Origin of the sequence: Streptomyces ficellus, from assembly GCF_009739905.1 — a bacterium.
In the GTDB taxonomy this organism is placed as follows: Bacteria; Actinomycetota; Actinomycetes; order Streptomycetales; family Streptomycetaceae; genus Streptomyces; species Streptomyces ficellus_A.
This window is the reverse complement of sequence record NZ_CP034279.1, coordinates 5567869-5625081: the sequence shown is the minus strand read 5'-3', so window position 1 is coordinate 5625081 and position 57213 is coordinate 5567869. Positions and strand designations below refer to the sequence as shown.

45 protein-coding genes, 1 tRNA gene and 1 pseudogene (1 of these 47 only partly in view) are annotated in these 57213 nt (G+C 72.9%); 22 read left to right on the top strand and 25 right to left on the bottom strand.

Annotation, left to right across the window (positions count from 1 at the left end):
* Positions 1-188 precede the first annotated feature (188 nt).
* Complete coding sequence (locus EIZ62_RS25140) at positions 189-1451, top strand: MFS transporter (protein WP_156696592.1); 1263 nt, start codon at positions 189-191, stop codon at positions 1449-1451.
* 104 nt (positions 1452-1555) lie between these two features.
* Here the strand turns inward: EIZ62_RS25140 and EIZ62_RS25135 are convergent, their stop codons facing one another.
* Complete coding sequence (locus EIZ62_RS25135; protein WP_156694952.1) at positions 1556-1912, bottom strand: cupin domain-containing protein; 357 nt, start codon at positions 1910-1912, stop codon at positions 1556-1558.
* A gap of 118 nt (positions 1913-2030) precedes the next feature.
* On the opposite strand from EIZ62_RS25135, the gene EIZ62_RS25130 reads away from it, so the two are divergent.
* Together EIZ62_RS25130 and EIZ62_RS25125 are read left to right on the top strand one after the other, a co-directional pair.
* Complete coding sequence (locus EIZ62_RS25130; protein WP_156694951.1) at positions 2031-2939, top strand: pseudouridine-5'-phosphate glycosidase; 909 nt, start codon at positions 2031-2033, stop codon at positions 2937-2939.
* The gene (locus EIZ62_RS25125) at positions 2936-3829 is read left to right on the top strand and encodes a carbohydrate kinase family protein (RefSeq protein WP_156694950.1); all 894 of its coding nucleotides are present in this window, start codon (positions 2936-2938) and stop codon (positions 3827-3829) included. Before EIZ62_RS25130 ends, EIZ62_RS25125 begins: the two co-directional genes overlap by 4 nt.
* Positions 3830-4207: 378 nt before the next feature.
* On the opposite strand, the gene EIZ62_RS25120 is transcribed toward EIZ62_RS25125, so the two are convergent.
* Positions 4208-4843: a nucleoside/nucleotide kinase family protein gene (locus EIZ62_RS25120; RefSeq protein ID WP_156694949.1), complete on the bottom strand. Its 636-nt coding sequence runs from the start codon at positions 4841-4843 to the stop codon at positions 4208-4210.
* A 69-nt stretch (positions 4844-4912) separates the two neighbouring features.
* On the opposite strand from EIZ62_RS25120, the gene EIZ62_RS25115 reads away from it, so the two are divergent.
* A complete protein-coding gene (locus tag EIZ62_RS25115; RefSeq protein ID WP_156694948.1) occupies positions 4913-5668 on the top strand; it encodes an SDR family NAD(P)-dependent oxidoreductase in 756 nt (251 codons plus the stop codon).
* A 107-nt stretch (positions 5669-5775) separates the two neighbouring features.
* On the top strand, positions 5776-6180 hold the full coding sequence (locus EIZ62_RS25110) for a MerR family transcriptional regulator (RefSeq protein WP_208828032.1): 405 nt from the start codon (positions 5776-5778) through the stop codon (positions 6178-6180).
* A 31-nt stretch (positions 6181-6211) separates the two neighbouring features.
* On the opposite strand, the gene EIZ62_RS25105 is transcribed toward EIZ62_RS25110, so the two are convergent.
* Positions 6212-6949 (bottom strand): winged helix-turn-helix transcriptional regulator, encoded by a 738-nt coding sequence (locus tag EIZ62_RS25105; RefSeq protein ID WP_156694946.1) that lies wholly within the window; start codon positions 6947-6949, stop codon positions 6212-6214.
* 85 nt (positions 6950-7034) lie between these two features.
* On the opposite strand from EIZ62_RS25105, the gene EIZ62_RS25100 reads away from it, so the two are divergent.
* The gene (locus EIZ62_RS25100; protein WP_156694945.1) at positions 7035-8246 is read left to right on the top strand and encodes a pyridoxal phosphate-dependent aminotransferase; all 1212 of its coding nucleotides are present in this window, start codon (positions 7035-7037) and stop codon (positions 8244-8246) included.
* A 386-nt stretch (positions 8247-8632) separates the two neighbouring features.
* Here the strand turns inward: EIZ62_RS25100 and EIZ62_RS25095 are convergent, their stop codons facing one another.
* Complete coding sequence (locus tag EIZ62_RS25095; protein WP_156694944.1) at positions 8633-9370, bottom strand: DUF7873 family protein; 738 nt, start codon at positions 9368-9370, stop codon at positions 8633-8635.
* 58 nt (positions 9371-9428) lie between these two features.
* Between EIZ62_RS25095 and EIZ62_RS25090 the strand changes: the two genes are divergently transcribed.
* Entirely contained in the window at positions 9429-10130 is a 702-nt protein-coding gene (locus EIZ62_RS25090) for a DUF2293 domain-containing protein (RefSeq protein ID WP_156696591.1), read from the top strand.
* A 164-nt stretch (positions 10131-10294) separates the two neighbouring features.
* On the opposite strand, the gene EIZ62_RS25085 is transcribed toward EIZ62_RS25090, so the two are convergent.
* The 6 genes from EIZ62_RS25085 to EIZ62_RS25060 all read right to left on the bottom strand — a co-directional run bounded on the left by EIZ62_RS25085 (position 10295) and on the right by EIZ62_RS25060 (position 18539).
* Positions 10295-11059: a chaplin gene (locus tag EIZ62_RS25085; RefSeq protein ID WP_156694943.1), complete on the bottom strand. Its 765-nt coding sequence runs from the start codon at positions 11057-11059 to the stop codon at positions 10295-10297.
* Positions 11060-11263: 204 nt separating this feature from the next.
* Positions 11264-12643, bottom strand: coding sequence for an SWIM zinc finger family protein (locus EIZ62_RS25080; RefSeq protein WP_156694942.1), 1380 nt, complete (start codon positions 12641-12643; stop codon positions 11264-11266).
* Positions 12640-15621, bottom strand: a complete 2982-nt coding sequence (locus EIZ62_RS25075) for a DEAD/DEAH box helicase (protein ID WP_244375961.1) — start codon at positions 15619-15621, stop codon at positions 12640-12642. The genes EIZ62_RS25080 and EIZ62_RS25075 overlap by 4 nt, the downstream gene beginning before the upstream one ends.
* A 114-nt stretch (positions 15622-15735) precedes the next feature.
* Positions 15736-17193, bottom strand: coding sequence for a carboxylesterase/lipase family protein (locus EIZ62_RS25070; RefSeq protein WP_156694941.1), 1458 nt, complete (start codon positions 17191-17193; stop codon positions 15736-15738).
* A gap of 131 nt (positions 17194-17324) precedes the next feature.
* Positions 17325-17768 (bottom strand): DoxX family protein, encoded by a 444-nt coding sequence (locus EIZ62_RS25065; protein WP_156694940.1) that lies wholly within the window; start codon positions 17766-17768, stop codon positions 17325-17327.
* 75 nt (positions 17769-17843) lie between these two features.
* Positions 17844-18539 carry a class I SAM-dependent methyltransferase gene (locus tag EIZ62_RS25060; protein ID WP_156694939.1) on the bottom strand — a complete coding sequence of 232 codons (696 nt, stop codon included), beginning with the start codon at positions 18537-18539 and terminating at the stop codon, positions 17844-17846.
* Between the two features lie 116 nt (positions 18540-18655).
* Between EIZ62_RS25060 and EIZ62_RS25055 the strand changes: the two genes are divergently transcribed.
* The 3 genes from EIZ62_RS25055 (at position 18656) to EIZ62_RS25045 (ending at position 20354) form a co-directional block, all read left to right on the top strand.
* Positions 18656-18967, top strand: coding sequence for a DUF6343 family protein (locus EIZ62_RS25055; protein WP_156694938.1), 312 nt, complete (start codon positions 18656-18658; stop codon positions 18965-18967).
* A 257-nt stretch (positions 18968-19224) separates the two neighbouring features.
* Positions 19225-19791, top strand: a complete 567-nt coding sequence (locus EIZ62_RS25050; RefSeq protein ID WP_244375959.1) for a TetR/AcrR family transcriptional regulator — start codon at positions 19225-19227, stop codon at positions 19789-19791.
* The gene (locus EIZ62_RS25045) at positions 19788-20354 is read left to right on the top strand and encodes a hypothetical protein (RefSeq protein ID WP_156694936.1); all 567 of its coding nucleotides are present in this window, start codon (positions 19788-19790) and stop codon (positions 20352-20354) included. The genes EIZ62_RS25050 and EIZ62_RS25045 overlap by 4 nt, the downstream gene beginning before the upstream one ends.
* Before the next feature lie 259 nt (positions 20355-20613).
* Here the strand turns inward: EIZ62_RS25045 and EIZ62_RS25040 are convergent, their stop codons facing one another.
* The 4 genes from EIZ62_RS25040 to rpsA all read right to left on the bottom strand — a co-directional run bounded on the left by EIZ62_RS25040 (position 20614) and on the right by rpsA (position 24375).
* Positions 20614-21006: a tetratricopeptide repeat protein gene (locus EIZ62_RS25040; RefSeq protein ID WP_156694935.1), complete on the bottom strand. Its 393-nt coding sequence runs from the start codon at positions 21004-21006 to the stop codon at positions 20614-20616.
* A gap of 93 nt (positions 21007-21099) precedes the next feature.
* Positions 21100-21699: a dephospho-CoA kinase gene (gene coaE, locus EIZ62_RS25035; RefSeq protein WP_156694934.1), complete on the bottom strand. Its 600-nt coding sequence runs from the start codon at positions 21697-21699 to the stop codon at positions 21100-21102.
* A 59-nt stretch (positions 21700-21758) separates the two neighbouring features.
* Entirely contained in the window at positions 21759-22640 is an 882-nt protein-coding gene (locus tag EIZ62_RS25030; RefSeq protein WP_425281886.1) for a PAC2 family protein, read from the bottom strand.
* 232 nt (positions 22641-22872) lie between these two features.
* On the bottom strand, positions 22873-24375 hold the full coding sequence (gene rpsA, locus EIZ62_RS25025; protein WP_156694932.1) for a 30S ribosomal protein S1: 1503 nt from the start codon (positions 24373-24375) through the stop codon (positions 22873-22875).
* Between the two features lie 352 nt (positions 24376-24727).
* Between rpsA and EIZ62_RS25020 the strand changes: the two genes are divergently transcribed.
* Both EIZ62_RS25020 and EIZ62_RS25015 read left to right on the top strand, forming a co-directional pair.
* Positions 24728-25522: a class I SAM-dependent methyltransferase gene (locus EIZ62_RS25020; RefSeq protein WP_156694931.1), complete on the top strand. Its 795-nt coding sequence runs from the start codon at positions 24728-24730 to the stop codon at positions 25520-25522.
* 393 nt (positions 25523-25915) lie between these two features.
* A pseudogene (locus EIZ62_RS25015) lies at positions 25916-27874 on the top strand (ATP-dependent helicase C-terminal domain-containing protein); the annotation flags it as partial.
* On the opposite strand, the gene pgfA reads toward EIZ62_RS25015, so the two are convergent.
* The 3 genes from pgfA to EIZ62_RS25000 form a co-directional block, all read right to left on the bottom strand.
* Positions 27801-28940, bottom strand: a complete 1140-nt coding sequence (pgfA, locus tag EIZ62_RS25010; RefSeq protein ID WP_244375957.1) for a cell envelope lipid trafficking protein PgfA — start codon at positions 28938-28940, stop codon at positions 27801-27803. The pseudogene EIZ62_RS25015 and the gene pgfA sit on opposite strands and share 74 nt — an antisense overlap.
* Positions 28941-28953: 13 nt before the next feature.
* Positions 28954-29094, bottom strand: coding sequence for an SPW_0924 family protein (locus EIZ62_RS25005; protein ID WP_156694930.1), 141 nt, complete (start codon positions 29092-29094; stop codon positions 28954-28956).
* A gap of 168 nt (positions 29095-29262) precedes the next feature.
* A complete protein-coding gene (locus EIZ62_RS25000; RefSeq protein ID WP_156694929.1) occupies positions 29263-31002 on the bottom strand; it encodes a lytic transglycosylase domain-containing protein in 1740 nt (579 codons plus the stop codon).
* 207 nt (positions 31003-31209) lie between these two features.
* Between EIZ62_RS25000 and EIZ62_RS24995 the strand changes: the two genes are divergently transcribed.
* Entirely contained in the window at positions 31210-32019 is an 810-nt protein-coding gene (locus tag EIZ62_RS24995) for a DUF4184 family protein (RefSeq protein ID WP_156694928.1), read from the top strand.
* A 106-nt stretch (positions 32020-32125) separates the two neighbouring features.
* On the opposite strand, the gene polA is transcribed toward EIZ62_RS24995, so the two are convergent.
* Entirely contained in the window at positions 32126-34780 is a 2655-nt protein-coding gene (polA, locus tag EIZ62_RS24990) for a DNA polymerase I (protein ID WP_156696589.1), read from the bottom strand.
* Between the two features lie 190 nt (positions 34781-34970).
* Here polA and EIZ62_RS24985 point away from each other — a divergent pair, with 190 nt between their 5' ends.
* Together EIZ62_RS24985 and EIZ62_RS24980 are read left to right on the top strand one after the other, a co-directional pair.
* Complete coding sequence (locus EIZ62_RS24985) at positions 34971-37253, top strand: FdhF/YdeP family oxidoreductase (RefSeq protein ID WP_156694927.1); 2283 nt, start codon at positions 34971-34973, stop codon at positions 37251-37253.
* Positions 37254-37314: 61 nt separating this feature from the next.
* A complete protein-coding gene (locus EIZ62_RS24980) occupies positions 37315-37821 on the top strand; it encodes a PaaI family thioesterase (protein WP_156696588.1) in 507 nt (168 codons plus the stop codon).
* Here EIZ62_RS24980 and EIZ62_RS24975 read toward each other — a convergent pair.
* Complete coding sequence (locus EIZ62_RS24975) at positions 37811-39793, bottom strand: Xaa-Pro dipeptidyl-peptidase (protein WP_156694926.1); 1983 nt, start codon at positions 39791-39793, stop codon at positions 37811-37813. The genes EIZ62_RS24980 and EIZ62_RS24975 overlap by 11 nt on opposite strands.
* 1019 nt (positions 39794-40812) lie before the next feature.
* Between EIZ62_RS24975 and EIZ62_RS24970 the strand changes: the two genes are divergently transcribed.
* From EIZ62_RS24970 to EIZ62_RS24950, 5 genes are all read left to right on the top strand, one after another.
* On the top strand, positions 40813-42030 hold the full coding sequence (locus EIZ62_RS24970) for a branched-chain amino acid ABC transporter substrate-binding protein (protein WP_156696587.1): 1218 nt from the start codon (positions 40813-40815) through the stop codon (positions 42028-42030).
* A gap of 100 nt (positions 42031-42130) precedes the next feature.
* Positions 42131-43060, top strand: coding sequence for a branched-chain amino acid ABC transporter permease (locus EIZ62_RS24965; RefSeq protein ID WP_156694925.1), 930 nt, complete (start codon positions 42131-42133; stop codon positions 43058-43060).
* 5 nt (positions 43061-43065) lie between these two features.
* Positions 43066-44874, top strand: coding sequence for a branched-chain amino acid ABC transporter permease (locus tag EIZ62_RS24960; RefSeq protein WP_156694924.1), 1809 nt, complete (start codon positions 43066-43068; stop codon positions 44872-44874).
* Between the two features lie 6 nt (positions 44875-44880).
* A complete protein-coding gene (locus EIZ62_RS24955; protein ID WP_156694923.1) occupies positions 44881-45918 on the top strand; it encodes an ABC transporter ATP-binding protein in 1038 nt (345 codons plus the stop codon).
* Positions 45915-46631: an ABC transporter ATP-binding protein gene (locus EIZ62_RS24950; protein ID WP_156694922.1), complete on the top strand. Its 717-nt coding sequence runs from the start codon at positions 45915-45917 to the stop codon at positions 46629-46631. Before EIZ62_RS24955 ends, EIZ62_RS24950 begins: the two co-directional genes overlap by 4 nt.
* Before the next feature lie 93 nt (positions 46632-46724).
* Here EIZ62_RS24950 and EIZ62_RS24945 read toward each other — a convergent pair whose 3' ends face one another.
* Positions 46725-47381 carry an ANTAR domain-containing response regulator gene (locus EIZ62_RS24945; RefSeq protein WP_156694921.1) on the bottom strand — a complete coding sequence of 219 codons (657 nt, stop codon included), beginning with the start codon at positions 47379-47381 and terminating at the stop codon, positions 46725-46727.
* Between the two features lie 101 nt (positions 47382-47482).
* Between EIZ62_RS24945 and EIZ62_RS24940 the strand changes: the two genes are divergently transcribed.
* Positions 47483-47555 (top strand) — tRNA-Leu (locus tag EIZ62_RS24940).
* 57 nt (positions 47556-47612) lie between these two features.
* On the opposite strand, the gene pyk is transcribed toward EIZ62_RS24940, so the two are convergent.
* Both pyk and EIZ62_RS24930 read right to left on the bottom strand, forming a co-directional pair.
* On the bottom strand, positions 47613-49043 hold the full coding sequence (gene pyk, locus EIZ62_RS24935) for a pyruvate kinase (RefSeq protein WP_156694920.1): 1431 nt from the start codon (positions 49041-49043) through the stop codon (positions 47613-47615).
* A 168-nt stretch (positions 49044-49211) separates the two neighbouring features.
* On the bottom strand, positions 49212-49967 hold the full coding sequence (locus EIZ62_RS24930) for an SIMPL domain-containing protein (RefSeq protein WP_156694919.1): 756 nt from the start codon (positions 49965-49967) through the stop codon (positions 49212-49214).
* A gap of 137 nt (positions 49968-50104) precedes the next feature.
* Between EIZ62_RS24930 and EIZ62_RS24925 the strand changes: the two genes are divergently transcribed.
* Positions 50105-51889, top strand: a complete 1785-nt coding sequence (locus EIZ62_RS24925) for a bifunctional metallophosphatase/5'-nucleotidase (RefSeq protein ID WP_156694918.1) — start codon at positions 50105-50107, stop codon at positions 51887-51889.
* Here the strand turns inward: EIZ62_RS24925 and EIZ62_RS24920 are convergent.
* The 3 genes from EIZ62_RS24920 to pepN all read right to left on the bottom strand — a co-directional run.
* On the bottom strand, positions 51886-53349 hold the full coding sequence (locus tag EIZ62_RS24920; protein ID WP_156694917.1) for a lysine N(6)-hydroxylase/L-ornithine N(5)-oxygenase family protein: 1464 nt from the start codon (positions 53347-53349) through the stop codon (positions 51886-51888). The two genes, EIZ62_RS24925 and EIZ62_RS24920, sit on opposite strands and share 4 nt — an antisense overlap.
* Positions 53346-54815 carry a pyridoxal phosphate-dependent decarboxylase family protein gene (locus EIZ62_RS24915; RefSeq protein WP_156694916.1) on the bottom strand — a complete coding sequence of 490 codons (1470 nt, stop codon included), beginning with the start codon at positions 54813-54815 and terminating at the stop codon, positions 53346-53348. The genes EIZ62_RS24920 and EIZ62_RS24915 overlap by 4 nt, the downstream gene beginning before the upstream one ends.
* A 390-nt stretch (positions 54816-55205) precedes the next feature.
* Positions 55206-57213: the 3' portion of an aminopeptidase N gene (gene pepN, locus EIZ62_RS24910; protein WP_156694915.1), read on the bottom strand. It continues 476 nt past the right edge of the window; 2008 of the gene's 2484 nt are visible here — the last part of the coding sequence; its start codon lies beyond the right edge, outside the window; its stop codon occupies positions 55206-55208.

Genomic DNA, 57213 nt, shown 5'->3' with positions numbered 1-57213 from the left:
AGGGAGCGCGGCGGGGCTGGCAGACTGCCGCGGTGACTACCAACCCCGACATACCCGAGGCGCCCGGACCGGTGACGACGTCGACCGCGGGCGCACGGTCGGCGGGCACCCCGTCGGCAGACCCCCGGCCGGCCGGTACGCGCCCTGCGGCTGGCAAGCGCTCTCCGGCCGGGTCCTCGGCTGCCACCGTGCCGGTCGCGGCCGCCGACCTGCCCGCGCTGCGGCGGCGCATCTCGGCCGTCCTGATCGCCAGCCAGATCCTGGGAGGGCTGGGGGTGGCGACCGGGATCGCCCTGGCCTCCGTGCTGGCCCAGGAGGTGAGCGGGACGGAGGCGCTGGCGGGGCTCGCGCCGACCGCCATGGTCGCCGGGACGGCACTGCTGTCCATGCCGCTGGCCGCGCTGATGGCCGCTCGCGGACGGCGGTCCGGGCTGGTCCTGGCGTATGTGATCGGGGCGCTCGGGGCGGGTGTGGTGGTGCTGGCCGCGGTCCTGGGCAACTTCCCGCTGCTGCTGGCCGGCATGGCCGGGTTCGGTGCCGGGTCGTCGGCCAATCTCCAGGCCCGGTTCGCCGCGGCGGACCTGGCCGAGCCGGAGCGGCGGGGGCGGGCCATCTCCACCGTGGTGTGGGCGACCACCATCGGGGCGGTACTGGGCCCCAACATCGCCGCGCCCGCCGGGCGGAGCGTGTCGGGGCTCGGGATACCGCCCACGGCCGGGCCGTTCCTGTGGGCCGCCGGGGTGTTCCTCGTGTCCGCCGCGATGGTCGCGGTCCTGCTGCGGCCCGATCCGCTCCTGACCGCACGGGCGCTCGCGGCCGGGACGGAGGAACCCGGCGGGCCCGAGGGCCGGTCGCTGCGGGCGGGCGTACGGGCGGTGCGGGAGTCGCCACGCGCCCGGCTGGCGCTGGTCACGGTGGCGGTCTCGCACACCGCGATGGTCTCGATCATGTCGATGACGCCGGTGGCCCTCAGCCACCACGGAGCCGGCATCACGCTGATCGGGCTCGTCATCAGCGGTCACATCGCGGGCATGTACGCGTTCTCGCCCGTGATGGGCTGGCTGTCCGACCGGCTGGGCCGGCTTTCGGTGATCGGCCTGGCGGTGGGACTGCTGGCCCTCGCCGCGCTCCTGGCCGGTACGGCCGGGCCGAGCCACGGGCGGACCGCGGCGGGACTGTTCGTGCTCGGCCTCGGCTGGTCGGCCGGGCTGGTCTCCGGGTCGGCGCTGCTGACCGACTCCGTGCCGTCGGCCGCCCGCGCCGCCGTGCAGGGTCTGTCGGACCTGACCATGAACACGGCGGCGGGCGTCGGCGGTGCGGCAGCGGGCCTGATCGTCGCCCAGGCGGGGTACGGCTGGCTGAACGCGGTGGGAGCACTGCTGCTGCTCCCCCTGGCCGCGCTGGCGATCCGCCGCCCGCGCCACACGTCCCAGGAGGCGGTCAAGCGCTGAACCGCGCGGACCGGATCCGGGATCCTGATGGGGAGATCCGGGTGCGGGATCCGGGTGCGGGGATCCGGGTGCGGGAGCCTGGTGCAGGGACGGGCCGCGGGGGCTCAGAGGCTGATGTGGTACGCCTTGCGGAGCGTCTCGTGCACGGTCCAGGTCGTGCGGTCGCCCTCGCGCAGCACGCACGCGTCGCCCGGGCCCAGCTCCAGGGTGTCCCCGCCCTCGACCTCGACGGTCGCGCGTCCGCTGACGACCACGAACAGCTCGTTGGCCTCGGTGTCGGTCACCACGCCGGGCGTGATCTGCCAGATGCCGCGCAGCTGCTTCCCGTCGGCCGATTCCCACAGCACCTTTCCGGTCACCTCCGGGGTGCCGGAGACGATCTGTGCCGGGTCCAGCGGCTCGGGCTCCAGCTCGGCGTCGGGGATGTGCACGGCGAACGAGGGTCGGTCATTGGTCGTCATGGCGGGTGACTGTAGCCGGAGGCCCATGGCGGCACGTCGGCGCGGTACGCGCGTCCCGTCCCGTACGCGGATCCTGGCCGGACGTTTGCGCGGGTCGCCGCCGCGCCAGGGATGGGACATGCCAGAGACCACAGTGACCCTGTCGGAAGAGGTACGGGAGGCGACGGCCGCTGGCCGGCCCGTCGTCGCCCTGGAGTCGACGATCATCGCGCACGGACTCCCCCGCCCGCGGAACCTCGCCGTGGCGGAGGAGCTGGAGGCGCTCGTACGGGCCGGAGGGGCCGTCCCCGCCACCGTCGCCGTGCTGGACGGCGTGGCACGTGTCGGGCTGGACAAGGAGCAGGTCGAGCGGGTCGCGTCCGATCCCGGCATACGCAAGCTCGGCCACCGGGACCTCGCACCGGCCCTGGCGACGGGGGCGAGCGGCGCCACGACGGTGTCCGCGACCGCGTTCCTGGCGGCGCGGGCGGGGATCCGCGTCTTCGCCACCGGAGGTCTCGGCGGGGTCCACCGCGAGTGGGCGCAGACGCAGGACGAGTCGGCGGACCTGCGGCTGCTGGCACAGACCCGGATCGCCGTGGTGTGCGCGGGGGTCAAGTCCATCCTGGACGTGCCCGCGACGCTCCAGCGGCTGGAGACGCTGGGCGTCGGCGTCCTCGGCTACGGGACGGACCACTTCCCCGGCTTCTACCTGGCCTCCTCCGGCGAACGCGTCGACTGGACGGCACGGTCGCCCGAGGAGGTGGCGGCGGTGATACGGGCGCAGGACGCCCTGGGCGGCCCGGACGCGGCGCTGATCGTCGCCAATCCGGTGCCGCAGGACGAGCAACTGGACCCGGAGCTCCACGACCGGGTGCTCGCCCGGGCTCTGGACGAGTGCCGGGAGCGCGGGATCGCGGGGCAGGCCGTGACCCCGTTCCTGCTGGAGTATCTGATGCGGCACACCGACGGGGCGTCCCTGGAGGCCAACCTCGCCGCGGTGCGCGGCAACGTACGGCTGGCGGCCCGCGTCGCGGCGGCCCTGTGAGCGGCGCGCTGCTGGTGATCGGCGACGTGGTCACCGACGTGGTGGCCCGGCACCGTACGCCGCTCGCCCCGGCCACCGACACGGCGGCGGAGATCCGGACGCTGCCGGGCGGTGCGGGGGCGAACGTGGCGTGCTGGGCGGCGCGTTCGGGCTGCGCGGACGTCCGGATCGTGGCCCGGGTGGGTACCGACTGGGCGGCGTGGCACGAGGAGCGGCTGCGGCTGGCGGGCGTGCGGCCGCTGCTCGTACGGGACCCGGGTGCACCGACGGCGACGGTGGTCGCGCTGGTCGACGCGGCCGCCGAGCGGACGTTCCTCACGGACAGCGGCGCCGCGCTCCGGCTCGGCCCCGGCGACTGGTCCCCGGCCCTGCTGGACGGCGTGGCCCACCTCCATCTGTCCGGATACCTCTTCTTCGCGGCGACCAGCCGCGAGACGGCTCGCCTGGCCCTGGCGGCCGCACGGGAACGGGGCGTCCCGGTGAGTGCGGACCCCGCGTCGGCCGGGTTCGTCGCGGAGTTCGGCGTGGACCGGTTCCTCGCCGCGGTCGAGGGCGTCGGCCTGCTGCTTCCCAACGCCGACGAGGCGGCGCTGCTGACGGGCCTCGCCGACCCCGGGGAGGCGGCGGCCGCGCTGAGCCACCGCTTTCCGCTCGTCGCGGTGACGCTCGGCGCGTCGGGCGCGCTGGTGGCCGCGTCGGGGCGGATCGTCGCGCGGGTCGCGGCGCCCCCCGCCCGGGCGGTCGACTCGACGGGCGCGGGTGACGCCTTCACCGGCGCCTACCTGGCGGCCCACCTCGCCGGCGCGTCCCCGACCGCGGCCGCGGAGGCCGGCTGCCGCGCCGGCGCGATGGCGGTCACCGTTCTGGGCGGCCGCCCCGTGGCGGGCTGACGGACGGGCTCCGACCACGCCGCCCGGCCGCGCCCCGACCGCGCCCCGGCCGCCCATTGGGGGCGCGGTAGGGGAAGGGCGGGGTACGGCCGAGCGCCGGTAACCGACCGGGCCGCCGCCGCCCACCACACCTGGCCGCGCCACGGCCGTCCCCTGCCGCCCACCGGGCGCGATACGGGCAAGGCGCGGTACGGCGGGCGCGGTAAGGGCCAGGCGCCGGGTACCGACCGGGCCGCCGCCCACCACGACCAGCCACGGCCGCCCACCGGGCCCCGCCGGGTGCGGTCCGGGCCGTGCGCGGTACCCGTCACCGCCCGCCCCACGACCGACCGGCCGGCCGGCCGACCCTGCGGGGTTACGGCGGCCGACCCTGCGGGGTTACGGCGGGCCGGTCCAGGCCGGGTGGCGGGGGTCGTCGGCGCGGACGACGACGTCGGCGGTGTCGGCCGGGGCGACCTCGGCCTCGTACCGCTCGAAGGCCGGGAGCGTCCACGACCGTTCCGTGCGCCTGGCCAGCGCGCCGGGCGACAGGCGCAGGTGGACCGTGAGGTCGAAGGGGAACCAGTGGCCGAGCAGGAACGGCCCGTGGAGCACCAGCACTCCACCCGGCGCCAGCGTCCGGTACGGGCTGCGGGTCGCCCGGTCGGCGACCGGGTCCCACAGGTCGGGCAGCACCCGGCCGTCGCCCTCCGGCTCCAGTGGTCCGAAGACCTCCCGCCACAGGGCGCCGGTGTCGAACCAGCCGCTGTAGAACGAGTCGGGGTCCTCCTTGCCGTACTCGTACCGCAGTGACGCCGGTCGCAGGAACCCCTCCGTCCCCACCGTCATCACCGCGCGCCCGCGCAGCCGCAGCGCCTGGGCCAGCAGCGCGGCCGGCTCCGCGGGCCGGGCGGCGGGGGCCCCGTCGACGGCGACCTTGAGCCACGGCCCGCCGCCGTCGGCCGGGGTGAGCCCGTCCACGTGCGCCGCGAGCGCGTCGGTGAGGCGTTCCCAGGTGATCGGTTCGAACTTCACGCCCTCATGCTGCCCCAGCGGTGCCCGGAGTTGACCTTGCCATTGGCGGCAGGGTTGAAGGATCGCGCCATGAAGCACACGCAGAACACGGACGTCGTCATCGTCACCGGAGCCGGTACCGGTATCGGCCGGGCCACCGCCAGGGCCTTCGCCGCGCAGGGGGCCCACGTCCTGGCCGTCGGCCGCCGCGCCGAGCCGCTCGCCGAGACGGCGCGCACACACGCGGACACCATCCGGCCGTTCACCGCCGACCTCACCGCCGACGGGGCGGCCGAGCGCATCGTCGGCGCCGCGCTCGACGCGTACGGCCGCCTCGACGTCCTCGTCAACAACGCGGCCGTGGTGGGCGGTGGCCGCCTCGGCACCCACACCCGTGCCTCCATGGCGCTCCAGCTGGACACGAACCTCGTGGCGCCCGTCCTCCTCACGCAGGCCGCGCTGCCCGCCCTGGAGACGGCGAACGGTGTGATCGTGAACGTCACCACCTCGGTCGGGCAGCGTGCCTGGCCCGGCAACGCGGTGTACGCGGCGACCAAGACGGCCCTCGAACTGCTCACCCGCAGCTGGGCCGTCGAACTCGCCCCACGCGGGGTCCGCGTCGTCGCGGTGGCGCCCGGGGCGGTGGAGACGCCGATGGGCGAGCACTCCGGGCTGACCCCCGAGGAGCTGGCCGGCCTGCGTGCCTGGCAGCGGGCGCACACCCCGCTCGGCCGGATCGGGCGCCCCGAGGAGGTCGCGTGGATGATCGCCCGACTGGCGTCGCCCGGTGCCTCCTTCGTCACCGGCGCGGTGGTGCCGGTGGACGGGGGCGCCGTGGTGGCGTGAGGCGCGGATGCCGCCGGAGCGGCGCCGGGAAGCCCGCGGCGCAGCCGGGCCACGCCTCCCGTGGCGCACCTGTGATACCCATGGCCTCCTGGGACGGAGGGGGCACGGTGCGCATCGGGGAACTGGCACGGGTGACGGGCACCTCGGCCCGCGCCCTGCGCCACTACGAGGAACAGGGTCTGCTCTCGTCGACCCGCGCGCCCAACGGCTACCGGGAGTACGACGAGGGCGCCGCCGTCCGCGTACGCAACATCCGCCACCTCCTCGACGCCGGGCTGACCCTGGAGGACGTGGCGGTGTTCGGGGCCTGCCTGGACGGTGACGTGGCGGGTGCCCGGCCTTCGGGGCGCGGCCTGGAGACGGCCCGGGAACGGCTCGCGGTCCTGGACGCCCGGATCGCGGCGCAGACCGAGGCCCGGGACCGGCTCGCGGCGGCGCTCCTGCGTGCCGAACACCTCGCACGGCGCGTGCAGGACACCACCGCGTCCTGTCCCACCACGACGACGACGTGACCAAGGATGCGCTGACCGCCCACCGGGCGGCTCACCCCGCGGCGTCGTCTCCCGCCCGGAAGCCCGCCCGGAAGCCCGCCGGAGCCCCGGCCGGTGCGGGCTCCACCAGCTTGATGCGGCCGGCCGACACCCCTTCCGCGACCGTCAGTTCCCGGCGGGCCAGGGCCACGCAGGTCGACATGTCGGTCAGCAGCCGGACGTCCGGTTCCGGGGAGGCGGGGCCGTCCGTGTACGCAGCACCCGCCACCCCAGCCGCACCCGCCGCCCCAGCCGCACCCGCCGCCCCCTCGGCACCGTCCGGCGCATCCGCCGCGATGCCCAGCCGCAGGTGGAACGCGCCCTCGTCGAGCCGCACTTCGGCCACGCCCGGCCCGAGGCCCGCCGCCTCCAGGGCGTCCAGCAGCGGGATCGCGAACCAGTGCGCGCGCACCGCGTCCGTGGGGCGGGGCTCGTCGAGCGCGGGGGCTCCCCAGGCCGTCAGTGCCCGGAGCACCGGGAGCAACGCCCTTCCCCGTTCCGTCAGTTCGTAGACGTACGCGGACGCGGGCGGGGCCAGCCGGCGGCGTGTCACCAGGTCGTCGCGCTCCATGTCCTTGAGACGCGAGGCGAGCATGTCCGTGCTGACGCCGGGGAGATCGGCGTGCAGGTCGGTGTAGCGGCGCGGCCCCGCGAGCAGCTCGCGGACGATCAGCAGCGTCCAGCGGTCACCGACGGCGTCGAGGGCGCGGGCGGCGGCGCAGTACTGGTCGTAACGTCGTCGTCGTGGCATGCGACGCAGTCTAGACAACTTGTTGGACTTTCCAAGCGCCCACTTGGTAAAACCAAGCAACACCACTTCTGGGAGGTCGTCGCGCATGGAGTTCCGGCAGTCGAGCAAACTCAGCGAGGTCTGCTACGAGATCCGCGGCCCGGTGATCGAGCACGCCAACGCGCTGGAGGAGGCGGGTCACAGCGTCCTTCGGCTCAACACCGGCAACCCCGCCCTCTTCGGGTTCGAGGCGCCCGAGGAGATCGTCCAGGACATGATCCGGATGCTCCCGCAGGCCCACGGCTACACCGACTCCCGCGGCGTCCTCTCCGCCCGCCGGGCCGTCGCCCAGCGCTACCAGGCCCTCGGGCTGCCCGACGTCGGCGTCGACGACGTCTTTCTCGGCAACGGCGTGTCCGAACTCGTGTCGATGGCGGTCCAGGCCCTCCTGGAGAACGGCGACGAAGTCCTCATCCCCGCGCCGGACTTCCCCCTGTGGACCGCCGTCACCACCCTCTCCGGCGGCCGGCCCGTGCACTACCTGTGCGACGAGTCCGCCGACTGGTACCCGGACCTCGACGACATGGCGGCCAAGATCACTGACCGCACCAAGGCCATTGTGATCATCAACCCCAACAACCCCACGGGAGCGGTCTATCCGCGTGAGATCGTCGAGGGCATCCTCGACCTCGCCCGCCGCCACCAGCTGATGGTGTTCGCCGACGAGATCTACGACCAGATCCTCTACGACGGCGCCGTCCACCACACCGCCGCCTCCCTCGCCCCCGACCTCGTCGTCCTGACCTTCTCCGGCCTGTCGAAGACGTACCGCGTCGCCGGCTTCCGCTCCGGCTGGCTCGTCGTCACCGGCCCCAAGCAGCACGCGCGCGACTACCTGGAGGGGCTCACCATGCTCGCCTCCATGCGCCTGTGCGCCAACGCGCCCGCCCAGTACGCCATCCAGGCGGCCCTCGGCGGCCGCCAGTCCATCCACGAGCTGACCGCCCCCGGCGGCCGGCTCCACGAGCAGCGCGACAAGGCGTGGGAGAAGCTCAACGAGATTCCCGGTGTCTCGTGCGTCAAACCGAAGGGAGCGCTGTACGCGTTCCCGCGGCTCGACCCCACGGTGCACCGCATCCACGACGACGAGAAATTCGTCCTCGACCTGCTGCTGCGCGAAAAGATCCAGGTCGTCCAGGGCACCGGCTTCAACTGGCCCCGCCCGGACCACTTCCGCATTCTGACCCTGCCGCACGCCGACGACCTCGACGCGGCGATCAGCCGCATCGGCCGCTTCCTGAGCGGCTACCGCCAGTGACCGGCGTGGCGCGTACCGCCGCCGGAAAAGGAGCGGACCCGGGGGCGTAGCCGGCCCCCGGGCCCTGTGGTTGCCGCCGTCCTTCACTCGCCGGAACCGTTGAGAGCCCGCGTGAGTCTCATAGCGTCGCGTCCTACCTTTGGACCACCGCGCATCGAGCTGCGCGGGCCGGACTTGAACCGGCGTTTCGACGTCCTGGCCCCGGGCCCGGTCGTTCCGGCGATCGGCGGCGCATGCTGAGTCTGGAGCAATAGTCTGAGATTGAGCGCGGTGCCTTACCGGAACCGCTTCATCACGACGAACTTCAGCTTCAGCTTCGCGCTCCTCGCGCACCCCGGCCCTACGGTGCGTACGGCCGGGGAGTCTGTGTGGTGGATCTCCGCAGGCTACCCGAACAGGTAGCCGAACACGGCGTCACCGACGCGCTCGTCGGTGATCTCCGCGCTGTTCGCCTCCTCGCGGGCGAACTTCACCGCCTGCTGGAGCTTGTCCACCCGCTCCAGCAACTCGTTGACGCGCCGCGCGGGCAGCGCGCCGGAGAACTTGACGGTCGTCCAGTAACCGACCGGAATGTCCTCGTAATACACCTCGACCTGCGCCGGGTGCTTGTCGGTCGCCTCCGCCTTCACATGGTTGCGGGGCACCTTCTTCGTCCGCACCGTCCGGACCGGCTCGGTCTTCCACGCGTCGGTCGACGGGTCCTGACTCCAGGACTCGGCCGCGTCCAGCACCGGGAGCTTGCGCACGAAGCCGGCGATGTCCGTCAGCTGCTTCTCCAGGAAGAGGAGGTACGCGACCGGGGCCTGGCTCACCAGGACGCGCCCGTCGACGGTGACGTCCGCGCGTGCCGTGCAGTTCGCCCAGTCCTTGGTGGCGGTGACGTCGAAGAGCCTCGTCAGCGACTTCGCCGTGTCGCGCAGCACGTCCTCGGCCTTGACCTGCACCAGGGTGGACTCGGGCGGCAGCTGCTCACCCTCCTCGTCCTTCGCCTGGTACGTCCGCGAGATGCCGGCGAGCAGCGCGGGCTTCTGCAGCCCGTGGTGCGCGGAGGCCAGGTCCGCCTGCGCCTTCGCCTTGACGCCCTTCTCAACGGCGATGATCTGATTGAGTCTTGTCGTTGCCACGGGGGAATCACATCATCACCGGCGTACCCGAATCGAATGATTTTAGGAGTACGGAGTGATGGAGGCCGCGGCGACGCACCGGACGAGGGCCGCCGAGCGGCGCAGCCCACCCGCCCCGCTCGTGGTGGTCGAGCCGCTGCGGCGCCGCCACTGCGCGGAGTGCCGCGGCGGGCCCCTCCCCCGGCTGGTCATGGAGTTCAACGCGCCGCTGTGCCTGGACTGCGCCGATCTCGGCCACCTGGTCTACCTGCCGCGCGGCGAGGCGGCGCTCACCCGCCGGGCCCGGGAGGCGAGCGCCCTGTGGGCGGTGGTCGTACGCCACAACCGGCGCCGTACCCGGTACGAACGCCAGGGCATCCTCGTGGAGGAGGCCGCTCTCGTACGGGCCGAAGCGGCCTGTCTGGCGGACGCGGAGGCGCGGGCGCGCCGCCGGGCCAGGGACGCGGTGCGCCGGGCGGCCGAGGACGTGCGGTTCCGGGACGCGCTGACCGCCGAGATCCTGCGTCTGTTCCCCGGCTGCCCGCCGGAGCGGGCCGCCGGGATCGCGGCCCACGCCGGGGAGCGCGGCAGTGGCCGGGTGGGCCGCTCGGCGGCGGGGCGGGCGCTGGACGAGACCGCGGTCAGCGCCGCGGTGCGGGCGTCGGTGCGGCACCTGGACACCGAGTACGACGCCCTGTTGATGCGCGGTGTCCCCCGCCGCCAGGCGCGTGACCGCGTGGCACCGGTCATCGATTCGGTGCTGTCCGCCTGGCGGCGGTGACGTACGACCGGCCGGGCCCGGCGCGCGGGCCGACGGCGCCGGCCCGGGGCGCCGGCCGTTCAGGCACGGCCGGTCCTCCATGGGCGCGCCCGTGGTGCAGGTGCGCCCGTGGTCCCGGCGCGCCCGTCGTTCACGTGCGCCTGGCGTTCAGGTGCGCCTGGCGTTCAGGTGCGGTCGGCCGCGGGGCGGAAGCGGCGGTAGAGCAGGCCGCCGCCGAGCATCAGGCCCAGGGCCGCCGGGGCGCCGACGCCGATCAGGCCGGCACCGGCACCGGTCTCGGCCAGGGACGTCGAGCTGGTCTGCGGCTCCGGCGCGGGAGCCTGGTCGGCCGGCGCGGGCACCGGGACGGGCTCGTCGTGCTCCGGCGGCGCGACCGGCTCGGCGGGCTTCACCGGCTTGGTCGGCTTCGTCGGGGTCACCGGCGGCTTGCTGCCTCCGTTGCTGGACGCGTTGCCGAAGGCGGGGTTGAGGATCCCGACCACACCCACCGAGTTCCCGCTGATGTTGACCGGCAGGTCGACGGGGAGCTGGATGCCGTTGCCGGAGATCACTCCGGGGGACTTCACCGCTGCACCGTCCGCCGAGCCCCCGCCACCGTGGGAACTCCCGCTGCCATTGGCGCTTCCGCCGCTGCCGGCGTGGCCGCCGTGCGACGTGCCGGGGCGGTCCTTGTGCTGGTGTCCGCCGCCCTTGTTCTGGCACGTGTTGCCGGCCGCGGGGTTGAGCAGCCCGACCACATTGACGGTGTTCCCGCACACGTTGACGGGGACGTCCACCGGCAACTGCACGGCGTTGCCGGAGATGAGCCCCGGCGACTCGACCGCGGCGCCGGCCGCGTCGGAGTCGGCGTGCGCATAACCCGCCGAGAGAACGAGCGCGCCACCGGTGGCCATCAGGGTGACCAGACCATTTCGGCGAGTGTGCCTCATGGCTTCCTGCCTTCCGGAGAATGTCACGGGCACCCGCCCGCACCGGAATTAACGCCCTACAACCACGCTGGGTTATGACGCATCCGCCATTCACCCCATCGAGTGGCGATTCATTCGAACCCTCACAATCTTTACGCGGTGCCCCCGATCGCCCCGGTCGCGGACCGCACGCTGGGGCGGCCGACGGTCGCGGGGCGCCGGGCGTCAGCGCTCCAGCAGGTCGGTCAGCGCGCCGACCGGGTCCGCGTCGGGGGTGCCGCGCGGCCACCAGTCCTCGCGGTCGGGGTCCGACTCGTACCCGTACCAGAGGCCGTCGCGGCCGTAACGCAGTTGCAGCGAGCGGGTGGAGAGGCGGTTGCGCCAGGGGCGGAAGTGCGGGAGGTCGGCGGCGATCAGCGAGGGGCGGGCCCGGTCGAACGGTCCGGCGGGCGGGTCCCAGGGCTCCTCCAGGACGGCGAGCCCGGCCGGTCCGCCCTGGCGCCATGCCGCGACGGCGCGGGCCAGGTCCGATGGGGTGCGGTCGAGGGCGGCGGCGAGGTCGCGGTAGAGGGCGCGAGAGGAGGCGGTGAGCCCGGAGCCCGGGTGCGCGGCGGCGAGACGGACGGCGTCCTGCCAGGGGCTGAGGGCGGCGACGGGGTCCTGCCCGGTGGTCAGGAAGGTGTGCGCGCGGGTCGCGGCCTCGGTGGCCAGCATCTCCAGGGCCAACGGGTCCGGGGCGTACGGGTCCTCGGGGTACAGGGGCGGGCGGCCGGGCCGGTCCGGCACGGGCAGCGGAGGCGGCAGCGCGGCGGCGGGCGGGAAGGCGAGGGCCACGCGGGCGAGCACGCTGGGCATGGGCGGGGGCGCGGCGGTGGTCTCGGCCGCCTCGTGGGCGGCGTTGCGGTGGCTGAGTGCCGCGAGGATCTCCTGTTCGCCGCGACCGCGCATCAGGAACAGCACGAACGGGTCCTCGTCGAGGAGCCGCGCCGCCTGGTAGCAGAGCGCGGCCGCGTGCTTGCAGGGGTAACCGTGGTCGGGGCAGGAGCAGTCGGGGATCAGGTCTCCGGGGCCGGGCAGCAGGTCGACCACGGCGGCCAGGGCGTGCGGCACGTCCTTGTCGAGGAGGGCGGCGATGTGTTCGGGACGGGCGGCCGCCGCGTCCAGGAAACGCTCCCAGTCGCCGTCGCCGAGGACCCGCAGCCGGATCTCCGTGCGGTACGGGCGGGGGCGGCTGCCGTGGACGTAGGCGACGACCCGGCCCGGTGTCACCGTGATCGCGTCGACGTGTCCGGTGGACGCGTACGCCCGCCCGCGTGCCAGGCGGGCCGGGTCCAGGGCGGTGTCCTCCAGGGCGTCCACCCAGGCGTTGCCCCACCAGGTGGCCGCGAACTTCCCGTCGGCCCCCTGGGCGGGCGCCAGCTGGGGAAAGGTGCGGCGACGGTCGTCGTGCAGCGGGGTGCGCCGGGCGCCGCGCCCCGAGCCGGGCGGGGACCCGGAGCCGGGGCCGGGGCCCGAGCCGGGGCGCGAGGCGGGCTGCCCGAACCTGAAGCCGGAACCGGGACCGGAGCCGCGCTCCTGCCCGGAACCGGGGCGGTGCGGGGTCATGGCTGCCTCCTCAGCGAGACGAGGTCGGCCAGCTCGCGGTCGGTCAGCTCGGTGAGCGCCGCCTCGCCGGAGCCCAGAACCGCGTCCGCCAGGGCGCGTTTGGCCAGCAGCATCTCCGCGATGCGGTCCTCCACAGTCCCTTCGGCGATCAGCCGGTGGACCTGGACGGGCTGGGTCTGGCCGATGCGGTACGCCCGGTCGGTGGCCTGCTCCTCGACCGCAGGGTTCCACCAGCGGTCGTAGTGGACCACGTGCCCGGCGCGGGTGAGGTTGAGGCCGGTGCCGGCAGCCTTGAGGGACAGCACGAACACGGGCACCTCGCCAGACTGGAAGCGGTCCACCATGCGCTCCCGCTCCGCCACCGGCGTCCCCCCGTGCAGCAGTTGGGCCGGCACCGCTCGGGCCGCCAGGTGCGCGGTGAGGAGCCGGGCCATGGTCACGTACTGGGTGAAGACCAGCACGGAGCCGTCCTCGGCGATGACCGTGTCGAGCAGTTCGTCGAGGAGGGCGAGCTTCCCGGAACGGCCGGCCAGCCGGGCGGGCTCCTCCTTGAGGTACTGGGCCGGGTGGTTGCAGATCTGCTTCAGGGACGTCAGCAGCTTCATGACGAGCCCACGGCGCGCGATGCCCTCCGCGCCCTCGATCTGCGCCATCGTCTCGCGCACCACCGCCTCGTAGAGGGAGGCCTGTTCCCGGGTGAGGGGGACGGGATGGTCGGACTCCGTCTTGGGCGGCAGCTCGGGCACGATGCCCGGGTCCGACTTCTTGCGGCGCAGGAGGAAGGGGCGGACGAGCCGGGCGAGACGATCGACCGCCTCGTCGTTCTCGATCTGCTCGGCGTTCTCCACGGCGCGCGCGTGCCGGGAGCGGAACGCCTTGAGGGGGCCGAGGAGCCCGGGGGTGGTCCAGTCGAGCAGCGCCCACAGCTCGGAGAGGTTGTTCTCGACGGGCGTGCCGGTGAGGGCCACGCGCGCGGGGGCGGGGACGGTGCGCAGTGCCTTGGCGGTGGCGGAGAACGGGTTCTTGACGTGCTGGGCCTCGTCGGCGACGACCATCCCCCACTCGTGGGCGGCCAGTTGCTCCGCGCTGGTGCGCATCGTGCCGTACGTGGTGAGGACGAAGCCTCCGCCGGTGCCGTCCAGGGTGCGGTCGGTGCCGTGGAACCGGCGCACGGGCACACCGGGGGCGAACCGGGTGATCTCCCGCTGCCAGTTGCCCAGCAGGGAGGCGGGGCAGACGACGAGGGTGGGTGCCCGGTGCGCGCGGCGCAGGTGGAGGGCGATGAGGGTGACGGTCTTGCCGAGGCCCATGTCGTCGGCGAGGCAGCCGCCGAGGCCCAGCGACGTCATCAGGTCGAGCCAGGCCAGACCGCGCAGTTGGTAGTCGCGCAGCGTGGCGTCGAGGCCCGGTGGCGGGTCGACGCGGCCAGGGCCCGTCATCAGCCGGTCGCGCAGCACCGCGAGCGCCCCGGCGGGGACGGCCTCGACCGTCTCGCCGTCCACCTCGGCGGTCCCGCCGAGCGCCACGGCCAGCGCGTCGACCGGCTCCAGCAGGCCCAGCTCCCGCTTGCGCGCCTTGCGGACGAGCGCGGGGTCGACGACCACCCACTGGTCGCGCAGGCGCACGACGGGGCGGTGCGCCTCGGCGAGGGCGTCCATCTCCCGCTCGGTCAGCGGATCGCCGTCCAGGGCCAGCTGCCAATTGAACCGCAGCAGTTCCGCGCTGTCGAAGAACGCCGTGCCGTCGGTGGCCGAACCTGGCGCGGGCCGGACCACCGCGGCGGCGGTGAGCGACCGGGCCAGCTCCCTGGGCCAGTGCACGGTCACACCGGCCGCGCCGAGCCGGGCGGCGGCGGGTCCCAGCAGTTCGTACAGCTCGTCCTCGCCCAGCGGCAGGACGTCGGGGATCTCCCGTTCCAGCAGGCGGGCGAGTGGCGGCCAGACGCGGGCAGCGCGCCGCAGTGCCAGTACCGCGTCGATCCGGGCGCGCGGGCCGAAGTGGTCGGCTCCCTCCCCCGCCCAGAGCGCCGCCGCGTCGACGACCAGGGTGGGGTCGGCGAGGCTGTGGACCTGGACCAGGGCGGCGGCGGCCCGCCGTTCGTCGCCGCCCTCGTGGGTGGTGTCGAACAGCTCGTACCCGGACAGGTCCAGGCGCAGCGAGACCCGTACGCCGGCGTCCATGCCCGCCGCCGCCTCGGCGGCCCAGGCACGCGCGTGGGGCAGGCGCTGCGGGGTGCGGGCCGCGAACGGCGCCCCGGCGGCGTACGCGGCGGCCGGGGTACGGGGCAGTGTGTCGGCGACCGCGTCCAGGAACGTCCGCACGAGGGCCTCCGGCTCGGGCAGCCGGAGCGGGCGCGAGCCGGGGACGGGAACGGCGTGTGCTTCGGACGGCATCGCCGCCGCGACGGCCCGGAGGTGGGCGATGTCGTCGGCGTCCAGCGGGCCGGCCCGCCAGGCGTCCAGGTCGTCGGTGGTGAGCCCGGGCAGCAGCCGGCCGCGACCGGCGAGGTGCAGGGCGTGCAGCGCGGCGGCGCCCCAGCAGGCGGCCGCCGGGTGCGCGGCCGGGTCGTGTCGGGCGGCGACCAGCACGGGCAGGGCGTCGGCGACGGGGAGCACCACCGCCGGGACGGCACGGCTGCGCACGCCCGCGCCGTGCGCCCGCACCACGGTGATCGTCTCGCCACCCGAGCCGTCACGACCGGAGCCCTCACCACCGGGGCCGCCACCGGGGCCGCCACCAGGGTCGACGCCGGCACCATTCAGGCGGCCAACACCGCCGAAGCCGTCATCACCGGAGCCGCCACCGCCGCCGGACCCGTCACCTCCGGGGCCGCCCCGGCCGGACTCCCGGCCGGCCGGCCGCGGCGGTCCCGGGGGCAACGGGCGGGCGTCGGGGGACCAGAAGGCGACACGTCCCTCGCGCGGCAGCGCGGCGGGGAGGAAGACGGCGGCGCAGGTGTGCAGCGGGCGCTGCTCCATGGCCGGTCACCTCCCCTCACGCTGGTCGCTCCATCGATCTACGACCTTACGGCGGGGGTCTGACAATCGGCTCCTGCCGCCTCGCGGACGGCCTCCCACGGGGCGCCGGCCGGCTCAGCGGATGCCTTCCCACAGGGCGCGCTCGGCCCCGCGCAGGTCCTCCACCACACCCGGCGCGACGTCGTCGAAGATCATTGTTGCGCGGCTCCGCCGGTCGTACGCGGGCCAGCCCGGGTCACCGGTCGTCGCGAACGCCACCCACGCCCCGTGCATCGCGTCCGCCACATCCCGCGCCGGGTCCTCACCGATCATCGGTGCGTACACCGGGTCGCCGAGCCGGTCGAAGACGTAGGCCAGCTCACCGGCGTGGCAGGCGCCGAGCCGCCCGCCGAAGGCCGAGGACCGCCGGGCGAACTCGTACATGTACGACCCCGGCACCGACTCGGCCAGCCGGACGGCCGGGATCCGGTAGAACCAGTCCGTCACCAGCGCGTCGAAGATCTCTCCCGGCACGGCACCCGGGCGGGCGTCCCGGTAGACGGGGAGGGCCTTGTCCGGGTCGAGGCCGTACGCCTCCGCGGTGATACGGAGCTTGGCCTCCGGCAGGAGGTGCAGCCGTTCGGTGGGGACGAGGAAGAGCCGGTACTCTTCGCGGTTGCTGCCCACCAGCAGGTCCACGCCGCAGTCGGGCCCCGGCAGGCGCAGGCCGTCGGTCACCGGTTCGAAGGGCATGGCGTTGAGCGCCGCCTCGCCCCACAGGGCCGGGTCCGGGCGGGCAGCGATCTCGCCGCGCAGCTCCCCCTGGGCGGCGAGGAGCCGGTCGAGCGGAACGGCGGCGAAGGCCTCCGCCGTCGGTTCGACCGCCAGCTGCCCGGCCAGGTGGGCGCTGATGCGGCGAGCGGACTCGGGGCGGAGGAAATGGTGCGCGGCCCCGCTCTGGAGGATCGCCCGGTGGAACAGGCCGCGCGCCCGCGCCTCGCCGAGCAGGACGCCGATGCTCAGGGCGCCCGCGGACTCGCCGAAGAGGGTCACCCGGTCGGGGTCGCCACCGAAGGCCGCGATGTTGTCGCGCACCCATTCCAGCGCCGCGATCTGGTCGAGCAGGCCCCGGTTGTCCGGCGCGCCGTCCAGGTGCAGGAACCCGTCCGTGCCGACGCGGTAGTTGAGCGAGACGAACACGACGCCGTCCCGCGCGAAGGCACTCCCGTCGTACGCGGACGAGGACGCCGCCCCGTTGGCGAAGGCCCCGCCGTACAGCCACACCATCACCGGCAGACGGGCGCCGGGACCTGGCGAGGGCGTCCACACGTTGAGGTTGAGGCAGTCCTCGCCCGGGATCGTCGACTCGGGGATCAGGGTGTCGAAGGGCGGGGCGTAGGGCGCCTTCGGCGGGGTGGGGCCGTGGGCGGTCGCGTCCCGCGTCCCGCTCCACGCGCGCGGTGGCGCCGGTGACCGGAACCGGAGGGGCCCGAAGGGCGGGGCGGCGTACGGGATGCCGAGGAAGGACGCGATCCCGTCGGCCGACTCCCTCCCGCGTACCTCACCCTGCCTGGTCGTGCACACCGGTCCCATGGGCCCCTCCTTCGTCAGGTGCCTCTCTCGTACCGCGCCGCGTCGCCCCGCGTAAAGGCGCTTCCCGGTCGACGTCCCGGCACTGCCCCGCGTGAAGGCGCTCCCGGTCGGCGTCCCGCCTCCCGCCCGGCTCACCCACGGCCGCGGACCCGCGCCACCAGCCGGGCGGTGTCCGCGCGGCGGGCCCGGGCGACGACGGCGAGCAGCACCGCGAACACGACCGGGGTGTACCAGAACTCGGCGCCCAGGTAGGCGATCTGGGCGACCACGGCGCCGCCCATCACGCCGATGAGCGCGAGAGCCGCCACCCCGGACAGGGCGGGGATCACCAGGGCGACGGCGCCGGCCAGTTCGAGGCCGCCCACCAGGTACATGAACCAGTCGCCGAAGCCGATCGCGTCGAAGGACACCGCCGCCGAGGAGTGCCCGACCAGCTTGGGCCCGGCGCTCGGGATCGCGAAGAACAGGGCCAGGACGATCTGGAGCGCCCACACTCCGGTGTTCGCCCGGCGGGAGAGGGCGGGGGCGGTGGCGAGGGCGGGGCCGGTGGCGGTGGCGGGGGTGGTGGCGGTCATGTCGGTCTCCTCCTGCGGGCGTTGCCCGTGCGGTGTGTCGCTGTCGGAGGGGTAGACCCGAGGGCCGCCCGGAACTCATCGGTGCTTCGGCCGCGCCCGCACCCACGTGCCGTCGTCGGTCAGATACGTCTCGACGGTGAGGCCGGCCGCGTCCAGGCACGCCTCGAAGTCCCCTTTCGTCAGGGGCCGTGAGCGGAACGTCTGCGTCCAGCGGGCGTCGGGAAAGACGTACTCGGCCACCACCGAGTTCACCCCGTCCCCGACGGGCTCCGCCGAGGCGATCCGCACCGTGCACCCGGACGGGTCCTCGCGCTCGCGCGGCACCCGGGTGTGCCAGTCGACGCCTTCGCGCTGGACCAGTACGCACCCGTCGTCCGCCACGTGCCGCCGGCAGGCCGCGAGCAGCCCGTCGCGCACCGCGCGGTCACCGGTGTGCACCAGGAACGACGCCAGTAGTACGACGTCGAACCGCTCCTCCAGGTCCAGCGTCTCGATCGGGCTCTGTACGGTCCTGATGCCGGGGACCCGCTCACGTACCCGTGCCAGCATCTCGGCCGACTCGTCCACGGCGGTCACCGTCAGCCCGCGCTCCGACAGCGGCAGGGTGAGGCGGCCCACCCCGCTGCCCAGTTCCAGCATGGTCGCCCCCGCCGGCACGGCGGCGGCCACGATGCCGGGCTCGGCGCCCGCCACGAGCCTGCTGTACAGGTCGACCGCGCAACCGTCCGGCGTGATCGCGCCGGGACCCGTGCCCTCGTATCCCTCACGCATTCGTCCGCTCATGTGCTCTGAACGGCCGGCCGCACGGGCCCGTTCCGCCACGCGGTGATGTGGCCGGGATCGATCGGTCCACGGCCGGGTACCCGGCAGGCAGGAGAGCGATCACCATGCGTACGCGTACCGGCAGTGAACCGAGGACCGCCCGCAGTCCCCTCCGGATCCGCTTCTGGCTGGCGGTCTGGGGCCTCATCTGGGCGGGCGCCGGAACGGCGGCCTTCGCCCTGGCCGGCCGGCCCGGCTGGGCGGCGGCCTGCGGGCTCCTGGCCCTGGTCGTCCTGGTCGACCTGGCGCTCATCGTGCGCCACATCCGCCAGGGCCCGCACTACCAACCGGGACGCGACGTCCCACCGTACGAACCGGACGACGGGCGGTACGGCGACGCGCGCCGGGGCGGCGGGCCGCACGACGGGGGCGGCTAGGAAGTGTCCGGATCACCCGGGAGGGCCGCCGTGCTCGACCAGTGCCCCGACCCGAGCTGCAACCGCGCTCGTCCTGCCGACGGATCGGGAAGGCTGCCACCTGCTCACCAGGAACGCGGGCGGCCCCGAAACCGATATGGCATCGGTGACGGCGGGGTTGACGGGGGCACCCGGAGCACCCATGATGACTGACCAGTCAGTCATCTATGAGAGCTGGTCCGATGCCACGGAAAGTCGACTCGGCGGCCCGTCGGGACATGATCTTGGGCGCCGCCGTGCGGGTCTTCGCCCGGCAGGGCTTCGCCGCGACGCGGGTGGACGACATCGCCAAAGAGGCAGGGGTCGCCAAGGGCAGCGTCTACCTCTACTTCGACAGCAGGGAAGCCCTGCTCACGGCCGCGTTCGAGGCGTACGAGGCCGGTTCCCGGACACTGATCCAGCAGGCCCGTACCGGCACGGGGGACGCCCTGGAGCGGATCGCCTCGCTGGTGCGGTCGGTGGTGGGGATGGTCTCGGCAGAGCCGGAACTCACCCGGATCCTCGTCGACCTGTGGGCCGAGGGACGGCGGGGAGACGCTTCCCCGGTGGACATCGCGGCCGTCTACCGCGACCACCGCGCGGTGATCGCCGAACTGCTCGCCGCAGCCGAGGCCCAGGGGACCCTCCGCGCCGGGGTGGGCGAAGGCCACGCCGCCGTCGTCGTCGGGGCGATCGAGGGCTGCCTCCTGCAGTGGATCGTCGATCCGGCACTGCCGATCACGGATTTGGCCACGCCGATCGTCGAGGTGTGCGTCGAGGGCCTGCGCCGCAGGGAGCGGGTGTGAGGACCACGGGATCCATGACGGCGGTCCGGTGGCTCGACGCGCAGTTGGTGGTGCCGCGGGCCGACCGGGGCGAGCGGATCGTCTGTTACGCGGGCGCGCTGGCGGGCACCGTGTTCGCCGTGGCCCTCGCTCTGCACGCCGGGTACGCGGCGCTGCCGCTGATCGTGGTCGCCGTGGTGGCCTTCGACCTGTTCGGCGGCACGGTCGTCAACGCCACCCGGTCCGCCAAGCGCCGCTTCCACCGGCCGGGGCGTACGGCTCGGCACCACCTCACCTTCGTGGCGGTCCATGTCCAGCCGTTCGTCCTGGCCCTGCTCGTCCCGGGGTTCGGCTGGGCCGCCGCCGGTGTCGTCTACGGTGTCGTGCTGGGCGGGGCGGCAGTCGTGCTGGCCGCCCCGGCGAACCTGCGGCGGCCGGTCGCCTTCGCCGCCTCCGCGATGGCGATCACGGTGACGTCGACCGGGGCGGACCTACCGCGCGAACTGGCCTGGTTCGCGCCCGTTCTGGTGATCAAACTGCTGCTGGCCCACCTGCTCCCCGAGGAAGAGAACGTGTCCGGCTGACGGACCCGACCGACGGACCCGGCTGACGGACCCGGCCGACGGTTCGGCCCGGGAGTTCTCTCGGCGGCATCGCCGCTGGTCGACGGGCGGTACCCGGCAGCGGACGCTGGCCGGGTCGCCGCGACGGGAAAGCCGTGTGCGCGGTGATGGCCCACGCCGAGGCGAATCCCATGGTCGTGCCCCTCCCCAGGGTGCTCGTCGGTTCACGACGTTACGGGGCAGGTCTGACAACGGCCCCGGACAAGGGCCTGACCCGGGCCTACTCCTCCGGAGGCACGTCGGAGGGGAAGTCGACGGGGAAGCGGGCCGCCTCCAGGTACTCCGGCTTGGGGTCGAGCGCGGCGGCGAGCCGGAAGTGCCGCTTGGCCTGCTCGGGGCGGCCGGAGCGCTGGAAGGTGCGGGCCAGCGCGAAGTGCGCGAAGGCGTTGTCCGGCTCCCGCTCCAGCACCAGTTCGAACTCCAGCTCCGCGGGACGCAGCTGGGCGGCGGCGAAGAAGGCACGGGCGCGCAGCAGGCGGGCCGCGGTGTTGTCCGGGTGGGCGGCGATCACGGAATCGAGGAGCTTGACGGCACCGCGAGGGTCACGGGCGGCGAGGAGCTGCTCCGCCGCGCGGTAGTCGATCACGTGGGTCTCCGGGTTGGTCTCGGGCACGCTCACATCCTTCCCTCGCTCCGGCTCTTCAACATGCGCGGGACGGGCGGTATTCCTCCGCCCCGGCCCACCCGCCCCCCTTGGCGGCGGCCCTTACGCGGCGGCGTGTCCGGCGAGCCGGGCCCACACCTCGCGCACCTGGGGTTCCAGCGCCTCCAGGGGGCCGTCGTTGTCGACGACCAGGTCCGCGACGGCTCGCCGCTGCTCCCGGGTGGCCTGCGCGGCCATCCGGGCACGGGCCTCGTCCTCGGTCATCCCGCGCAGCCGCTGGAGCCGGTCCAGCTGGGTCTCGGGGGACGCGTCGACGACCACCACGACGTCGTAGAGCGGGGCCAGGCCGTTCTCGGTGAGCAGCGGGACGTCGTGGACGACCACCGCGTCCGGCCCGGCGGCCGCCTCCAGCTCGGCCGAGCGGGCGCCGACGAGGGGGTGGACGATCGCGTTCAGCGTGGCCAGCCGTTCGGGGTCGGAGAAGACGATAGAGCCGAGCTTCGGGCGGTCGAGGGCGCCCCCGGCCGTGAGGACCTCCGGCCCGAACGCCTCCACCACGGCCGCGAGCCCCGGCGTTCCGGGCTCGACGACCTCACGGGCGATCTTGTCGGCGTCGACCACCACCGCCCCGTAGGAGGACAGGAGCCTTGACACCTCGCTCTTTCCGGCGCCGATTCCGCCGGTCAACCCAACCTTCAGCATGTGCCGCAGCCTAGGCCCTCGCCCCGCCGAGCCCCCACCGGGCTCCCGCCGGACACTCCCTAGAGATCGCCCTCCCGCTCGGCGAGGAAGCGCTCAAACTCGCGGCCCAGCTCGTCCGCCGACGGCAGGTCCACCGGCTCGGCGACCAGGCTGCCGCGCGTCTCGGCGCCCGCCATCGCGTCGTACTGGTGCTCAAGGCCCTGGACGAGCGCGGTCAGCTCCTCGTCGCCCTCGCCGATCTGGCGCTCTATCTCGGTCTGGGTGCGCTGGGCCTCCGTGCGCAGCGAGTGCGCGAGGCCCGGCAGGACCAGGCCGGTGGCCGCCGTGATCGCTTCCAGGGCGGTCAGCGCCGCGTCCGGGTAGGAGGAGCGGGCCACGTAGTGCGGGACGTGGGCGGCGACGCCCAGGACGTCGTGCCCGGCTTCCATGAGCCGGTACTCGACGAGCGCTTCGGCGCTGCCCGGCACCTGCGCCTCGTCGAAGGGGCTGCGATGCCCCGGCATCAGGTCGGTGCGGTTGCCGTGCGGGGTGATGCCGACGGGGCGGGTGTGGGGGACGCCCATGGGGATGCCGTGGAAGTTGACCGAGAGCCGCACCCCGAGCCGCTCGACGATCTGCCGTACGGCGGCGGCGAACCGCTCCCACTCGACGTCCGGCTCCGGCCCGGACAGCAGCAGGAACGGCGCCCCGGTGGCGTCCTGGACGAGGCGGACCTCCATGGCCGGGGTCTCGTACCCCGTCCAGCGGTCGCGCCTGAAGGTGAGCAGCGGGCGACGCGCGCGGTAGTCCACGAGCCGGTCGTGGTCGAAGCGGGCCACGACCTGGTGGGGCAGCGACTCCAGCAGGCCGTCGACGATCTGGTCGCCGGTCTCACCCGCGTCGATGTATCCGTCGAAGTGGTAGAGCATGACCAGGCCGGCCGACTCCTGTGCCAGCGCCATGTCGACGACGGCCAGGCCCTTCGGCTCCCATGCGTACAAATCCTGCGGATCAAGCACGATTACCGCTCCTCCTCGTGTTCGTCGGGAAGAACGCCGCCCGGCGTACGGGCATTCCCCGGCGGCCCGGAGAGTCTTCACCGCCGGGTCTCCGTCACGAACACGACTGAGGCCCGCCCCCTTTCGGGGACGGGCCTCAGTGCTACTGCCTACTGCTCAGCGCTGAACCAGGGGTTCAGCTCTGGCCGCCGGCCAGCTTCTCGCGGAGGGCAGCCAGGGCCTCGTCCGACGCCAGGGCGCCGGAGTTGTCGTCCGACTCCGAGGAGTACGAGCCGCCGGAGGCGCCCGCCGGGGCACCGGCCGGAGCGGCGGGGCCACCCTCGGCAGCGGCGGCCTCGTCGGCCTCGCGGGACTTGATGACCTGGGCCTGGTGCTGCTCGAAGCGCTGCTGCGCCTCGGCGTACTGGGTCTCCCAGGCCTCGCGCTGCGTCTCGTAGCCCTCGAGCCAGTCGTTGGTCTCCGGGTCGAAGCCCTCGGGGTAGATGTAGTTCCCCTGGTCGTCGTACGACGCGGCCATGCCGTACAGGGTCGGGTCGAACTCGACCGAGGCCGGGTCGGCACCGAAGGACTCGTTGGCCTGCTTCAGCGAGAGGCTGATGCGACGACGCTCGAGGTCGATGTCGATGACCTTGACGAAGATCTCGTCGTTGACCTGGACGACCTGCTCCGGGATCTCCACGTGGCGCTCGGCCAGCTCGGAGATGTGGACCAGACCCTCGATGCCCTCGTCCACGCGGACGAACGCACCGAACGGAACCAGCTTGGTGACCTTACCCGGGACGACCTGACCGATCTGGTGCGTACGGGCGAACTGCTGCCACGGGTCCTCCTGCGTCGCCTTCAGCGACAGGGAGACACGCTCGCGGTCCATGTCGACGTCGAGGACCTCGACGGTGACTTCCTGGCCGACCTCGACAACCTCGGACGGGTGGTCGATGTGCTTCCAGGACAGCTCGGAGACGTGGACCAGACCGTCGACGCCACCCAGGTCGACGAACGCACCGAAGTTGACGATCGAGGAGACGACGCCGGAGCGGACCTGACCCTTCTGCAGGGTCGTGAGGAACGTCTGGCGCACCTCGGACTGGGTCTGCTCGAGCCAGGCGCGGCGGGACAGGACCACGTTGTTGCGGTTCTTGTCCAGCTCGATGATCTTCGCCTCGAGCTCCTTGCCCACGTAGGGCTGGAGGTCGCGGACACGACGCATCTCGACGAGGGAGGCCGGCAGGAAGCCACGGAGGCCGATGTCGAGGATGAGACCACCCTTGACGACCTCGATGACGGTACCGGTGACGATGCCGTCCTCTTCCTTGATCTTCTCGATGGTGCCCCAGGCACGCTCGTACTGGGCGCGCTTCTTCGAGAGGATCAGGCGGCCTTCCTTGTCCTCCTTCTGGAGAACAAGGGCCTCGATCTCGTCGCCGACCTTGACGACCTCGTTCGGGTCGACGTCGTGCTTGATCGAGAGCTCGCGGCTCGGGATGACACCTTCGGTCTTGTAACCGATGTCGAGCAGGACCTCGTCCCGGTCGACCTTCACGATGACGCCGTCGACGATGTCGCCGTCGTTGAAGTACTTGATCGTCTCGTCGATCGCGGCGAGGAAGGCTTCCTCGTTACCGATGTCGTTGACCGCAACCTGCGGGGTGGTGGCGGTGGTCTCGGTGCTGCTCGTCATGTGGGAAAGGGCTCCGGTACGGACATTGAAGTCGTAGGTACTGCTACGCCGAGAGCCCGTATCGCAGCTGAAGAAGCCGGACAGCCAAGGAAGCGCCGGAATCCCGCGAGGGAGAGGCGCCTCGACAACCGAGGGGACATACAACAGATGCGAGCGCGACCTGCTCCGTCTGAGGCGCGCAGGCCCGCAGCGCAACCTTTAGCATACGGGGACGGCCGGACACGGTCAATGCGCGAAGGCGCACACCCGGGGCAGAACGTCGTATTCCCGGCACATTTAAAGTTTCCCAAGGCCATCGTGGCCGCGGCCGCCGCTTCCGGAAGGCCGTGCGCAACCTACAACGGCGGGCGGGATGATCCAAGAGTACGAGCCTGAGGCAACCCGGCGCCACGCCGGTGACCAGGAGAGCAGCCGGGCGAGCCGCGGCTGGTGGGACCGGAACGCGGACGAGTACCAGAGCGAGCACGGCGCCTTCCTCGGGGACGACCGTTTCGTATGGGGGCCGGAGGGGCTGGACGAGGCCGGGGCGGGCCTGCTGGGGGACGTCGCGGGGCGGGACGTGCTGGAGATCGGCGCGGGCGCGGCCCAGTGCTCGCGCTGGCTGGCCGCCCGGGGCGCCCGGCCGGTCGCGCTGGACCTGTCGCACCGCCAGCTCCAGCACGCGCTGCGCATCGGGGCGGACGTGCCGCTGGTGGAGGCCGACGCCGGAGCGCTGCCCTTCCGGGACGGCTCCTTCGACCTGGCGTGCTCGGCGTACGGGGCGGTGCCCTTCGTGGCCGATCCGGTGCGGGTGTTCCGGGAGGTGCGCAGGGTGCTGAGGCCCGGCGGGCGGTGGGTGTTCTCGGTGACCCATCCGATCCGGTGGGCGTTCCCCGACGAGCCGGGGCCGGAGGGCCTGTCCGTGTCGGCCTCCTACTTCGACCGCACCCCTTATGTGGAGCAGGACGACGCGGGGCGGGCCCTGTACGTGGAGCACCACCGCACCCTCGGGGACCGGGTGCGGGACGTGGTGGCGGGCGGGTTCCGCCTGGTGGACCTGGTCGAGCCGGAGTGGCCCGCCTGGAACAGCCAGGAGTGGGGCGGCTGGTCGCCCCTGCGCGGCAACCTGATCCCGGGTACGGCGATCTTCGTGTGCGAGCGCGCGTGATGCGTGCCGAGGCGCGGGACCTGGCCGTACGCACCGCCCTGCCGGACCTGGAGCGGGCGCTGGCCGGGCCGGGGGCGGCGGTGCTGTGCGCACCGCCCGGGACCGGGAAGACGACCCTGGTGCCGCTCGCGCTCGCCGAGGGCGGCGCGCGGGTCCTGGTCGCCGAGCCGCGGCGGATCGCGGCGCGGGCGGCGGCCCGGCGGATGGCCTGGCTGCTGGGCGAGCGGGTGGGCGGCCGCGTGGGTTTCACGGTGCGCGGCGAGCGGGTGGTCTCGCGCGGGACGGTCGTCGAGGTGGTGACGACGGGCGTGCTGCTCCAGCGACTCCAGCGGGACCAGGAGCTGCCCGGGGTGGACGTGGTGTGGCTGGGCACGGCTGCTGGGCGGGGCCCCGGTGGTGGAGGCGACGGGGACGGCCCACCCGGTGGAGGTCGTATGGGCTCCCCCGGCCGGGACGGTGCGCCCGCCGCACGGCACGCGAGTGGACCCCGCGCTGCTCGCGCACGTCGCGTCGGTGGTGCGGCGGGCGCTGGCCGAGCGGACCGGTGACGTGCTGTGCTTCCTGCCCGGTGTCGGGGAGATCGCGCGCGTGGCGGGCCTTTTGTCGTCCGTGGACGCGGAGGTGCTCCAGGTGCACGGACGGGCGCCGGCGGCCGTGCAGGACGCGGTGCTGTCCCCGGGGCGGGGCCGCCGGGTGGTGCTGGCGACGTCGGTGGCCGAGTCGTCGCTGACGGTTCCGGGCGTGCGGGTGGTGGTGGACTCGGGGCTGGCCCGTGAGCCGCGCGTGGACCATGCGCGGGGGCTCGGTTCGCTGACGACGGTACGGGCGTCCCGGGCGGCCGCCCGGCAGCGCGCGGGCCGGGCGGGGCGCGAGGCGCCGGGCGTGGTCTACCGGTGCTGGACGGAGGCGGAGGACGGGCGCCTGTCCCGGTTCCCGGCGCCCGAGATCCAGGTGGCCGACCTCGCGGGGTTCGCCCTTCAGGCGGCGGCCTGGGGCGACCCCGACGCCGCGGGCCTGGCGCTGCTGGACGCGCCGCCGGCGGGTGCGATGGCCGCCGCGCGGTCGGTGCTGGCGGCGATCGGCGCCGTGGACGCGGCGGGCCGGGTGACGGACCGGGGCGTGCGGATGTCGCGGCTGGGCGTGCACCCGCGGCTGGCCCGGGCCCTGCTGGACGGGGCTCCGCTGGTGGGTGCGCGGCGGGCGGCCGAGGTGGTGGCCCTGCTGAGCGAGGAGCCGCCCCGGGAGTACGGCGACGACCTGGCGTACGCGTGGCGCGCGGCCCGCCGGGGCGGTGACGCGTACGGGGCGCGCTGGCGGCAGGAGGCGGGGCGGCTGGCCCGGCAGCTGGACGGCGCGGGCGCCGCGGGGCCGGCGCGGCGCGAGGGCTCCTCTCCGCAGGTCGCGGCCGGCCCGGACGGCGGCGCCCGTCCTGAGGGCGCCGGTGGTCTGCCGGACGACGCCGTCGTGGGTACCGTCACGTCGCTCGCCTACCCGGAGCGGGTGGCGCGGGCCCGGGGCGAGGAGGCGTTCCTGATGGCTTCGGGTACGGGCGCGGAGCTCGCCCAGGGCTCCCGGTTGCGGGGGTCGGCGTGGCTGGCCGTGGCCGTCGCGGACCGGCCCGCGCACGCCGCCTCCGCGCGCGTGCGGCTGGCCGCCGTGGTGGACGAGGACATCGCGCGGGCGGCGGCCCGGCACCTGTGCGTGTCGGGCGAGGAGGTGCGGTGGGAGGACGGTGACGTGGTCGCGCGGTCGGTGGAGCGGCTGGGCGCCGTCGAGACCGCCGTACGGCCGCTGAGGGATCCGGATCCAGGACTCGTGCGGGACGCCTTGCTGGAGGGGCTGCGGCGGGAGGGGCCGGGGTTGTTGCGCTGGTCGCGGGAGGCGGAGGAGTTGCGCCGGCGGCTGGCCTTCCTGCACCGGGTGCTGGGCGCTCCGTGGCCGGACGTTTCGGACGCGGCGCTGCTGGACGGTGCCGGGCGGTGGCTGGAGCCGGAGCTGTCGAGGGCGCGGCGCCGCGCGGACCTGGGCCGGATCGACGCGGGGCAGTGCCTCCAGCGTCTGCTGCCGTGGGCGACGGGGGACGCGGCCCGGCTGGAGGAGCTGGCGCCGGAGCGGATCGAGGTGCCGAGCGGGTCGTGGATCCGTGTCGACTACGGCGGTGAGCAGCCGGTGCTGGCGGTGAAGCTCCAGGAGATGTTCGGCCTCGCCGAAACGCCCTCCATAGCGGGTGTTCCGGTGCTGGTGCACCTGCTGTCGCCGGCGGGGCGCCCGGCCGCGGTCACGGCGGATCTGGCGTCGTTCTGGCGCGAGGGGTACCGGTCGGTCCGCGCGGAGCTGCGCGGGCGCTATCCGAGGCATCCGTGGCCGGAGGACCCGGCGGCGGCTCGGGCGACGCGCCGGACGAACGCGCGCCGCTGACGACGGGCGGCCGGCCGGTCCCGCTGCCGGGCGGGCCGCCGGTCCCGCCGCCCGGTGTGCGGCGGGACCTCGCCTCCAGCCACAGGGACAGTGCCGCCAGTCCCGTACCGAGGATCAGGAAGCTCCGGGGCAGGTACGAGGTCATCAGCAGGACCAGGCGGCGCTGGCCGCGCACCAGGTCGACGGTGTGGGCGAGGTAGTCCTCGCGCATCCTGACGTGTCCGGCGAACGCGGTGACCTTGTCGCGGCCGCCGAGCAGGGTGCCGCCGCGCAGTTCCTCGCGGTGGATCTCCTCGCCGTTGACGGGGGCGCCGGTGACCGGCTCGACCCAGAACATGCGCCGGGTGGTGTACCAGCGGGTGGTGCCGGTCTGCTGTTCCAGCTTCGAGGCATCGATGCCGGGCAGGGGCATCTTCTTCGGGTACGGGACCTTCGTCCAGGGGACGGTCTGCTCGAAGTAGTACACCTCCAGGCCGCGGAAGGTGCGCGCGCCCTTGTAGTGGATGGGCGCGGAGGTGCGGGTCTGGGCGTCGAAGTACGCGTAGTCCCGTTTTTCGGTGAGGAAGGGCCACTTGAACTCGATGCCCTCGCGCCGTACGGGGGTGCCGTCGACCGTTTCGCCGGTGGCGTGCACGGGGTCCTGGGTGTGGGCGTCGAAGATGTAGCGCTCGGGTATCTGGGACACCGTCGCCCCGTCCGGGCCGGTCACGTGGGAGAGGGCGTCCCAGACGACGACGTCACGGCCGGCGTGGCGTTCGATCCTCCGGGACTCCTCGACGTTGCCCTTGAGGGTCTGGACGATGGTGACCCTGTCGACCTGCTCGGCCTGCATCGTGTCGTACCGCAGGAGGGTGGCGGGTTTCGCCTCCAGGACCATCTCCTGGTACTGGCCGGCCGGGATCTTGGCGAGCCGCGGGAAGGCGTACCACCGCAGGGTGGGTGCCATGGCGGTGAAGAACACCGCGAAGGAGAGGAGGACGAGGGCGGCTCTGTGGCGCATGGCGGGCGCCCCTCTACTTCTTGGGCCCGGGGACGGTGGTGAGCAGCGGCCGGGGGGAGGTCTCGCCCTCGGGCGCCGGGTTCGTCACGGCCAGGACCAGGATCAGGAGCAGGACGGGGGTCAGGCCCATGGAGGCGGCTATGAGGGCGCGCATGGATCGGCCTCCCGACCTGATATTGCGTCAGATTGCGGGCACCGTAGCAATCGGGCCGTGAGAAGAGAACACACGGAACAGCGCCCCCTGCCGGAGCGTGGGGGCGCTGTTCCGTGTGTGCTGTCCGGGCGGCCGGTCAGACGGTCGGCCGGTCCCGTGGTCGGCCGGTCAGGCGACCTTCAGCTCGACGGTCAGCGTCGCGCCGCCGGTGGTGGTGAGGCGGAGCAGGAACGTACCGGTCTGGCCGTCCGCGAAGACCTCGGGGAGGGTGAGCATGCCGTTCTCGTCGGTCGTGAGGCCTTCGAGGGTGCGGACCGGGTTGCCCTGCCCGTCCTTGAAGAAGGGCCCCTTGTCGTTGGCGGTGGTGTCCTCCGCCGTCTTGACCATGGTGGCGGTCAGGGCGACACCGGGGGCGGCGGCACCCTTGTACGTCGCCTTTACCTGCACCTGGCCGGCGAACGCGGTCTCCGGCGCGGCCGTCAGCTCCTTCTCGTCCGTCCTGGTGAGCGCGTCGGCCCGGCGGGCGGTGACGGTCGCGGTCAGGTCGACCGGGGCGACGTCGCGGCCCACGACGGTGGCCCGGAGGGTGAACTCGCCGGTCTTCTCACCCGCCTGGAGCGCCGGGGCGGTGGCGGTGCCGTCGGCGCCGGTGAGGACGGTGACGGTGGTGGCACCGTCCGGGAAGCGGGCGTCGGTGTCGCCGACGACGGCGAACCGCACTCCGACCCTGGCCACCGGCTTGCCCGCCGCGTTCAGCGCCCTGACGGCGGCGCGCTCCTCGAACCGGGTGCCGGCCGTGGCCGTCAGCGGTCCGGTGCCGGCGTCCTGGATGCGGGTGACGGACGCGGACGGCGACGGCGACGGGGGCGGGGTGGGAGTGGGGGTCGGCGGCTTCGGCGGCTTCGGCGGCTTCGGGGTCGGCGTGGGGCTGGGCGGCGGCGTGGGCTTCGGCGGCTTGGGGGTGGGTGTGCCGTCACCGGGCGTCGGCGAGGGCGTGCGCTCGGGGGTCGCCGGAGGAGTCGTGGCCGACGGGCTCGGGGTCCTGGGCGACGGGGTGGGCGTGGGGCTCGCACCGGCGCCGTCGTCGCTGCGGTCGACCGGCAGCACGCCCGTACCGTCCGGCACCTGGTGGCTGTTGTCCCGGTAGTAGCCGAACCAGGACAGCACCGTGCGGAGGTACTCCGTCGAGCGGTTGTAGCTGAGGATCGCCCGGTCCAGGTCGCCCTTCAGGGCGAGGTCGCGGTCGTTGGCGCACAGGTACATGCCCGCGGCCCGGGCGGCGTCGTAGATGTTGTTCGGGTCCTTGCGGCCGTCGCCGTTGGCGTCCTGGCCCCAGGTCGCCCACGTGGACGGGATGAACTGCATCGGGCCGACGGCACGGTCGTGCGTCGCGTCACCGTCGTAGGCGCCCTTGTCGGTGTCGGAGATGTTCGCGAAACCGACGCCGTTGAGGACGGGTCCCAGGATCGGCGCGAGGGTGGTGCCGTTGGCGTCGACGCGACCGCCGCGCGCCTGGCCCGACTCGACCTTGCCGATGCCGGCGAGGAGCTGCCAGGGGAGGTTGCAGCCCGGCTTGGTGGTCTTCAGGTGCTGCTCGGCCTGCTTGTAGGCGGCGAGCACGGTCGCCGGGATGCCCGCCTCCGCGGGGCCGGTGACGACCGGACCACCGGTGGGCGCACCGGGCTTGGTGGGCGTGTTGAGCGGCGGAAGGTCGGTGTAGTACGGGGAGTTGCCGGTCGCCGAGCCGTCGGACGACGGCGGTGTCGCGCCGGTCAGCGGCTGGTCGGAGCCGCCTCCGGCCGGAGTCACGCCGGGTGCCTGCGAGGCGGACAGCGCCGCCACCGCCGCCGCGGCGACCGCCGTGCTCGTGGCTCCCTTACGCAGTCGACGGCCGATGTGCGCTGCCATACGTTGTGCCCTCCCCGTCGGCGTCCCTTCGCGCTCCCCAGCGCGGTGCCTCAGGCGACCCTACGACAACTCGCCATGCCCGGACACCGCCTCCTGACCGGTTTTCACGTATTGGTCACCTCTGCGTCGTCCGGAATCCGGTGCCGGAACCTCACGCATACTGGGCGCCATTGGCAAGAGATCCGGTTTTCGGGGGGCACCACAGTCATGCCGTTCACGCTCAGCCACGCCGCGGCGGTCCTGCCGGGCATACGGAGGTCCGGCACCGCGCGGGGGCCGCTCGTCGCCTCGGCGCTCGTCATGGGGTCGTTCGCGCCCGACATGACGTACTTCGCGGACACCGCGATTCCGGGGGCGATGCTCTTCGGCGAGGTCACGCACGGCCTGTTGGGCATCCTCACCGCCGACGTCCTGATCACCGCGGCGCTGGTGGCGGTGTGGCTGATGGTGCGTGAGCCGCTGCTGGCGCTGGTGCCGGCCCGTGCGCAGGGGCGGGTGCACGCGCTGGTACGCGGGGAGTCGTGGCGCGACCGGCCCCCGCTGCTGCTGGCGGCCCGGTTCTACGTCTCGGCGGTCATCGGGGCGACGACGCACGTGGTGTGGGACCTGTTCACGCACGCGGACCGGTGGGGTACGAAGCTGCTGCCCGTGCTCGGGGACGTGGTGGCCGGGTTCCCGGTCTACCTGTACGCGCAGTACGGCGGGTCGGCCGTGGCGCTGGTGGTGCTGGTGTGGTTCGTGGGCGGTGCGCTGCGGCGGGTTCCGCCGGAGGCGGCCGGGTGCGCTCCGGCGTCGGTGCCGGTGCTGGACCGGCGGGGCAGGTGGCTGGCGGCGGGGCTGCTCGGGGCGTGCGTGACGGTGGGGATCGTGCACCGGTGCGCGCGCTGGTACGCGTACTGGGGACGGATCGAGACGCCGCTGGACATCATCCCGACGGCGTGTTTCGGAGCGGGCGCCGGACTGGCGGCGGGGCTGCTCCTGTACGGCGCCGGCATGCGCCTGCGGTCGGCCCGCTAGGGAGGGCGGGCCCGCCGCCCCCGGGCGCCGGCTGGGGGCGGCGCGACGCCCGGGGGCGGCGCGTCCGGTACGGGGCCGGGGCGCGCCGCCCGCCGGGGGCCGGGCGTCAGTGCGCGGCGGAGTCCCAGTCGGGGCCGACGCCCACCGAGACGTCCAGCGGGGCACGGAGTTCGACCGCCGTGGACATCTCGTGGCGGACGAGCTCCTCGACCCGGTCGCGCTCGCCGGGGGCGACCTCCAGCACGATTTCGTCGTGGACCTGGAGGAGCATCCGGGTGTTCAGGTCCGCCTCGCGCAGCGCCCGCCCGACGCCCAGCATCGCGACCTTCACGATGTCGGCGGCCGTGCCCTGGATCGGGGCGTTGAGCGCCATCCGCTCCGCGGCCTCGCGGCGCTGGCGGTTGTCGCTGTTCAGGTCCGGCAGGTACCGGCGGCGGCCGAGCATGGTCTCCGTGTACCCGGTGGCGCGCGCCTCGTCGACGACCCGGCGCAGGTAGTCCCGCACGCCGCCGAACCGCTCGAAGTAGGTGTCCATCAGGGCCCGGGCCTCGCCCGCCTCGATGTTCAGCTGCTGGGAGAGTCCGAAGGCGGACAGGCCGTACGCCAGGCCGTAGGACATGGCCTTGATCTTGCGGCGCATTTCGGCGTCGACGGCGGACCGCTCCACCGAGAACACCTGGGAAGCGACGGTGGTGTGCAGGTCCTCGCCGGAGAGGAACGCCTCGATCAGGCCCTCGTCCTCCGACAGGTGGGCCATCACGCGCAGTTCGATCTGGCTGTAGTCGGCCGTCATCAGGGACTCGAAGCCCTCGCCGACGACGAAGCCGTGCCGGATGGCGCGGCCCTCGTCGGTGCGCACCGGCACGTTCTGGAGGTTGGGGTCCGTGGAGGACAGGCGACCCGTCGCCGCGACCGTCTGGCTGAAGGTGGTGTGGATCCGGCCGTCCGCCGCGATGGTCTTGATGAGGCCCTCGACCGTGGAGCGCAGCCGGGCCTGCTCGCGGTGGCGGAGCATGATGACCGGCAGTTCGTGCTCGGTCTGGGCGGCCAGCCAGGCGAGCGCGTCGGCGTCCGTGGTGTAACCGGTCTTGGTCTTCTTCGTCTTGGGCAGGTTCAGCTCGCCGAAGAGGACCTCCTGGAGCTGCTTGGGCGAGCCGAGGTTGAACTCGTGCCCGACGGAGGCGTGGGCCTCCTTCACGGCCTGCTGCACGGCGCCCGCGAACTGCTGCTCCATCGCCTCCAGGTGGGCGCGGTCGGCGAAGATGCCGTGCCGCTCCATCCGGGCGAGGAGCAGCGAGGTCGGCAGTTCCACCTCGTGCAGGAGCCGGGTGGCGCCGACCTCCTCCAGCTTCCCGGCGAACGCCTCGCCGAGGTCCAGGACCGCGCGGGCCTGGGACATCAGGGCGTCGGCCTCGGCCTGCTCGTCGGTGCCGAAGGCGAGCTGCCCGTCGGCCGCGGCGGGGGCCAGCTCGCGGTGCAGGTACTCGACGGACAGGGCGTCCAGCGCGAAGGACCGGCGGCCGGGCTTGACCAGGTAGGCGGCGAGGGCCGTGTCCATGGTGATGCCCTCGATGTGCCAGCCGTGCTCGGGGAAGACCCGCAGCGCCTCCTTGGCACTGTGCATGATCTTCGGCCGGGCGGGGTCGGCGAGCCAGCCGGCGAAGGCCCGCTCGTCGTCCTCGTCCAGCTGCGTGGTGTCGAACCAGGCCGCCTCGCCGTCGGCGGCGGCCAGCGCGACCTCGGCGACATTGCCCACACCCAGGGCCCAGGTGGCGACGGTGGCCACGCCGAGCGGCTGCCCGCCGTGCCGCTCCAGCCAGCCGGCGACCTCGCCGGCGCCCAGCACCGAGCCGTTCAGCTCGACGCCGGCGGCCGGGGCCGGGGCCTCGTCCTCCTCCGCGCCGGGGTCGACGGCGAGGAGCCGCTCGCGCAGGCTCGGGTTGCGGATCTCCAGGACCTCGAGGAACCCCTTCAGCGCCGTCCTGTCGTACGGCCTGCGCTCCAGGTCCGGGACGGACTTCGGCAGCTCCACGTCACGGACCAGCTCCGTGAGGTGACGGTTGAGCTTGACCGACTCCAGGTGGTCGCGCAGCGCCTGCCCGACCTTGCCCTTGACCTCGTCGGCGCGCTCGACCAGCTCCGCGAACGAACCGAACTGGGTGATCCACTTGGTGGCGGTCTTCTCGCCGACGCCGGGGATGCCCGGCAGGTTGTCCGACGGGTCGCCGCGCAGGGCGGCGAAGTCGGGGTACTGCGACGGGGTCAGTCCGTACTTCTCCTGGACCTTCTCCGGGGTGAACCGGGTCAGCTCGGAGACGCCCTTGGTGGGGTAGAGCACGGTGATGTGGTCGGAGACGAGCTGGAAGGAGTCCCGGTCACCGGTGACGATCAGCACCTCGAAGCCCGCCGCCTCGGCCTGGGTGGCCAGGGTCGCGATGACGTCGTCCGCCTCGAAGCCGTCGACCGCGAACCGCTCCGCGTTCATCGTGTCGAGCAGCTCGCCGATCAGCTCGACCTGGCCCTTGAACTCGTCGGGGGTCTTGGAGCGGTTCGCCTTGTACTCGGGGAAGTCCGCCGAGCGCCAGGTCTTGCGGGACACGTCGAAGGCCACCGCGAAGTGCGTGGGCGACTCGTCGCGCAGCGTGTTCGCCAGCATCGACGCGAAGCCGTAGATGGCGTTGGTCGTCTGGCCGCTCGCGGTGGTGAAGTTCTCCGCGGGCAGCGCGAAGAACGCCCGGTACGCCAGGGAGTGCCCGTCCATGAGGAGCAGGCGCGGACGGTTGTCGTCGGTCTTCTTCGATGCTGTCTCTACCACGGGGACGATCCTGCCACGGACCACTGACAATCCCGACCGAGCGGGCCTGGAGTCCGCCGCTGTCGGTGCCGCGTGACAGGATCGGAGACGTACAGCCGAGAAGTCCGTCGGACACGACCGCTCAAGGGAGAGCGCGATGGCCAGCAAGCCGCCCAAGGGTGATCCGGTCCAGGACGCGCCGCAGGTCGCGCCGCCACAGCACGCCGCGGCCGGGCTCCCCGCGATCGGGCACACGCTGCGGATGTCCCGGCAGCAGATGGGTGTCCGCCGCACCGCCCGGACGCTGCTCAAGGTCAACCAGAAGGACGGCTTCGACTGTCCCGGCTGCGCCTGGCCCGAGGGCGACAAGCGGCACGTCGCGGAGTTCTGCGAGAACGGGGCGAAGGCGGTGGCCGAGGAGGCGACGCTGCGCCGGGTGACGCCGGAGTTCTTCGCCGCCCACCCGATCGCGGACCTCGCCACCCGCAGCGGGTACTGGCTGGGGCAGCAGGGCCGCATCACCCAGCCCGTGTACGCGGCGGAGGGCGCCGACCGGTACGAGCCGGTGAGCTGGGAGCGGGCCTTCTCGATCATCGCGGAGGAGCTGACCGCGCTCGGCTCGCCCGACGAGGCCGTCTTCTACACCTCGGGCCGCACCAGCAACGAGGCCGCGTTCCTGCTCCAGCTCTTCGCCCGCGAGTTCGGCACCAACAACCTCCCCGACTGCTCCAACATGTGCCACGAGTCGTCCGGCTCGGCGCTCACGGAGACCATCGGCATCGGCAAGGGCAGCGTCTCGCTGGAGGACCTGCACCGCGCGGACCTGATCATCGTGGCCGGGCAGAACCCGGGCACGAACCACCCCCGCATGCTGTCCGCGCTGGAGAAGGCCAAGGCGTCCGGCGCGCGGATCATCTCGGTGAACCCGCTGCCCGAGGCCGGCCTGGAGCGGTTCAAGAACCCGCAGACGCCGCAGGGCATGCTCAGGGGCGCCGCGCTCACCGACCTGTTCCTCCAGATCCGCATCGGCGGCGACCAGGCCCTGTTCCGGCTGCTGAACAAGCTGGTCCTGGAGACGGACGGCGCGGTCGACCAGGACTTCGTCCGCGAGCACACCCACGGGTACGAGGAGTTCGCCGCCGCCGCGCGGGCCGCCGACTGGGACGAGACCCTCGCCGCCACCGGCCTGGAGCGGGACGAGATCGAGCGCGCCCTGCGCATGGTGCTGGCGTCGGAGCGCACCATCGTCTGCTGGGCCATGGGGCTCACCCAGCACAAGCACTCGGTGCCGACCATCCGCGAGGTGGTCAACTTCCTCCTGCTGCGCGGCAACATCGGCCGCCCCGGCGCCGGGGTCTGCCCGGTGCGCGGCCACTCCAACGTGCAGGGCGACCGCACCATGGGCATCTTCGAGCGCCCCGCGGCCGGTTTCCTCGACGCGCTGGACAAGGAGTTCGGGATCGTCTCGCCCCGGCACCACGGCCTGGACGTCGTCCGGTCCATCCAGGCGCTGCGCGACGGCAAGGCGAAGGTCTTCTTCGCCATGGGCGGCAACTTCGTCGCCGCGACGCCCGACACGGAGGTCACCGAGGCCGCCGTGCGGCGCGCGCGGCTGACGGTGCACGTGTCGACGAAGCTGAACCGCTCGCACGCGGTCACCGGCACGCGCGCGTTGATCCTGCCCACGCTGGGCCGCACCGACAAGGACGTCCAGCGGGGCGGCCGGCAGTTCGTGACCGTCGAGGACTCGATGGGCCTCGTGCACGCCTCGCGGGGCAACCTGCCTCCGGCGAGCCCGCACCTGCTGTCCGAACCGGCGATCGTGGCGCGCATGGCACGGGCGGTGCTGGGCGGGGCGTCGGCCACGCCGTGGGAGGACTTCGAGGCGGACTACGCCACGATCCGGGACCGCATCGCGCGCGTGGTGCCCGGTTTCGAGGACTTCAACGCCCGGCTGGCGGCGAACCCCGGCGGTTTCGCCCTGCCGCACGCCCCGCGCGACGAGCGCCGCTTCCCCACGAGGACCGGCAAGGCGAACTTTACGGCCGCGCCCGTCGAGTACCCCGAAGTGCCCGAGGGCCGGCTGCTGCTCCAGACGCTCCGCTCGCACGACCAGTACAACACCACGATCTACGGCCTGGACGACCGCTACCGCGGCATCAGGAACGGGCGCCGGGTCGTCCTGGTCCACCCCGAGGACGCCCGCCGGCTCGGGCTGGCCGACGGCGCGTACACCGACCTGGTCAGCGAGTGGACGGACGGCACCGAGCGCCGCGCCGCCGGTTTCCGCGTCGTCCACTACCCCACCGCGCGGGGCTGCGCCGCCGCGTACTACCCGGAGACCAACGTCCTGGTGCCGCTGGAGTCGACCGCCGACGTGAGCAACACCCCCGCCAGCAAGTCCGTGATCGTGCGTCTGGAACAATCACCCTCCGCCTGAGCGTTCGCTTAGGCGGCAGGGCAACTGGGACATGACCGTACGACGATCGGAGCCGGGCCCCATGGGCGAGCAGACGCAGGTGAAGTTCCCGCAGGAGGTCATCGACGAGTACGCCGCGCTCGGTGTGGACCTGCCCGCCCTCTTCTCCGCCGGGCACCTCGGCGAGCGGATGGGCGTGCGGATCGTCGAGGCGTCCGCCGAGCGGGTCGTCGGCACCATGCCGGTGGAGGGCAACACCCAGCCCTACGGCCTGCTGCACGGCGGCGCCTCCGCGGTGCTCGCCGAGACCCTCGGCTCGATCGGCTCGATGCTCCACGGCGGCGCCTCCAAGATCGCCGTGGGCGTCGACCTGAACTGCACCCACCACCGCGGGGCCCGCAGCGGAATGGTGACCGGCGTGGCCACCCCCGTCCACCGCGGACGCTCCACCGCGACGTACGAGATCGTCATCACCGACGAGCAGGACAAGCGGGTGTGCACGGCCCGCCTGACCTGCCTGCTCCGCGACCTCGCCCCCAAGGACGCGGAGTACGTCCCGGGCGCGTCGACGCCGGGCGCTACGGGCTGACCGGAAGCGTGACGCTGCCGGAGCCGGACCGGGTCGTGACGCGTGTGCCGACCGGGTGGCGCAGGGTGTAGTCGTGGTCGGTGGAGATCAGGACCACGCCCAGCCGGTGGCCCTTCTTGAAGACGTAGTCCTGGGGCTGCATCTCCCAGGTCAGCCGGTACTCCCGCCCTTCCACGACCGGGCTCTGCCACCGCAGCGAGTCTCGGTTGCGGACGTCCAGCCAGCCACGGGTGACGATCTTGAAGTCGGCGGTCTCGGTGCGGTGCCGCGTCCGATGGGCGCAACCGGTGTCGCCGGGGACTCCCTCGCCGTAGCAGACGAGCTGTGAGGTGTCGGCCTCCGTTCCGGCCGTGGCGCGGGTGTCCCTCCCGTAGTCGACGAGCAGCGCCGTCAGATAGGGGGAGGTTCCCTCCAGGGACGCCCGCAGCGACACCGTCGGCGTCCCGCTGATCCGCAGGTCGGCGGCGAGCGGTCCGGTGGTGTGGGCCAGCCGGCCGGGGTGCGGTGTGTCCGGGGCGGTCACGAGCTGCTCGGCCCGCACCGTGCGGCCCGTGTCGGTGAGGGTCCGCCGGGTCGGCGGCCCGGCGGCGGGCAGCCGGGACAGGCCGCCGTCCGGGCGCATCCGCAGGGTGAGGTCACGGGTGCCGGGCGCGGGCCAGCCGGATTGCCGGCTCCAGGAGAAGTCCGCCCGCTCCAGCTCGACCCGGGGCGCGTCGAGGGCGCCGTTGTCCAGGTCGTACAGCCAGAAGTCGAACCACTGGTGGAGGCGGCCCAGCCACTGCTCCATGCGCAGCGGCATCGGGTTGCTGTGCCCGGCCTGGTGGAGCCACAGGGTGCGCGGCACATCGTGCTCCTCCAGCGCCTGCCAGAGGCGGCCCGCGTGCCGGGTCTTCACGTTCCAGTCGTTGAGGCCCTGGACCAGGAAGACACCGGCCTTGATGCTTCCGACGTCCTTGAGGTAGTCCCGCTCCCGCCAGAAGGCGGTGTAGTCGCCGCTCTCCCGGCCCTGGTTGGCGGTGAGCCGGTCCAGCACGGGTGCGCACACGTCCCGGTCGGCCCGGCTGTAGACGCCCCTGGCCAGGATGTCGGCGTCCTCACCCTGGTAGCCGCCGGGCGCCACGACGCCGCCCGCCCGGTAGTAGTCGTACCAGGAGCTGATCCCGGAGATCGGCACGATGGCCCTGAGCCCCTCCACACCGGTGGTGGCCACGGCGGTGGGGAGGGTCCCGTTGTACGAGATGCCCATCAGCGCCGTCTTCCCGGTGGACCAGGTCGCGACGGCGGGCCGGCCCTGGAGGTCCCGGGCGCGGGCGCGTCCGTTCAGCCAGTCGACGGCCGCCTTCGCGCCGAGCGTCTCCGCACGGCCGCCGGAGACGGGGCAGCCCGTCGATCCGCCCGTGCCGACGCTGTCGAGCTGGGCGACGGCGTACCCGCGGGGCAGGAAGTAGTTGTCGGTGTACCCGGGGAAGACCACGGAGGCGGCGGTGGGGGCGCCGGTGCCTCCGGCACGGGAGTCAACGCCCTGGAACAGGCCCGGAAGGCCCCGGTGCCCCTTACCTGCGGGCGGTCGGGGGGAGCCCGGGGGCGGGTTCGGGGGCAGTCCGTCCTCCTCCACGTCGACCTCGTGGAAGGGGACGTCGTTGCCGCCGCCCCAGTACGGGCTGGCCTCGACGATGGTCGCGACCTTCAGTCCGGCACCGGTCTCGCGGGGGCGCAGGATGCGCATCCTGACGGTGTCGGGCCTGCCGTCTTCGTCGCTGTCCGTCGCCGTCTCGATGTCCACCTGTTGATACACCGCGTCGGCGCGGGAGAAGACCGGCTGGGTCGCGCGGCCCTCGATCCGCAGGCCGGGGCCCTCGCCGGCGGCTCCCGGGGACGGCGCGGGGGCGGCGGCGACCAGGGCGGCGGCGAGGGCCGCCACGCCGAGGGCGCGGAGGGCGTGCGGGGTGCGTGTTCCGGGGGGTCGCGCCATCGTGCCTGCCTCCAAGGACCGGTGGGTGTGACCATCACGCGGGAAGCGCACACACATTGCACCGCCTCCGCATCAGCGACACCAGACCACCCAACCCTCCACTGCTTACACACAGTTGAGAACCGGGGGTGCGAGGGAGCGGCCGAGCCGCCGCTCCCAGCCGTCCCATGAGAGCACCACACGCCTCAACGGGCACTCGCGCCACGCCCGTCTTCCCCCGTCCGCCGACACCCGCCCCACCCGCGCGGCGCACCTTTCCACGGGGGGATTTTCCGCCCACCCCAACTCCCGTCTGCGTTCAGGCACTTCACCTACCGGACTCGGTGTCGCGCTCACCGGACACCACCGGCGGAATCCGGTCACCAGGGCGTACGGAACGGGACTTCACACACAAGAGCCTCATCACGGGACGGGAACCGTTCCTTCCGGGTGGCGCCCACGGCCCCTCGCCAGGCCCTTCGCGGCGCCCGCGCCGACCCCGCCGGGGACCCCCCGGACACCACCCCGGCGCCTCCCCCGCGAGGGCCGCCGACCCACTCGTCACCCCCGCGCGACGATCTCCGCCGTGGCCCGCCGACCACCCGGCCTCCGTCACTCTGAGTGACGATCACGGGAAGGGCGCCGACACCCCCGTGGAGGGGCACGAGGACCCCGCGGCCCTCCCGGACGCCCTCCCGGCGATCATCACGGCCGACCCCCGCGTAAGTAGCAAGATCCGCTCAAGCCCCTTAGCGGAACTGGGCGTTCTCGCCATGTGAGAAGGAACCCCCACCCTCGTCGACCGGTGTAGCCACCACCGATCGGCAACGTTTGGCCACGGCATAACAAGAGCGTCACATCCTGTCTCTGGCGCTCCCGGCCCGCCCCGGCTGCGCCTAGAGTCACGGCCAGTCACCGCGCCGCCGGGCGCGTCAACTGCACGGCCCTTCTTCACGCCATGTACGGCCCGGCGCTCGCAACGGCTCCTCGAGCGAGGAGACCGCGCCAGGGAAAGGAACCCCTTCGTGCGACAGCGATCGTTGTTCATACTCACCGCAGTGCTCACCACCGGAGCACTGACTCTTACGGCCTGTGGGTCGCGCGACGACAAGGGTGGCGGCGACAGCAGCGATGGCAAGAAGACCACCGTCGTCATCGGCGTCGACGCGCCGCTGACGGGTGACCTCTCCGCCCTCGGCCTCGGCATCAAGAACTCCGCCGACCTCGCGGCCAAGACCGCCAACAAGGACAACGTCGTCCCTGGCGTCGAATTCAAGGTCGAAGCGCTCGACGACCAGGCACAGCCGTCGGTCGGACAGCAGAACGCCAGCAAATTCATCAGCAACGACGACGTCCTCGGTGTCGTCGGCCCGCTGAACTCCAGCGTCTCGCAGTCCATGCAGAAGCCGCTGAACGACGCCGGGCTCGTCCAGGTCTCCCCCGCCAACACCGGCACGGAGCTGACCCAGGGCGACGGCTGGAAGGCCGGCGACAAGAAGCGCCCGTTCAAGAGCTTCTTCCGCACCGCCACCACGGACCAGGTCCAGGGCGCCTTCGCGGCGAACTACCTCTTCAACACCGCGAAGATCAAGCAGGTCTACCTGATCGACGACCAGAAGACCTACGGCGCCGGCCTCGCCGCCTCCTTCAAGGACACCTTCACCAAGCTCGGCGGCAAGATCGTCGGCACCGACCACGTCAACCCCGACGACCGCGACTTCAACGCCGTCGTCACCAAGGTCAAGAGCTCCGGCGCCAAGGCCCTCTACTACGGCGGTGAGTACCCCGCCGCCGCGCCGCTGAGCCAGCAGCTCAAGGACAGCGGCAGCGCCATCCCGCTCATGGGCGGCGACGGCATCTACAGCGGTGAGTTCCCGAAGCTGAACAAGAAGGCCCAGGGCGACCTGGCCACCTCCGTCGGCAAGCCCGTGGAGCAGCTGGAGTCCGCCAAGAAGTTCATCGCGGACTACAAGACCGCCGGCTACAAGGACGCCTACGAGGCCTACGGCGGCGGCACCTACGACGCCACCTGGTCGATCATCGAGGCCGTCAAGATCGCCGTTGCCGACAACGGCGGCAAGCTCCCCGACGACGCCCGCGCCAAGGTCCTGGCGGCCATGAGCAAGGTCAAGTTCGAGGGCGTCACCGGCCCCGTCTCCTTCGACGAGTTCGGCGACACCACGAACACCATGATGACCGCCTACCAGGTCGACAAGGGCGCCTGGGTCCCCAAGCTGAGCGAGGCCGTCAAGCCGTAACCGGCCCCTCCCGCCTCACTCATTGAACCCAGGCCGCGCGGGAGCGCCACCAGCGCCCCCGCGCGGCGCCTTATCCGAACCACTTCACGGAGGCCCTGCGGTGCACGAACTGCCGCAACAGCTGGCCAATGGACTCATCCTCGGCGCGATGTACGGTCTCATCGCTGTCGGCTACACGATGGTCTACGGAATCGTCCAGCTCATCAACTTCGCCCACGGCGAGATCTTCATGGTCGGCGGCTTCGGCGCCCTGACCGTCTTCCTCATCCTGCCGTCCGGGTTCTCCCTCGGCGCCGCCATCCCGCTGATGATCCTCGGAGGCGTCTTCGTCTCGGTCGCCGTCGCCACGGCAGCGGAACGATTCGCCTACCGGCCGCTGCGCAGCGCTCCACGGCTCGCGCCGCTGATCACGGCGATCGGCCTGTCCATCGCCCTCCAGCAGGCCGTGTGGATGCTCTACCCCGACGCCAAGAAGGACCGCTCCTTCCCGCAGTTCGACGGCGCGCCCTTCGAGGTCTTCGGCGCCACCATCCAGCGCGGTGACGTCTTCGTCCTCGTCGCCGCCCCGCTGTGCATGCTCGCCCTCGGCTTCTTCGTCACGAAGACCCGCTCCGGCCGCGGCATGCAGGCCACCGCGCAGGACCCCGACACCGCCAAGCTGATGGGCATCAACACCGACCGCATCATCGTCATGGCCTTCGCCATCGGTGCCGCGTTCGCCGCCATCGCCGCGGTCGCCTACGGCCTCAAGAACGGCCAGGTCGGCTTCCGCATGGGCTTCCTCATGGGCCTCAAGGCCTTCACCGCCGCCGTGCTCGGCGGAATCGGCAACATCTACGGCGCCATGCTCGGCGGCGTCGTCCTCGGCATCGCCGAGTCCCTCGCCACCGGCTACGTCGGAGAGATCCCCGGCATGGAGCTCTTCGGTGGCGGCGGCTGGAAGGACGTCTGGGCCTTCAGCCTCCTGATCCTCGTCCTCCTCATCCGTCCCCAGGGCCTCCTTGGCGAACGAGTCGCGGACAGGGCGTGAACACCATGACGACGATCACCAAGAACACCCCCGCCGCCGACACCACGGCACCCGCGGCCCTCCTCCCCCTGCCGGCCGCGGCCGCGCGGATCACCGCCCTCGCGGGATCCGCACTCGCCCTCGCCGGCACGTTCCTCGCCTGGACGTGGACCGACGAGTTCCCCGGCGACCTCACCGTCACCGGCTACCCCGGCGGCCTCCAGGTCCTCACCCTGGTCGGCGCCGCCCTCGCCCTGCTGTTCGTCCTCTCCGGATACGGCGTCAAGGGCCTCGGCTGGCTCACCCCCGGCGGTACCAACAGCCCCGTACGCCTCCTCACCCTCGGCGTACTCGGCACCACCGGCTACGCCATCGCCGCCATATCCACCACCCTCGGCGGCCTCGTCAACCTCGAGCCCGGCGCCTGGGTCTCCGGCCTCGGAGCCGTCATCGCCGTCATCGGCGCCTTCGGCCTCCCCGCCGACCAGGAGCCCGACGACGACGCCGGCACCGGCTTCTGGCCGCGGCTGCGCCACAGCCTCTCGGCCCCCCGGCCGCCGCGCGCCAAGGAACTCTCGTCCTGGGCCGAGGTCCTGATCATCATCGGCGCCTTCGCCGTCGGCCTGTACGTCTTCGTGTACGGCATCGACACCGACTACGCCGAGTTGTTCATCGGCTTCCTGATCACCGTGGCGTTCGGTTTCACGGCCATCAACCGCGCCGGCCTCGTCGCCCGCGTCAACGCCCTGACGGCCAAGCACCGCACCGTCACCATGGGCGCCGCCTTCGCGGCCGCGATCTGCTTCCCGTTCTCGCAGAGCAACGACCAGTTCACCCTGATCGGCGCGAACATCCTGATCTTCGCGACCGTGGCGCTCGGCCTCAACGTGGTCGTCGGCCTCGCCGGCCTCCTCGACCTGGGATACGTGGCCTTCCTCGGCGTCGGCGCCTACACCGCCGCCCTGGTCTCCGGCTCGCCCCAGTCGTCGATCGGCGTCCACTTCCCCTTCTGGGCCGCCGTCCTCACCGGCGCCGCCGTCTCGCTGATCTTCGGCGTCCTCATCGGTGCCCCCACCCTGCGGCTGCGCGGCGACTACCTCGCCATCGTCACCCTCGGCTTCGGTGAGATCTTCCGCCTCGCCATGCTCAACCTCAACGGCACCAGCGGACCCGACATCACCAACGGCGCCCAGGGCATCCCGAACATCCCCGACCTCAACGTCTTCGGATTCGACTTCGGGCTCACCCACAACGTCGGCGGCTTCGACCTCACCCGGTCCGGCAACTACTTCCTGCTGATGCTGCTCTTCACCGCCGTCGTGGTGCTGGTCTTCCGGCGCTCCGCCGACTCCCGCATCGGCCGCGCCTGGGTCGCCATCCGCGAGGACGAGACCGCCGCCACCGCCATGGGCATCAACGGCTTCCGGCTCAAGCTGCTCGCCTTCGCCCTCGGCGCCGCGCTCGCCGGCCTCGCCGGCACCGTCCAGGCCCACCTCGGTTACAGCGTCACCCCCGAGCAGTACCAGTTCGCCGGATCCGTACCGCCCAACAGCGCCTTCCTGCTCGCCGCGGTCATCCTCGGCGGCATGGGCACCATCGGCGGCCCGCTCATCGGCGCCGCACTGCTCTACCTCATCCCGGCCAAGCTCCAGTTCATGCAGGACTACCAGCTGCTCCTCTTCGGTGTCGCGCTCATCATCCTGATGCGCTTCCGCCCCGAAGGCCTGGTCGCCGACCGCCGCAAGCAGCTGGAGTTCCACGAGACCGGCCAGCTCGACGTACCCGACGAGAAGCTCCCCGACGGCGCCGTCGGCATCACCAAGGCGGGGGCGTAACACATCATGACCACCACCACTGCCACCGCGGCCGCACCGGCCACCACCACCGTCCTCGACGCCAGCGGCGTGACCATGCGCTTCGGCGGCCTCACCGCCGTACGCGACGTCAGCCTCACCGTCAACAGCGGCGAGATCGTCGGCCTCATCGGCCCCAACGGCGCCGGCAAGACGACCTTCTTCAACTGCCTCACCGGGCTGTACGTGCCCACCGAGGGCAAGGTCAGCTACAAGGGCACCGTCCTGCCGCCCAAGCCTCACCTGGTCACCCAGGCCGGCATCGCCCGCACCTTCCAGAACATCCGGCTCTTCGCCAACATGACCGTTCTGGAGAACGTCCTCGTCGGCCGGCACACCCGCACCAAGGAAGGCCTCTGGTCCGCCCTGCTGCGCCTGCCCGGCTTCAAGAGGGCGGAGGAGGAATCCCGCGAACGGGCCATGGAACTCCTGGAGTTCACCGGCCTCGCCGCCAAGGCGGACCACCTGGCCCGCAACCTCCCCTACGGCGAGCAGCGCAAGCTGGAGATCGCCCGCGCGCTCGCCAGCGACCCGGGTCTGATCCTCCTGGACGAGCCCACCGCCGGCATGAACCCGCAGGAGACGCGGGCCGCGGAGGAACTGATCTTCGCGATCCGCGACAAGGGCATCGCCGTCCTCGTCATCGAGCACGACATGCGCTTCATCTTCAACCTCTGCGACCGGGTCGCCTGCCTGGTGCGCGGCGAGAAGCTCATCGAGGGCACCCCCGCCGAGGTCCAGGGCGACGAGCGCGTCATCGCCGCCTACCTGGGTACGCCCTTCGAGGGCGCCCCGGGCGCGGAGGAGGTCGCCGAGGTCGAGGCCGCCGAGGCCCACGCCGAAGCGGCCGCCGCCACGGCCGACGCGGACGGTACGCCCGAGGCCCCGGCCAAGGCTGCGGCTCCGGCCGCGGACGCCGACGCCGAGGCGCCCGAGGACGACTCGCCGGAAGGCGACGCACCGCACGGCTCCGGCGCACCGGACATCGACGCGGAGCCCAGCACCACCGAAGGAGACACCAAGTGACCGCCCTCCTCGAAGTCGAGGACCTCCGGGTCGCCTACGGCAAGATCGAAGCCGTGAAGGGCATCTCCTTCAGCGTCGGCGCCGGCGAGGTCGTCACCCTGATCGGCACCAACGGCGCCGGCAAGACGACCACCCTGCGCACCCTCTCCGGCCTCCTGGAACCCCTCGCCGGAAAGATCACCTTCGACGGCAAGCCCCTCCGCAAGATCCCGGCACACAAGATCGTCGCCATGGGTCTCGCCCACTCCCCCGAAGGGCGCCACATCTTCCCCCGCATGTCCATCGAGGACAACCTGCGGCTCGGCGCCTACCTCCGCAACGACAAGGACGGCATCGAGAAGGACATCCAGCGCGCCTACGACCTCTTCCCCATCCTCGGGGAACGCCGCAAGCAGGCCGCCGGCACCCTCTCGGGCGGCGAGCAGCAGATGCTCGCCATGGGCCGCGCCCTGATGTCCCAGCCCAAGCTGCTGATGCTCGACGAGCCCTCCATGGGCCTCTCGCCGATCATGATGCAGAAGATCATGGAGACCATCTCGGCGCTCAAGGCCCAGGGCACCACCATCCTGCTCGTCGAGCAGAACGCCCAGGCCGCGCTGTCCCTCGCCGACCAGGCGTACGTCATGGAAACCGGCACCATCAAACTGTCCGGCACCGGACAGGACCTCCTCCACGACGAGTCCGTCCGCAAGACGTACCTCGGCGAGGACTGAGCACGGCCACGGAAACGGAAGAGGGCCCACCCGGCGACGGGTGGGCCCTCTTCCGTGTACGTGCGCGGCACGCGACACCGCGGCCGCGCGCCGCTACTGGCCCTTCGCGGCCTTCTTCTCCTCGGCGTCCTCGATGACCGCCTCCGCGACCTGCTGCATCGACATCCGCCGGTCCATCGACGTCTTCTGGATCCACCGGAACGCCGCCGGCTCCGACAGGCCGTACTGCGTCTGGAGGATGCTCTTCGCCCGGTCCACCAGCTTCCGCGTCTCCAGCCGCTGCGAAAGGTCCGCGACCTCCTTCTCCAGCGCCTTCAGCTCCGCGAACCGCGACACCGCCATCTCGATGGCCGGCACCACGTCGCTCTTGCTGAACGGCTTCACCAGGTACGCCATGGCACCGGCGTCCCGCGCCCGCTCGACCAGGTCGCGCTGCGAGAACGCGGTGAGCATCAGGACGGGCGCGATGGACTCGCCCGCGATCCTCTCCGCGGCGGAGATCCCGTCCAGGACGGGCATCTTCACGTCCAGGATCACCAGGTCCGGCCGGTGCTCCCGGGCCAGCTCGACGGCGCGCTGGCCGTCACCGGCCTCGCCGACGACCGTGTAGCCCTCTTCCTCGAGCATCTCTTTGAGGTCGAGGCGGATGAGGGCCTCGTCCTCGGCGATGACGACACGGGTCGTCATCGGCGGGACGTGCGACGTGTCGTCGTCGGCGGCGTCGGGCTGGGGCGACTCGGGGGCGGTCACGTGGGCTCCTCGTTCCAAGGCAGTACAGCTCCCCATGAGCCTACCCACCTCCTGTAAGGTAGGGGCACGGCGGGTGAGCCAATACCTTCATTTCGAAGGATGCCCCGGTAGCCCAGCGGTAGAGGCAGTGGTCTCAAACACCATCCAGCGTGGGTTCGAATCCCACCCGGGGCACTTACCTTGGATTACAAGGTCAGCACCCAGCCAGTCGATCTTCACCCGTACCGGCGATCACGCCAGGGGCTCGCCGATGTGGTGGACGCGGACGAGGTTGGTGGAGCCGGAGACGCCGGGCGGGGAGCCTGCCGTGATGATGACGATGTCGCCCTTCCGGCAGCGCCCGATCCGCAGCAGGTGTTCGTCCACCTGGGCGACCATCGCGTCCGTCGAGTCGACGTGCGGGCCGAGGAAGGTCTCCACGCCCCAGGTGAGGTTGAGCTGGGAGCGGGTGGCCGGGTCCGGGGTGAAGGCGAGCAGCGGGATGGGTGAGCGGTAGCGGGAGAGGCGCCGGACGGTGTCGCCGGACTGGGTGAAGGCGACGAGGTACTTGGCGCCGAGGAAGTCGCCCATCTCGGCGGCCGCGCGGGCGACGGCGCCGCCCTGGGTGCGGGGCTTGTTGCGGTCGGTCAGCGGCGGGAGCCCCTTGGCGAGGACGTCCTCCTCGGCGGCCTCGACGATGCGGCTCATGGTGCGGACGGTCTCGACGGGGAAGCGGCCGACGCTGGTCTCGCCGGAGAGCATGACGGCGTCGGTGCCGTCGATGACGGCGTTGGCGACGTCGCTGGCCTCGGCGCGGGTGGGGCGGGAGTTGTCGATCATCGAGTCGAGCATCTGGGTGGCGACGATGACCGGCTTGGCGTTCCGCTTGGCGAGCTTGATGGCCCGCTTCTGGACGATCGGGACCTGCTCCAGGGGCATTTCGACGCCGAGGTCGCCGCGGGCGACCATGATGCCGTCGAAGGCGGCGACGATGTCGTCGATGTTGTCGACGGCCTGGGGCTTCTCGACCTTGGCGATGACGGGTACGCGGCGGCCCTCCTCGTCCATGACGCGGTGGACGTCCTCGATGTCGCGGCCGCTGCGGACGAAGGACAGGGCGATGATGTCGGCGCCGGTGCGCAGCGCCCAGCGGAGGTCTTCGACGTCCTTGTCCGAGAGGGCGGGGACGGAGACGGCGACGCCGGGGAGGTTGAGGCCCTTGTTGTCGGAGACCATGCCGCCTTCGAGGACGGTGGTGTGGACGCGGGGGCCGTCGACGGCGGTGACCTGGAGGGTGACGCGGCCGTCGTCGACGAGGATGCGTTCGCCGGGGGTGACGTCGGCGGCGAGGCCCTGGTAGGTGGTGCCGCAGGTGTGGCGGTCGCCCTGGACGCCGGGTTCGGTGGTGATGGTGAAGTCGTCGCCGCGTTCAAGGAGTACGGGTCCTTCGGCGAAGCGTCCGAGGCGGATCTTCGGGCCTTGAAGGTCGGCGAGGATGCCGACGCTGCGGCCGGTTTCGTCGGAGGCTTTGCGTACGTGCTGGTAGCGCTCCTCGTGGTCGGCGTAGGTGCCGTGGCTGAGGTTGAAGCGGGCGATGTCCATGCCGGCTTCGACCAGTGTCTTGATCTGGTCGTATGCATCGGTGGCTGGGCCCAGGGTGCAGACGATTTTGGCTCGGCGCATGGTTCGAGCCTATGGCTTACCGGTGGGTAGAGGCTTGGTCCCGCGTGGACGCCCAACAACCTTTCCATGAAGCCTTATTGACAAGTGTTGAATGTGTGCGGGGTGCTGCTCTGATGAGCGTCGGAGGCGGGTGCCGGAGGTGGCGTCAGGCGGCGTCAGGGGCGGGCGTCAGAGGCGGGGCGGATGCATGGTGAACCGGGCGTTCACCTGGGCGGTGACGATCTGCCGCTGCGGTTCGAGGTCGAGCGGCGGGGCCGCCTCCTCGGGTGTGGCGGCGCCGGCGAAGGCCATGCGGGCGCCGCCGACGGCGGGCGGGAGGTGGGGGGTGGCCGCTTCCGCGCCGAGATCGGCGAGTTCGACGAGGGCGGCGAGCCGGGTGCCGAGCGCTTCGGCGTACTCGCGGGCGCGTTGCACGGCTTCGCCGACGGCCTGGCGCCGGGCCTCGCCGTGGGCGGGCGAGTCGGGGCGCAGGGCCCACCAGGGGCCGTCGACGCTGGTGAGGTCGAGGTCGGCGAGGCGGGTGGTGAGTTCGCCGAGGGCGGTGAAGTCGGTGAGGTCGGCGGTGATGTGGACGCTGCCGTGGTGGGCGCGGACGCGTTCGGCCCGGCCGTGCCGGGTGAGTTCCGGGCTGACGGAGAACGTTCCGGTCCGGAGGTTCTCGACGGCGTCGCCGTAGCTCCGGAGGAGGTCGAGGACGGCGGTGTTGCGGCGGGTGAGGTCGTCGAGGGTGCCGCGCCGGTCGGTGCCGCGGGCGGTTACCGTGATGCCGATGCGGGCGATCTCGGGGTCGACCTCGAGGTGGGCCTCGCCGCGCACGGCGACGCGCGGGGCGTGCGGGGTTCCGTAGGGCAGGTCCGCGGGGCGGGGCGTGCCCTGGGGGGCGTCGGCGGGAAGGCCGCCGGGGTGGTCGGGGGTCGCGGTCATGGCGGGGGGCTCCTTCGCTCGGGCGGGTTCCCACTCTTCCGCAGGCGGTCACCGGATCGAAACCCTGTGGGGGCTGTTGCGGGGGGCGTGTCTGCGCCAGAATCTACGCGCGTCATGCACTGGACGAAGGAGATCACATGCCGCTGAATCGTAGGACGTTCCTGGGCACTTCGGCCGCGGCCGGGGCCGGCGTGGCGGTCGTCGGGGCGGTGGGCACGCCCGCGGCCGCGAAGCCCCGGACGAAGCGGTACTCCTTCACCGTGATGGGCACCACGGACCTGCACGGCAACGTCTTCAACTGGGACTACTTCACGGACAAGGAGTTCGACGACAAGGCCCACAACGACGTGGGCCTGGCGAAGATCTCCACGCTGGTGGACCGGGTGCGCGAGGAGAAGGGGCGCCGCAACACGCTTCTGATCGACGCGGGTGACACCATCCAGGGCACCCAGCTGTCGTACTACTACGCCAAGGTCGACCCGATCACCGCCCGGCGCGGCCCCGTCCACCCCATGGCGCAGGCGATGAACGCGATCGGCTACGACGCCGCCGCGCTCGGGAACCACGAGTTCAACTACGGCATACCCGTGCTGCGGAAGTTCCAGGAGCAGTGCGACTTCCCGCTGCTGGGCGCCAACGCGCTGGACGCGAAGACGCTGCGGCCGGCGTTCCCCCCGTACAGCATGCACCGGCTGTGCACGCCGCACGGGCGGGACGTGCGGGTGGCGGTGCTGGGGCTGACGAACCCGGGCATCGCGATCTGGGACAAGGCGAACGTCAGCGGCAGGATGGTGTTCCCGGGGCTGGAGGAGCAGGCCGCGAAGTGGGTGCCGAAGCTCCGTTCGATGGGCGCGGACGTCGTCATCGTGTCGGCGCACTCGGGGTCGAGCGGCACGTCGTCGTACGGCGACCAGCTCCCGTACATCGAGAACGCGGCGGCGCTGGTGGCCGAGCAGGTGCCCGGGATCGACGCGATCCTGGTGGGTCACGCGCACACGGAGATCCCCGAGTACCGGGTGGCGAACAAGAAGACGGGCAAGGACGTCGTCCTGTCGGAGCCCCTGAAGTGGGGGCAGCGGCTGACGCTGTTCGACTTCGACCTGGTGTGGTCGAAGGGCCGCTGGACGGTGGAGAAGGTCGGCGCGCAGGTGCTGAACTCCAACACCGTCGAGGAGGACCCGGAGATCGTCAAGCTGCTGGGCGACGAGCACGAGAAGGTCGTGGCGTACGTCAACCAGGTGATCGGTACGTCGACGGCGGTGATGTCGACGGCGGACGCGCCCTGGAAGGACGAGCCGATCATCGACCTGATCAACCACGTGCAGGCGGAGACGGTGAAGGCGGCGCTGGCGGGCGGCGAGTACGCGTCACTGCCGGTGCTGTCGCAGGCGTCCTGCTTCTCCCGTACGGCGAGGATCCCGGCCGGCGAGGTCACGATCAGGGACGCCGCGGGGCTGTACCCGTTCGAGAACACCCTGGAGGCGCGGCTGCTGACGGGCGCGCAGCTCAAGGACTACCTGGAGTTCTCGGCGCGGTACTACGTGCGGACGCCGGCGGGTGCGCCGGTGGACCCGGCGAAGCTGACCAACGCGGACGGGACGCCGGACTACAACTACGACGCGCTGTACGGGCTGTCGTACGAGATCGACATCGCGAAGCCGGCCGGTTCGCGGATCGTGAACCTGACGTTCCAGGGCAAGCCGCTGGACCCGGCCGCGCGGTTCGTGCTGGCGGTGAACAACTACCGGGCGTCCGGCGGCGGTGCGTTCCCGCACGTGGCGGGCGCCCAGCAGCTGTGGGCGAACTCGGACGAGATCCGCAACACGATCATCCAGTGGGTGAAGGCGCAGGGCACGGTCGACCCGGGCCGGTTCGCGTCGGTGGACTGGAAGCTGACCCGGGACGGCGTGCCGGTCTTCTAGGGAGTGTCCGGACTGACGGGGCGCGCGGTGCGCGCGGGGGGCGTCTGGCGGGGAATGCCGGGCGCCTCCTGGCGTTCCAGCCCGAAGGTGGTGAAGGCGGTGCGGCGGGGCAGTGGGTAGGGCTCCTTGCCGGTGAGGTGGTTGAGGATGGTGGCGCTGCGCCAGGCGGCGAGGCCCAGGTCGGGTGCGCCGACCCCGTGGGTGTGGGTCTCGGCGTTCTGTACGTAGACGGAGCCGGTGACGGACGGGTCGAGGACCATCCGGTGGTGGGCGTCGATCCGGGGCCGGTCTGCGGAGTCACGGCGCACGTAGGGGTCGAGGCCGGCGAGGATGCGGCCGAGGGGGCGTTCGCGGTAGCCGGTGGCGAGGACGACGGCGTCGGTGGTGAGGCGGGTCCGGGTGCCCTGCTGGATGTGTTCGAGGTGGAGCTCCACCTTGGTGGTGGCGAGGCGGCCGGCGGTGCGGACGCGTACTCCGGGGGTGAGGACGGCGTCGGGCCAGCCGCCGTGGAGGGTGCGGCGGTAGAGCTCGTCGTGGATCGCGCCGATGGTGTCGGCGTCGATGGCCTTGTGGAGTTGCCACTGGCGGGGGACGAGGCCCGCGCGCACCTGCTCGGGAAGCGCGTGGAAGTAGTGGGTGTAGTCGGGGGTGAAGTGTTCGAGCCCCAGCTTGCTGTACTCCATGGGGGCGAAGGCTTCGGTGCGGGTGAGCCAGTGGATCTTCTCGGCTCCGGCGGGGCGGGTGCGGAGGAGGTCGAGGAAGATCTCGGCGCCGGACTGGCCGGAGCCGATGACGGTGATGTGCTCGGCGGTGAGCAGCCGTTCGCGGTGGTGGAGGTAGTCGGCGGAGTGGATGACGGGGACGCTGGGCTGTTCGGCGAGCGGGCGCAGCGGTTCCGGGACGTGGGGTTCGGTGCCGACGCCGAGGGCGATGTGGCGGGTGTGGGTGCGGCCGAGGGCTTGGGCCTCGCCGTCCGCGTCGAGGTGGGTGTAGTCGACTTCGAACAGGTCGCGTTCGGGGTTCCAGCGGACGGCGTCGACCTGGTGGGCGAAGTGGAGGCTGGGGAGGTGGTCGCTGACCCAGCGGCAGTAGGCGTCGTACTCGGTGCGGTGGGTGTGGAACCGCTCGGCGAAGTAGAAGGGGTAGAGGCGGTCGCGGTCGCGGAGGTAGTTGAGGAACGACCAGCGGCTGGTGGGGTCGGCGAGGGTGACGAGGTCGGCGAGGAACGGCACTTGGAGGGTGGTGCCGTCGATGAGCTGGCCGGGGTGCCAGTGGAAGGCGGGGCGCTGCTCGTAGAAGGCGGTGGCGAGGCCACCGGGTACGCCGTGGGCGAGGGCGGCGAGGGAGAGGTTGAACGGGCCGATGCCGATGCCCACCAGGTCGTGGGGCTGGTCGTGGTCGCGCCGCGGGTCGCGCGTGGCGTCGCGGTCGGCGTCGCGCTCGGGTGTGCTGCCGGTCATCGGGTGGTGCTGCCTTCCACGAGTGCGGTGTGTGCGAGGAGTTCTTCGAGGTCGTCTGGGGTGGTGTGGGGGTTGAGCAGGGTGGCCTTGAGCCAGAGGCGGCCGTCCGCGTGGGCGCGCCCGAGGACGGCGTGGCCGTGGGTGAGGAGGTCGCGGCGGGTGGCGGCGACGGTCTCGTCGGTGGCGCCGGTGGGGCGGAAGAGGACGGTGGAGAGGGCGGGCCGCTGGTGGAGGTCGAGGCGGGGGTCCTTCTCGACGAGGTCGGCGAGCCGGCCGGCGGTGGCGCAGACGCGGTCGACCAGGTGGCCGAGGCCGGTGCGGCCCAGGGCGCGGAGGGTGACGGCGATCTTGAGGATGTCGGGGCGGCGGCTGGTGCGCGGGGAGCGGCCGAGGAGGTCGGGCAGCCCGGCGCGGGTGTCGTCGTCGGCGTTGAGGTAGGGCGCGGTGTGGCGCAGGGCGTCGAGCAGTGCCGTGTCGGGTACGGCGAGGAGGCCGGCGGCGACGGGCTGCCAGCCCAGTTTGTGCAGGTCGAGCGTGACGGTGCGGGCGCGGTCGAGACCGGCGAGGAGGTGGCGGCGGGTCTCGCTGAACAGGAGCGGTCCGCCGTAGGCGGCGTCGACGTGGAGGGTGGCGCCGTGGTCGTCGCACAGGTCGGCGATCTCGGGGAGCGGGTCGATGCTGCCGGTGTCGGTGGTGCCGGCGGTGGCGGTGACGAGGAGGGGGCCGCGGAGGTCGGTGAGGACGGCGGCGAGGGCGGTGAGGTCGATCGTGCCGTCGGGGGCGGGCACGGTGACGGGTTCGGGGAGCCCGAGGAGCCAGGCGGCGCGGTGGACGGAGTGGTGGGCGTTGGCGCCGCAGACCGTCTGGAGGGTGGGGCCGTGGTGTTCGCGGGCGAGGAGCAGCGCGAGCTGGTTGGACTCGGTCCCGCCGGTGGTGACCAGGGCGTCGGGGCGGTGCCCGGCGGGGTGGGTCTCGGCGGCGAGGGCGCGGGTGACGAGCTGTTCGAGCGCGGATGCGGCGGGGGCCTGGTCCCAGGAGTCCATGGACGGGTTGAGCGCGGAGGCGGCCAGGTCGGCGGCGGCCGCGAGGGCGAGCGGCGGGGTGTGGAGGTGGGCGGCGCACAGCGGGTGGGCGGGGTCCGCGGCGCCCCGGGCGAGGGCGGTGACCAGCGTGCGGAGGGCTTCCTCGGCGCCGGTGCCCGTGTCGGGCAGGACGTCGTGGCGGGGGTCGTGGCGGACCTCGTGGCCGGGGTCGCCCGCCTCGGTGGTGCCGTCGCGGAGCGCGGCGCGCAGCCGGGCGGCGACGTCCTCGGGGCCGCCGGGCGGGAGCGGCCCGCCGCGCGCGGTGGCGCCGTCCCGGAGGGCGGCGAGCACGGTGCCGACGAGGGGCCGCAGCGCGTCGGCGCCTCCGGGGCCTCCGGCGAGGGGCGGCGTGCTCCACGAGGTGCTCCACGGGCTGCTGCTCATGGGCCCAGCGTGACCCCGCTCGGCGGGGCGTGGTTGCGCCGCGGGGCGATCACAACCCGAAAGGGGGAAGGGGGGTGGCGGCGCGGCCCGGGCGTGCTATGGACGGCGGTCCGGGGGGTCCGGGGGTGCGCCGGGAGTCGCCCCGCACCCCCCACCGGCCCCGCCCGGGGCGGTCGAACGCGGCCGGGGCGGGGCGGGTTGGGACCCGGGCGGAGCGCGACCGGGCGGGCGGGGACCCGGGGCGGGACGTAACCCCTGGCGGGACAGAACCCCTTGCGGGACGCGACCGGGCGGGACGGGACCAGGCGGGCGCCCCGCCCGCCGCACCCGGGCGGCGGAGACGCTCCTGCACCGCCCCGCCCGCCGCGCCCGGGCGGGGGCCCGGGGCCGTCAGGCCTTGCGGACGCGCAGGGCGCGGCGGAGGTCGTCGACCTGGTCGGTGAGCTTGCGGTGCAGGGCGGGCAGGAGCGCGCCGGACTCCAGGTGCTGTTCGGCGAGGCGGAGGTGCGCGGCGTCGACGGCGTGTGCCGGGAAGGCGTAGCGGCCGGCCGCTTCCGCGATGGCCGGGCCGCGGCGGTCGGCGAGCGCGGTGGCGTCGGGGTAGAAGCGGGGCACGTACTCCCGTACCAGCTCGGCCTGTTCGGGCTGCCAGAAGCCCTGGGCGGTGGCGGTGAACAGGTAGTTGGAGAGGGTGTCGGAGGTGAACATGCCCTCCCAGGCGGCGGCCTTCGCCTCGGCGGTGGGCAGGGCGGCGCGGCAGCGGGCGGCGCCCTCCTGGCCGGTGGCGCTGGCGTCGCGGTCGAGTTCGGCGGCGATGGCGCTCTCGTCGGTGCCGCCGAGGACGGCGAGGCGGGTGAGGACGCGCCAGCGCAGCTCGGGGTCGAGTTCGGGGCCGCCGGGGACGCCGCCCTCGTCGAGCCAGCCGTGGAGGGTGCCCTGGCGGTCGGTGGTGTCGATGTAGTGGCGTACGGCGGTGAGGCGCAGCCCGGGGTCGCGGCCGTCCTCGGTGCGGCGGATGAGGTCGCGGGCGAGGTCGGTGAGCAGGGCGAGGGCGGCGGGGCGGTCGTCGGGGGTGACGTACCGGTCGGCGATGTGGGTGGAGGCGAAGCCGAGGACGCCCTGGACGATCGCGAGGTCGGTCTCCTCCGGGAGGTGGGCGCGGGCGGTCTCCAGGTAGGTGACGGGCTCCAGTTCGCCGTCGCGGACCATGTCGCGCAGGCCGTTCCACACGACGGCGCGGGTGAGGGCGTCGGGGATGCCGGAGAGGGTGCGCAGGGCGCGTTCCCCGGAGTGTTCGTCGAGGCGGAGCTTGGCGTAGGTGTGGTCGCCGTCGTTGAGGACGATCAGGGCGGGGCGCGGGCCGGGGAGGTGCGCCGGGGCGTCCTGCGGGACGTCGATCTCCAGCCGGTCGCGCAGGACGAGGCGCCTGCCGTCGGCGAGGTCGGGGTCGTAGACGCCGGCGGTGATGCGGTGGGGGCGGCTGCCGGTGCGGGTGACGGCGAGGGTGCCGGCGGCCGGGTCGTAGGCGGGGGTGAGGGTGTCGACGCCGGTGGTGCGCAGCCAGGCTTCGGCCCAGGCGTGGACGTCCCGGTCGGTCGCGGAGGCGAGGTTGTCGATGAAGTCGGCGAGGGTGGCGTTGCCGAACCGGTGGCGGGCGAAGTGGGCGTTGATGCCGGCGAGGAAGTCCTTCTCGCCGAGCCAGGCGACGAGCTGGCGGAGGGCGGAGGCGCCCTTGGCGTAGGAGATGCCGTCGAAGTTGAGCATCGCGGCGGCGGTGTCGGGGACGGCGTCGGGGTCGGGGGCGACGGGGTGGGTGGAGGGGCGCTGGTCGGCGTCGTACCCCCAGGCCTTGCGGGCGATGGCGAAGTCGACCCAGGTGTCGGGGTAGCGGCCGGTGGCCTCGTTGACGGTCTGGTAGCCCATGTACTCGGCGAAGGACTCGTTGAGCCAGATGTCGTCCCACCAGGTGAGGGTGACGAGGTCGCCGAACCACATGTGGGCCATCTCGTGGGCGATGACCATGGCGCGGGTCTGGCGTTCGGTGAGGGTGACGGCGGAGCGGTAGACGAACTCGTCGCGGAAGGTGACGAGGCCGGGGTTCTCCATGGCGCCGGCGTTGAACTCCGGGACGAAGGCCTGGTCGTAGGAGTCGAAGGGGTAGGGCTCGTCGAACTTCTCGTGGTAGCGGTCGAAGCACTGCCGGGTGACGTCGAGGATCTCGTCGGCGTCGGTGTCGAGGTGGGGGGCGAGGGAGCGGCGGCAGTGGATGCCGAAGGGCAGTCCGGCGTGCTCGGTGCGGATGGAGTGCCAGGGGCCGGCGGCGACGGCGACGAGGTAGGTGGAGATGCGGGGGGTGGTGGCGGCCTGCCAGCGTCCGTCGCCGTGGTGGGTGGTGACG

What these genes read in the sequence shown, in the direction of transcription:
- EIZ62_RS25055 (WP_156694938.1), top strand. Translation starts at nt 18,656, where the DNA reads ATGCGTACGCGTACCGGCAGTGAACCGAGGACCGCCCGCAGTCCCCTC.
- EIZ62_RS25085 (WP_156694943.1), bottom strand. Translation starts at nt 11,059, where the DNA reads ATGAGGCACACTCGCCGAAATGGTCTGGTCACCCTGATGGCCACCGGT.
- coaE (WP_156694934.1), bottom strand. Translation starts at nt 21,699, where the DNA reads ATGCTGAAGGTTGGGTTGACCGGCGGAATCGGCGCCGGAAAGAGCGAG.
- rpsA (WP_156694932.1), bottom strand. Translation starts at nt 24,375, where the DNA reads ATGACGAGCAGCACCGAGACCACCGCCACCACCCCGCAGGTTGCGGTC.
- EIZ62_RS24960 (WP_156694924.1), top strand. Translation starts at nt 43,066, where the DNA reads ATGACGACGATCACCAAGAACACCCCCGCCGCCGACACCACGGCACCC.
- EIZ62_RS25080 (WP_156694942.1), bottom strand. Translation starts at nt 12,643, where the DNA reads ATGACCCCGCACCGCCCCGGTTCCGGGCAGGAGCGCGGCTCCGGTCCC.
- EIZ62_RS25130 (WP_156694951.1), top strand. Translation starts at nt 2,031, where the DNA reads ATGCCAGAGACCACAGTGACCCTGTCGGAAGAGGTACGGGAGGCGACG.
- EIZ62_RS24995 (WP_156694928.1), top strand. Translation starts at nt 31,210, where the DNA reads ATGCCGTTCACGCTCAGCCACGCCGCGGCGGTCCTGCCGGGCATACGG.
- EIZ62_RS25100 (WP_156694945.1), top strand. Translation starts at nt 7,035, where the DNA reads ATGGAGTTCCGGCAGTCGAGCAAACTCAGCGAGGTCTGCTACGAGATC.
- EIZ62_RS25060 (WP_156694939.1), bottom strand. Translation starts at nt 18,539, where the DNA reads ATGCGTGAGGGATACGAGGGCACGGGTCCCGGCGCGATCACGCCGGAC.
- EIZ62_RS25090 (WP_156696591.1), top strand. Translation starts at nt 9,429, where the DNA reads ATGGAGGCCGCGGCGACGCACCGGACGAGGGCCGCCGAGCGGCGCAGC.
- pyk (WP_156694920.1), bottom strand. Translation starts at nt 49,043, where the DNA reads ATGCGCCGAGCCAAAATCGTCTGCACCCTGGGCCCAGCCACCGATGCA.
- pgfA (WP_244375957.1), bottom strand. Translation starts at nt 28,940, where the DNA reads ATGCGCCACAGAGCCGCCCTCGTCCTCCTCTCCTTCGCGGTGTTCTTC.
- EIZ62_RS24930 (WP_156694919.1), bottom strand. Translation starts at nt 49,967, where the DNA reads ATGACCGCGACCCCCGACCACCCCGGCGGCCTTCCCGCCGACGCCCCC.
- polA (WP_156696589.1), bottom strand. Translation starts at nt 34,780, where the DNA reads ATGGACGGGCACTCCCTGGCGTACCGGGCGTTCTTCGCGCTGCCCGCG.
- EIZ62_RS25135 (WP_156694952.1), bottom strand. Translation starts at nt 1,912, where the DNA reads ATGACGACCAATGACCGACCCTCGTTCGCCGTGCACATCCCCGACGCC.
- EIZ62_RS24955 (WP_156694923.1), top strand. Translation starts at nt 44,881, where the DNA reads ATGACCACCACCACTGCCACCGCGGCCGCACCGGCCACCACCACCGTC.
- EIZ62_RS25030 (WP_425281886.1), bottom strand. Translation starts at nt 22,640, where the DNA reads ATGGCGCTGGCACAGGAGTCGGCCGGCCTGGTCATGCTCTACCACTTC.
- EIZ62_RS25105 (WP_156694946.1), bottom strand. Translation starts at nt 6,949, where the DNA reads ATGCCACGACGACGACGTTACGACCAGTACTGCGCCGCCGCCCGCGCC.
- EIZ62_RS25075 (WP_244375961.1), bottom strand. Translation starts at nt 15,621, where the DNA reads ATGGAGCAGCGCCCGCTGCACACCTGCGCCGCCGTCTTCCTCCCCGCC.
- EIZ62_RS25065 (WP_156694940.1), bottom strand. Translation starts at nt 17,768, where the DNA reads ATGACCGCCACCACCCCCGCCACCGCCACCGGCCCCGCCCTCGCCACC.
- EIZ62_RS24915 (WP_156694916.1), bottom strand. Translation starts at nt 54,815, where the DNA reads ATGAGCAGCAGCCCGTGGAGCACCTCGTGGAGCACGCCGCCCCTCGCC.
- EIZ62_RS25020 (WP_156694931.1), top strand. Translation starts at nt 24,728, where the DNA reads ATGATCCAAGAGTACGAGCCTGAGGCAACCCGGCGCCACGCCGGTGAC.
- EIZ62_RS25115 (WP_156694948.1), top strand. Translation starts at nt 4,913, where the DNA reads ATGAAGCACACGCAGAACACGGACGTCGTCATCGTCACCGGAGCCGGT.
- EIZ62_RS24985 (WP_156694927.1), top strand. Translation starts at nt 34,971, where the DNA reads ATGGCCAGCAAGCCGCCCAAGGGTGATCCGGTCCAGGACGCGCCGCAG.
- EIZ62_RS25005 (WP_156694930.1), bottom strand. Translation starts at nt 29,094, where the DNA reads ATGCGCGCCCTCATAGCCGCCTCCATGGGCCTGACCCCCGTCCTGCTC.
- EIZ62_RS24980 (WP_156696588.1), top strand. Translation starts at nt 37,315, where the DNA reads ATGGGCGAGCAGACGCAGGTGAAGTTCCCGCAGGAGGTCATCGACGAG.
- EIZ62_RS24975 (WP_156694926.1), bottom strand. Translation starts at nt 39,793, where the DNA reads ATGGCGCGACCCCCCGGAACACGCACCCCGCACGCCCTCCGCGCCCTC.
- EIZ62_RS25070 (WP_156694941.1), bottom strand. Translation starts at nt 17,193, where the DNA reads ATGGGACCGGTGTGCACGACCAGGCAGGGTGAGGTACGCGGGAGGGAG.
- EIZ62_RS24925 (WP_156694918.1), top strand. Translation starts at nt 50,105, where the DNA reads ATGCCGCTGAATCGTAGGACGTTCCTGGGCACTTCGGCCGCGGCCGGG.
- EIZ62_RS24920 (WP_156694917.1), bottom strand. Translation starts at nt 53,349, where the DNA reads ATGACCGGCAGCACACCCGAGCGCGACGCCGACCGCGACGCCACGCGC.
- EIZ62_RS25000 (WP_156694929.1), bottom strand. Translation starts at nt 31,002, where the DNA reads ATGGCAGCGCACATCGGCCGTCGACTGCGTAAGGGAGCCACGAGCACG.
- EIZ62_RS25050 (WP_244375959.1), top strand. Translation starts at nt 19,225, where the DNA reads ATGATCTTGGGCGCCGCCGTGCGGGTCTTCGCCCGGCAGGGCTTCGCC.